At 68.6% G+C, this 57,671-nt stretch carries 50 protein-coding genes, 1 pseudogene and 2 riboswitches (2 of these 53 cut by a window edge); of the genes and pseudogenes, 37 read left to right on the forward strand and 14 right to left on the reverse strand.

The window, feature by feature from the left end:
- The 3 genes from ACUP6Y_RS00765 to ACUP6Y_RS00775 all read right to left on the reverse strand — a co-directional run.
- Nucleotides 1-1,855: the 5' portion of an FAD-binding and (Fe-S)-binding domain-containing protein gene (locus ACUP6Y_RS00765; RefSeq protein ID WP_462553692.1), read on the reverse strand. It extends 878 nt beyond the left edge of the window; 1,855 of the gene's 2,733 nt are visible here — the first part of the coding sequence; it begins with the start codon at nt 1,853-1,855; its stop codon lies off the left edge, out of view.
- Between the two features lie 149 nt (nt 1,856-2,004).
- A complete protein-coding gene (locus ACUP6Y_RS00770) occupies nt 2,005-3,456 on the reverse strand; it encodes a M20/M25/M40 family metallo-hydrolase (protein ID WP_462553693.1) in 1,452 nt (483 codons plus the stop codon).
- Nucleotides 3,457-3,613: 157 nt separating this feature from the next.
- Nucleotides 3,614-5,095, reverse strand: a complete 1,482-nt coding sequence (locus ACUP6Y_RS00775) for a PucR family transcriptional regulator (protein ID WP_462553694.1) — start codon at nt 5,093-5,095, stop codon at nt 3,614-3,616.
- Nucleotides 5,096-5,185: 90 nt separating this feature from the next.
- Between ACUP6Y_RS00775 and ACUP6Y_RS00780 the strand changes: the two genes are divergently transcribed.
- From ACUP6Y_RS00780 to pdxS, 16 genes and pseudogenes are all read left to right on the forward strand, one after another.
- On the forward strand, nt 5,186-6,289 hold the full coding sequence (locus tag ACUP6Y_RS00780; RefSeq protein ID WP_462553695.1) for a DUF917 domain-containing protein: 1,104 nt from the start codon (nt 5,186-5,188) through the stop codon (nt 6,287-6,289).
- Between the two features lie 60 nt (nt 6,290-6,349).
- Nucleotides 6,350-7,360, forward strand: coding sequence for a sugar ABC transporter substrate-binding protein (locus ACUP6Y_RS00785; RefSeq protein ID WP_462553696.1), 1,011 nt, complete (start codon nt 6,350-6,352; stop codon nt 7,358-7,360).
- A 23-nt stretch (nt 7,361-7,383) separates the two neighbouring features.
- Nucleotides 7,384-8,904 carry a sugar ABC transporter ATP-binding protein gene (locus tag ACUP6Y_RS00790; protein WP_462553697.1) on the forward strand — a complete coding sequence of 507 codons (1,521 nt, stop codon included), beginning with the start codon at nt 7,384-7,386 and terminating at the stop codon, nt 8,902-8,904.
- Nucleotides 8,901-9,908 (forward strand): ABC transporter permease, encoded by a 1,008-nt coding sequence (locus tag ACUP6Y_RS00795; RefSeq protein ID WP_462553698.1) that lies wholly within the window; start codon nt 8,901-8,903, stop codon nt 9,906-9,908. Before ACUP6Y_RS00790 ends, ACUP6Y_RS00795 begins: the two co-directional genes overlap by 4 nt.
- Before the next feature lie 109 nt (nt 9,909-10,017).
- Entirely contained in the window at nt 10,018-11,055 is a 1,038-nt protein-coding gene (locus tag ACUP6Y_RS00800) for a zinc-dependent alcohol dehydrogenase (protein WP_462553699.1), read from the forward strand.
- 6 nt (nt 11,056-11,061) lie between these two features.
- Complete coding sequence (locus ACUP6Y_RS00805; RefSeq protein ID WP_462553700.1) at nt 11,062-11,853, forward strand: TatD family hydrolase; 792 nt, start codon at nt 11,062-11,064, stop codon at nt 11,851-11,853.
- Nucleotides 11,843-13,420 carry a hydantoinase/oxoprolinase family protein gene (locus ACUP6Y_RS00810; protein WP_462556833.1) on the forward strand — a complete coding sequence of 526 codons (1,578 nt, stop codon included), beginning with the start codon at nt 11,843-11,845 and terminating at the stop codon, nt 13,418-13,420. The genes ACUP6Y_RS00805 and ACUP6Y_RS00810 overlap by 11 nt, the downstream gene beginning before the upstream one ends.
- Entirely contained in the window at nt 13,417-14,373 is a 957-nt protein-coding gene (locus ACUP6Y_RS00815; protein WP_462553701.1) for a PDR/VanB family oxidoreductase, read from the forward strand. The genes ACUP6Y_RS00810 and ACUP6Y_RS00815 overlap by 4 nt, the downstream gene beginning before the upstream one ends.
- Nucleotides 14,366-15,055 (forward strand): MSMEG_1061 family FMN-dependent PPOX-type flavoprotein, encoded by a 690-nt coding sequence (locus ACUP6Y_RS00820; protein ID WP_462553702.1) that lies wholly within the window; start codon nt 14,366-14,368, stop codon nt 15,053-15,055. The genes ACUP6Y_RS00815 and ACUP6Y_RS00820 overlap by 8 nt, the downstream gene beginning before the upstream one ends.
- A gap of 43 nt (nt 15,056-15,098) precedes the next feature.
- A riboswitch (glycine riboswitch) is annotated at nt 15,099-15,204 on the forward strand.
- Nucleotides 15,205-15,296, forward strand: a riboswitch (glycine riboswitch). It begins immediately after the preceding riboswitch.
- A 43-nt stretch (nt 15,297-15,339) separates the two neighbouring features.
- Entirely contained in the window at nt 15,340-18,192 is a 2,853-nt protein-coding gene (gcvP, locus tag ACUP6Y_RS00825) for an aminomethyl-transferring glycine dehydrogenase (RefSeq protein WP_462553703.1), read from the forward strand.
- A 36-nt stretch (nt 18,193-18,228) separates the two neighbouring features.
- Nucleotides 18,229-19,344 (forward strand): glycine cleavage system aminomethyltransferase GcvT, encoded by a 1,116-nt coding sequence (gene gcvT / locus ACUP6Y_RS00830; RefSeq protein WP_462553704.1) that lies wholly within the window; start codon nt 18,229-18,231, stop codon nt 19,342-19,344.
- A 29-nt stretch (nt 19,345-19,373) separates the two neighbouring features.
- Entirely contained in the window at nt 19,374-19,748 is a 375-nt protein-coding gene (gene gcvH, locus ACUP6Y_RS00835) for a glycine cleavage system protein GcvH (protein WP_462553705.1), read from the forward strand.
- Nucleotide 19,749: 1 nt separating this feature from the next.
- Nucleotides 19,750-21,021 (forward strand): serine hydroxymethyltransferase, encoded by a 1,272-nt coding sequence (gene glyA / locus ACUP6Y_RS00840; protein WP_462553706.1) that lies wholly within the window; start codon nt 19,750-19,752, stop codon nt 21,019-21,021.
- Between the two features lies 1 nt (nt 21,022).
- Nucleotides 21,023-21,970, forward strand: coding sequence for a lipoyl synthase (lipA, locus tag ACUP6Y_RS00845; protein ID WP_462553707.1), 948 nt, complete (start codon nt 21,023-21,025; stop codon nt 21,968-21,970).
- Nucleotides 21,961-23,330: pseudogene (locus ACUP6Y_RS00850) on the forward strand (L-serine ammonia-lyase). Before lipA ends, ACUP6Y_RS00850 begins: the two are co-directional and overlap by 10 nt.
- A 28-nt stretch (nt 23,331-23,358) precedes the next feature.
- Nucleotides 23,359-24,255, forward strand: coding sequence for a pyridoxal 5'-phosphate synthase lyase subunit PdxS (gene pdxS, locus ACUP6Y_RS00855; RefSeq protein WP_462553708.1), 897 nt, complete (start codon nt 23,359-23,361; stop codon nt 24,253-24,255).
- 204 nt (nt 24,256-24,459) lie between these two features.
- On the opposite strand, the gene ACUP6Y_RS00860 is transcribed toward pdxS, so the two are convergent.
- From ACUP6Y_RS00860 to ACUP6Y_RS00870, 3 genes are all read right to left on the reverse strand, one after another.
- Nucleotides 24,460-25,305, reverse strand: a complete 846-nt coding sequence (locus ACUP6Y_RS00860) for an IS5 family transposase (RefSeq protein WP_462553709.1) — start codon at nt 25,303-25,305, stop codon at nt 24,460-24,462.
- A gap of 172 nt (nt 25,306-25,477) precedes the next feature.
- Nucleotides 25,478-26,896, reverse strand: coding sequence for an IS1380 family transposase (locus ACUP6Y_RS00865; RefSeq protein ID WP_462553651.1), 1,419 nt, complete (start codon nt 26,894-26,896; stop codon nt 25,478-25,480).
- Nucleotides 26,897-27,827: 931 nt separating this feature from the next.
- On the reverse strand, nt 27,828-28,676 hold the full coding sequence (locus ACUP6Y_RS00870; RefSeq protein WP_462553710.1) for an NAD(P)H-binding protein: 849 nt from the start codon (nt 28,674-28,676) through the stop codon (nt 27,828-27,830).
- Nucleotides 28,677-28,779: 103 nt separating this feature from the next.
- Here ACUP6Y_RS00870 and ACUP6Y_RS00875 point away from each other — a divergent pair, with 103 nt between their 5' ends.
- Together ACUP6Y_RS00875 and ACUP6Y_RS00880 are read left to right on the forward strand one after the other, a co-directional pair.
- Nucleotides 28,780-29,442 carry a TetR/AcrR family transcriptional regulator gene (locus tag ACUP6Y_RS00875; RefSeq protein ID WP_462553711.1) on the forward strand — a complete coding sequence of 221 codons (663 nt, stop codon included), beginning with the start codon at nt 28,780-28,782 and terminating at the stop codon, nt 29,440-29,442.
- Nucleotides 29,443-30,125: 683 nt separating this feature from the next.
- Nucleotides 30,126-30,704: a gamma carbonic anhydrase family protein gene (locus ACUP6Y_RS00880; protein WP_462553712.1), complete on the forward strand. Its 579-nt coding sequence runs from the start codon at nt 30,126-30,128 to the stop codon at nt 30,702-30,704.
- Nucleotides 30,705-30,723: 19 nt separating this feature from the next.
- Here ACUP6Y_RS00880 and ACUP6Y_RS00885 read toward each other — a convergent pair whose 3' ends face one another.
- The 4 genes from ACUP6Y_RS00885 to ACUP6Y_RS00900 are packed head-to-tail and all read right to left on the reverse strand — an operon-like array spanning nt 30,724 to nt 33,246.
- Nucleotides 30,724-31,533 carry a PaaX family transcriptional regulator gene (locus tag ACUP6Y_RS00885; RefSeq protein ID WP_462553713.1) on the reverse strand — a complete coding sequence of 270 codons (810 nt, stop codon included), beginning with the start codon at nt 31,531-31,533 and terminating at the stop codon, nt 30,724-30,726.
- A gap of 9 nt (nt 31,534-31,542) precedes the next feature.
- Entirely contained in the window at nt 31,543-32,433 is an 891-nt protein-coding gene (locus ACUP6Y_RS00890) for a 3-hydroxyacyl-CoA dehydrogenase family protein (protein ID WP_462553714.1), read from the reverse strand.
- 5 nt (nt 32,434-32,438) lie between these two features.
- On the reverse strand, nt 32,439-32,873 hold the full coding sequence (locus tag ACUP6Y_RS00895; protein WP_462553715.1) for an enoyl-CoA hydratase-related protein: 435 nt from the start codon (nt 32,871-32,873) through the stop codon (nt 32,439-32,441).
- Between the two features lie 7 nt (nt 32,874-32,880).
- The gene (locus tag ACUP6Y_RS00900; protein WP_462553716.1) at nt 32,881-33,246 is read right to left on the reverse strand and encodes an enoyl-CoA hydratase/isomerase family protein; all 366 of its coding nucleotides are present in this window, start codon (nt 33,244-33,246) and stop codon (nt 32,881-32,883) included.
- Nucleotides 33,247-33,315: 69 nt separating this feature from the next.
- Here ACUP6Y_RS00900 and ACUP6Y_RS00905 point away from each other — a divergent pair, with 69 nt between their 5' ends.
- From ACUP6Y_RS00905 to ACUP6Y_RS00940, 8 genes are all read left to right on the forward strand, one after another.
- Nucleotides 33,316-34,077: an SDR family NAD(P)-dependent oxidoreductase gene (locus ACUP6Y_RS00905; RefSeq protein WP_462553717.1), complete on the forward strand. Its 762-nt coding sequence runs from the start codon at nt 33,316-33,318 to the stop codon at nt 34,075-34,077.
- On the forward strand, nt 34,074-34,481 hold the full coding sequence (locus tag ACUP6Y_RS00910) for a RidA family protein (protein ID WP_462553718.1): 408 nt from the start codon (nt 34,074-34,076) through the stop codon (nt 34,479-34,481). Before ACUP6Y_RS00905 ends, ACUP6Y_RS00910 begins: the two co-directional genes overlap by 4 nt.
- Entirely contained in the window at nt 34,481-36,118 is a 1,638-nt protein-coding gene (locus ACUP6Y_RS00915) for an AMP-binding protein (RefSeq protein ID WP_462553719.1), read from the forward strand. The genes ACUP6Y_RS00910 and ACUP6Y_RS00915 overlap by 1 nt, the downstream gene beginning before the upstream one ends.
- The gene (locus ACUP6Y_RS00920) at nt 36,115-36,537 is read left to right on the forward strand and encodes an acyl-CoA thioesterase (protein ID WP_462553720.1); all 423 of its coding nucleotides are present in this window, start codon (nt 36,115-36,117) and stop codon (nt 36,535-36,537) included. Before ACUP6Y_RS00915 ends, ACUP6Y_RS00920 begins: the two co-directional genes overlap by 4 nt.
- Nucleotides 36,538-36,601: 64 nt before the next feature.
- On the forward strand, nt 36,602-38,971 hold the full coding sequence (locus ACUP6Y_RS00925; protein WP_462553721.1) for a bifunctional salicylyl-CoA 5-hydroxylase/oxidoreductase: 2,370 nt from the start codon (nt 36,602-36,604) through the stop codon (nt 38,969-38,971).
- The gene (locus ACUP6Y_RS00930) at nt 38,971-40,143 is read left to right on the forward strand and encodes an acyl-CoA dehydrogenase family protein (RefSeq protein ID WP_462553722.1); all 1,173 of its coding nucleotides are present in this window, start codon (nt 38,971-38,973) and stop codon (nt 40,141-40,143) included. Before ACUP6Y_RS00925 ends, ACUP6Y_RS00930 begins: the two co-directional genes overlap by 1 nt.
- A complete protein-coding gene (locus ACUP6Y_RS00935) occupies nt 40,140-40,970 on the forward strand; it encodes an enoyl-CoA hydratase family protein (protein WP_462553723.1) in 831 nt (276 codons plus the stop codon). Before ACUP6Y_RS00930 ends, ACUP6Y_RS00935 begins: the two co-directional genes overlap by 4 nt.
- Nucleotides 40,970-42,139, forward strand: a complete 1,170-nt coding sequence (locus tag ACUP6Y_RS00940; protein ID WP_462553724.1) for an acyl-CoA dehydrogenase family protein — start codon at nt 40,970-40,972, stop codon at nt 42,137-42,139. Before ACUP6Y_RS00935 ends, ACUP6Y_RS00940 begins: the two co-directional genes overlap by 1 nt.
- A gap of 494 nt (nt 42,140-42,633) precedes the next feature.
- Here ACUP6Y_RS00940 and ACUP6Y_RS00945 read toward each other — a convergent pair whose 3' ends face one another.
- Together ACUP6Y_RS00945 and ACUP6Y_RS00950 are read right to left on the reverse strand one after the other, a co-directional pair.
- Nucleotides 42,634-43,281, reverse strand: coding sequence for a response regulator transcription factor (locus ACUP6Y_RS00945; RefSeq protein WP_462553725.1), 648 nt, complete (start codon nt 43,279-43,281; stop codon nt 42,634-42,636).
- Nucleotides 43,269-44,522, reverse strand: a complete 1,254-nt coding sequence (locus ACUP6Y_RS00950) for a sensor histidine kinase (protein WP_462556580.1) — start codon at nt 44,520-44,522, stop codon at nt 43,269-43,271. Before ACUP6Y_RS00950 ends, ACUP6Y_RS00945 begins: the two co-directional genes overlap by 13 nt.
- A 142-nt stretch (nt 44,523-44,664) precedes the next feature.
- Between ACUP6Y_RS00950 and ACUP6Y_RS00955 the strand changes: the two genes are divergently transcribed.
- From ACUP6Y_RS00955 to ACUP6Y_RS00970, 4 genes are all read left to right on the forward strand, one after another.
- Nucleotides 44,665-45,450, forward strand: a complete 786-nt coding sequence (locus ACUP6Y_RS00955; RefSeq protein ID WP_462553726.1) for an ABC transporter ATP-binding protein — start codon at nt 44,665-44,667, stop codon at nt 45,448-45,450.
- Entirely contained in the window at nt 45,447-47,891 is a 2,445-nt protein-coding gene (locus ACUP6Y_RS00960) for an FtsX-like permease family protein (RefSeq protein WP_462553727.1), read from the forward strand. The genes ACUP6Y_RS00955 and ACUP6Y_RS00960 overlap by 4 nt, the downstream gene beginning before the upstream one ends.
- Before the next feature lie 90 nt (nt 47,892-47,981).
- Nucleotides 47,982-48,830 carry a tryptophan 2,3-dioxygenase gene (locus tag ACUP6Y_RS00965; protein ID WP_462553728.1) on the forward strand — a complete coding sequence of 283 codons (849 nt, stop codon included), beginning with the start codon at nt 47,982-47,984 and terminating at the stop codon, nt 48,828-48,830.
- Between the two features lie 7 nt (nt 48,831-48,837).
- Nucleotides 48,838-50,079: a kynureninase gene (locus tag ACUP6Y_RS00970; RefSeq protein ID WP_462553729.1), complete on the forward strand. Its 1,242-nt coding sequence runs from the start codon at nt 48,838-48,840 to the stop codon at nt 50,077-50,079.
- 238 nt (nt 50,080-50,317) lie between these two features.
- Here the strand turns inward: ACUP6Y_RS00970 and ACUP6Y_RS00975 are convergent, their stop codons facing one another.
- The gene (locus ACUP6Y_RS00975; protein WP_462553730.1) at nt 50,318-51,208 is read right to left on the reverse strand and encodes a PaaX family transcriptional regulator; all 891 of its coding nucleotides are present in this window, start codon (nt 51,206-51,208) and stop codon (nt 50,318-50,320) included.
- A gap of 103 nt (nt 51,209-51,311) precedes the next feature.
- On the opposite strand from ACUP6Y_RS00975, the gene ACUP6Y_RS00980 reads away from it, so the two are divergent.
- Complete coding sequence (locus tag ACUP6Y_RS00980) at nt 51,312-51,497, forward strand: hypothetical protein (RefSeq protein ID WP_462553731.1); 186 nt, start codon at nt 51,312-51,314, stop codon at nt 51,495-51,497.
- 12 nt (nt 51,498-51,509) lie between these two features.
- On the forward strand, nt 51,510-52,199 hold the full coding sequence (locus ACUP6Y_RS00985) for an alpha/beta hydrolase family protein (protein ID WP_462553732.1): 690 nt from the start codon (nt 51,510-51,512) through the stop codon (nt 52,197-52,199).
- On the opposite strand, the gene ACUP6Y_RS00990 is transcribed toward ACUP6Y_RS00985, so the two are convergent.
- Entirely contained in the window at nt 52,156-52,347 is a 192-nt protein-coding gene (locus ACUP6Y_RS00990; protein ID WP_462556582.1) for an ATP-binding cassette domain-containing protein, read from the reverse strand. The genes ACUP6Y_RS00985 and ACUP6Y_RS00990 overlap by 44 nt on opposite strands.
- Here ACUP6Y_RS00990 and ACUP6Y_RS00995 point away from each other — a divergent pair.
- The 5 genes from ACUP6Y_RS00995 to ACUP6Y_RS01015 form a co-directional block, all read left to right on the forward strand.
- Complete coding sequence (locus ACUP6Y_RS00995) at nt 52,274-53,254, forward strand: alpha/beta hydrolase fold domain-containing protein (RefSeq protein ID WP_462556584.1); 981 nt, start codon at nt 52,274-52,276, stop codon at nt 53,252-53,254. The genes ACUP6Y_RS00990 and ACUP6Y_RS00995 overlap by 74 nt on opposite strands.
- A gap of 1 nt (nt 53,255) precedes the next feature.
- Nucleotides 53,256-54,218: an AraC family transcriptional regulator gene (locus ACUP6Y_RS01000; protein ID WP_462553733.1), complete on the forward strand. Its 963-nt coding sequence runs from the start codon at nt 53,256-53,258 to the stop codon at nt 54,216-54,218.
- 220 nt (nt 54,219-54,438) lie between these two features.
- Nucleotides 54,439-55,584 (forward strand): sugar ABC transporter substrate-binding protein, encoded by a 1,146-nt coding sequence (locus tag ACUP6Y_RS01005; protein ID WP_462553734.1) that lies wholly within the window; start codon nt 54,439-54,441, stop codon nt 55,582-55,584.
- A 40-nt stretch (nt 55,585-55,624) separates the two neighbouring features.
- Nucleotides 55,625-57,172 (forward strand): sugar ABC transporter ATP-binding protein, encoded by a 1,548-nt coding sequence (locus tag ACUP6Y_RS01010; protein ID WP_462553735.1) that lies wholly within the window; start codon nt 55,625-55,627, stop codon nt 57,170-57,172.
- Nucleotides 57,169-57,671, forward strand: partial view of an ABC transporter permease gene (locus ACUP6Y_RS01015; RefSeq protein WP_462553736.1) — the start only. Its footprint extends 550 nt past the window's final position; the window shows 503 of its 1,053 coding nt (coding positions 1-503); its start codon is at nt 57,169-57,171; its stop codon lies off the right edge, out of view. Before ACUP6Y_RS01010 ends, ACUP6Y_RS01015 begins: the two co-directional genes overlap by 4 nt.

Raw genomic sequence — 57,671 nt, forward strand, 5'->3', positions numbered from 1 at the left:
AGTTGGCGAACCTCGGGGCCCGGCTTGCGAGGCGTGCCCACCGTGGCAACCATCCCAGCGAGTAGTGCGCCGCAGGGCGCAGCCGCCTGCGGTACTTCTGGTGCGTCGCTTCGGCTTTGAGGCTCGCCATGTCCACGCCGGTCGGACAGTCGGATGCGCAGCCCTTGCAAGAGAGGCACAGGTCGAGGGCTTCTGCTACGGCTGGCGACTTCCAGTCGCCTTCCAGGTGCCCGCCCACAAGGTCCTGGAGCACACGGGCCCGACCGCGGGTGGAGTCCTTCTCGTCGCGGGTCGCCTGGAAGGACGGGCACATGACCGCGTACGAATCCGGTTCGGTAACGCGACAGCGGCCGACGCCGGTGCATCGGTGGACGGCTCGCGAGAAATCCCCGTTGTCGCGTGGAAGAGCGAGGCGGGTCAGCGGCGCTCGTGACGACATGGGCGTGATACGCAGCGCGTGGTCGACAGGCTTGGGGTTGACAATCACCCCTGGGTTGAGGAGCTTCTCAGGATCGAAGATCGCCTTCACCGACTCAAACAAGGCAATGGCCTCGGGGCTATACATCCTCGGCAGCAGGGAGCTGCGTGCGCGACCGTCGCCGTGCTCACCGGAGAGGGAGCCGCCGTACTTCACCACTAGGGTCGCAGCATCCTCGAGGAACTCGGTGAAAACGCGGGCTCCGTCCTGCAGCGGGAAGTCGAGCCGGACGTGGATGCAACCTTCGCCGAAGTGTCCGAATGGGAGGCTCGACATGCCGTAGGTCTCCACCAGGCGGTCAAACTCGCGCAGGTATTCGCCGAGGGCGTGGGGCGGCACGGCTGCGTCCTCCCACCCGGGCCACGCAGCGTTCCCCGAAGGGGTCCGTCCGGCGAGCCCGGCGCCGTCCTCGCGGATGCGCCACAGGGCCGCGGCTTCGTTCGCCTCGGGCACGATGCGGGCGTCGTCGGCGGCCGTGTCCGCGATGAGCGCAGCCGCGGCAATGTGGAGGGTGGCCATGTCGTCGCCCGAGAGCTCAACAAAAAGCCATGCACGGCCGGTCGGGAGGGGCGGCACGGCGCCAGGCCCGCGCCTGTCAGTAATGGTGTCGACGATGCGGGCGTCCAGCCCCTCGCAGGCCGACGGGGCATGCCGATTGACGACGACCGCGTCGTCTCCCGCAGCGGCGATGTCGGGGTAGCCCAGCACGACCATCAGGCTGTGGATGGGGCGTCGAACCAAGATGACCTCGGCTCGCGTGATGAGGCCGAGAGTTCCCTCGCTTCCCACCAGCATTCTGGTGAGGTCGAACTGATTCTCCGGCAAAAGGTGGTGCAGCGCTAACCCTGAGATCTGGCGTCCGAAGGTACCGAGCTCGGTCCGTAGAGTTGCCAAGTGTCGCGCAACGAGAGCGCGTAGTCTGTCTTGGCCGTCCTGGAAGCCCACAGCCAACTGGTGCTCGCGACTGGTGCGGAGCAGCTCGCCGGTGCCGGTGACCAGTTCGAGACCATTGATGTTGTCCGCGGTGCGGCCGTAGCGCAAGGAGCGTGCCCCGCAAGCGTCGTTCCCGATCATGCCGCCGATCGTGCACCGTGTGTGCGTGGAGGGGTCCGGTCCGAAGACCAGTCCGTGCACTTGCGCCGCGCGCTGCAACTGGGCGTGGACCACTCCAGGTTGAACCACCGCTGTCCGCCGCGCGGGGTCGATGGACACGACCTCGTTCATGTGCCGACTGAAGTCGAGGACGATTCCCCCACCGATGGCGTTGCCTGCGACCGACGTCCCAGCACCGCGGGCGACGATCGGAACTCCGCTCTGTCGTGCGACGTCGAGCGTGGCCATGACCTCTTCGTCGTCGTGGGGGCGCACCACTGCCATCGGTGCTACGCGATAGAGAGACGCGTCGCTGGAGTAGGCGGAGAGATGCGCCTGGCTGACACTGACGTCGCGCACCCCGACCCGTCGGAGTGCTGAGGCTATCGTGCGGTTGGCGCCCTGATCGGCCGCTGTACGATATGGCTGGGTGCTCATACCGGTTTCGCCGCCGAGCCGGTCGAGAGGCTCAGGGCCTCGAGCAGGGCGACCTGAGCGTGGATCAGGCGGGCGAGCTCTTCCAGATCGAGGCTCTCGTCGGGGCCGTGAATCCGGGCGCGTTCGGTGTCCTGCGGTCCCCAGAGGATCAGCTCGGCGCACGGTGCAGCGCTGGCGAGGGCTCGGACAGCGGGGATCGATGCCCCCGAGCCTTCCGTGACCGCTGGTCGGCCGTACGCACACTCGAGGGCGGCGCTCGCGAGCGATTCGAAGGGCCCACCGCTGCTTCGGAAGCCGGAACCACTTGTCAGTGGTTCGACTTTCAGCGTCGCCCACGGAGGGCAGCCGCGGCGCAGGTGGGCACTAAGCTTGGCGACTTCGGTCGCAGGGTCTGCCTCGGGAACCACCCGTAGCGATAGTTTCGCGCGTGCACGCGCCTGTACGACATTCGCCGCTTCCATGACGGTCGGCGCGTCGATCCCGACCACCGAGACGGCCGGCTGAGACCAGATGCGGTCGAGCAGCGTCCCGGCGCCGGGTGGTGCCGCGTCGGGAAGGATGCCCGCCGCGGTGCGCACCCATCGCTCAACTTCGTCGGCCGTGCCTGACTCCTGGTCGTGGCCGGTTTCGGCGGACTCCAGGCCTTCAACCGTCAGCACGCCTCTCTCGTCGTGAAGGGAAGCGAGCGTGGCGATGAGGGCAAGGAGCGCGTCCGGAGCGGCTCCCCCAAAGAGGCCCGAGTGGACGTTCCTCTCAAGCGTCTCGATGGTCAGCAGACACGACGCAACACCGCGGAGAGAGTTGGTCAGTGACGGGACACCGACCTTGGGGGGTCCCGTGTCCGCGACAATTACGAGTGCCGCGCTTTGAAGGCGCTCGTCCCCGTCGATAAGTTGCGCCAGATGACTGCGCGTCTCTTCCTCGCCCTCGATCACGATCTCCAGTGAGGGAAGGCCGCTGGCGGAGTCAGCGTCGTGGAGCTCGGTCGAAAGTTGAGACGACCCCCTCCTGAGAGATGGATCATGCCGGCGGCGCAGGAGCTCGACGGTCGCCAGGTGCAACACCACCCCGGACTTGTCGTCTGCTATGCCTCGCCCGTAGACACGGCCGTCGGCTCCCTCAGTCAGCGCCCAAGGGTCGACGGTCCAACCTTGGTCTGGGGCCGCTGGCTGGACGTCGTAGTGGGCGTAGAGGACAACGGTGGGGGTGCCGGCCGCCCCAGACACCGATGCCCTGACCAGCGGGTGACAGCCCTCACGGTCGACGATCCACACGTCGTCGGCGCCGACAGACCCCAGCTGGGCAGCGACCAGCGCCGCAGCGTCCCTGACGCTCTGGGCCGGGTGGCCGGGCGCGGACACCGACGGGATGGCGACCAGGTCGGAAAGCCAGTCCCGCACCTGCGGCATGAGCGACGCGACGTCGACTCGAATGTTCTTCTCCTGCAAGGCGGCCCTCATCCCTCGTCGCGCGTTCTTGAGGGATCAGTTCAGCCCGCCCGCCAGCCGAAATGTTAGGGGCACAAGTGACAGAAAACTGGACCTTGTTGTGACTTTTGCACAGGAGCTGTGCGCGAGGGGAACGACCGCCGAAATCTCGAGTGCCTCAACCGCCGTTCTCAAGTATCCAGAGGCGGCAGGCTAAGTGCAGCATCAGTCGGTCATCGGGGTCGCTGAGCCAGCCCTCGATGTGCGGCTCGATTTTGTCAACGCGGTACTTCACCGCGTTCGGATGAAGGTGGAGCGCAGCGGCGGCTTTCGCTCGTGAGCCGCCGTGGTCGAGTAAGGCGGCGACCGTTGTGATTGCCGTTTCGGGGGAGCGGACTTCATCGCTCAACAGGGGCTCGAGATACCTGAGTAGTGCGGGCCGGGCGACCATCGAACTGCCCAGGTCCGCGAGCACCTGGGCGGCCTCTGACGGATGGTAGTCAACGATGTTGTCGCGCTCGTTGCGGGCCCGGCTGATGCGCGCGGCCGTTTGGGACTCGGTCGCAAGCTGACGAATGCCGTTCGCACCGGTGAGGTTGATGCTTAGGCCGCCGAAGAAACGGGCTCCATCGATCTCGGTGTCCAAGACCTCGAGCAGTTTCTTGCCGATGCTGCGGACCTCGTCGAAGTCAACGGCCTCCTCGTGTGGCTGGCTATGCAGAACGGCTAGGTCCTGCTGGATTCGGGTGACGGCCCATGGGGCAGCACTCTCCCTTCTCTGAAGAAGGCCGAGTGCAACCGCGATGACCAACGCCTGGTGTCGGCGGTCGACCGCCGTGGAGAGACGTTGGGTTCCATCAGTGTTTAAGCTGGCCAAGCAGAGCATGCTGTGGCGGTCGTCAAGCCTGAACCCCGCCTGCCGGGCTCTGCTGTCGGTGTGCCGTTGCGCCTCCCCAGGGGCGTGAATCACGGCAGCAACAATCTCACTCCTCCGCTCGACGGATCGCCAGGTTTCCTCGAGCCGCATGGAAATGGCTGCCGCCAGGGCGGGAAGTGCCAGACTCGTTCCGGCGTCGACGCCGGGGTCGGCGCAGAGCCAGCCGATCGGATGTCCCCCGACCACCAGTGGCTCGCCCGTGGGTGGAGCAAGCCCCAGCCACTGGATGCTGAGTTTGGTAAGGAGCACGCCCTGTGCGGACTCAAGGATCTCGGCCAGCGATGCATCCACCATGGTCGAGCGCAGCATCTCCCTGAGCTGGCTGGCCCGTTCGAGCGAGGGATGATGTTCCACCTCGATGAGCCGGTCCAGTACACGGACCAGGCTGACGATGGATACGTCCGGAGCGCAGCCGAACACGCGAACGCCCGTTCGATCGGCCAGTTGCCGCACTGTTGACGGCACGTGCGAGGTGCCGACGAGCACGAGCCCGACTACGCCAGAGTCTGCGGCGAGCCGGACTGCAACGTCGAGTTCATAGTGAGCCACACGCTCGATCCCCTCGCGCGGCACGATCACGATCGAGGATTGTCCGGACGTATCTGTGCGGGCGATCTCGTCCAGTCGGGTGACCGCCGCGAGAGTGACCGGTGCGGTCGAGAATTCAGACGGTCCGGCGAGGTCGATCAGTGGGTGTAGGGCGGTGCCGGCGATCTCAACCATGGTTGAACTGTAGTTCGTCCACAAACACCAGGCGAGGTTTGTCGATCTCCGACGTTGAAGTGGCGTGCATCGCAGACGAGAGTTCCTGCCGTGGTGAAGAAAGCCGAAACGGCCAGTGTTGTGGAAACTATCGACGAGAAGCTGGTTGATGCCCTCGCGCTTGGCTGCGCGGTCTACGGTGCGGGCGGCGGTGGCAACGTCGAGACAGGTTCGTGGGCAGCGAAGCACGCGATTGAGGTGCACGGCTCCACGCCTGTGGTCCGGCTCGCCGACCTCGATCCTGACGATCTGATCTTGCCCCTGCACGCCATCGGGGCGCCTACGGTGTCCCAGGAGATGCTGCCCAGTGGCGAGGAGCCGGGGCTGATTCGTGACGAGATCGAGCGGGTGTTCGGCCAACCGGTCAAGGTGCTCATGGCGGGCGAGATCGGCGGTTCCAACGGAGTTCGCGCCGCCGGCTGGGCTTCCGCGCTCGGTGTACCCCTGCTGGATGCCGACGGCATGGGGCGCGCATTTCCTGACATCAACATGGTGGCAATGGAACTTGCCGGCGTAGTCCCGTCGGTGATCGTGGTTGCCGACGTTCAAGGCAATGTTTCAACCGTGCGTCCCACCGACGGTGCTTGGGCCGAGCGCATCGCACGTGCGGTTTGCGTGGCCTGTGGCTCCACGGCCCTCATGACTAGCTACGTTATGACGGCTCGCGAGGCGAAGGGCGCAGTCATCGAAGGATCGGTGACGCGCGCCATCGAGGTAGGCGAGCTGCTGCTCGCGGGCGGAACCTCGGTCGACGACCTGTGCGCCCACCTTGGCGCCACGAGGCTCATCACCGGAAAGATCACTGAGCTCGAACGAGCCGACGCTGGCGGCTGGGTCCGCGGCAGCGCGGTGATCTCTGGCTCCGGACCAGACCGAGGGCGGCTCGTTCGCCTTGAGATCCAGAACGAGAACCTCGTCGCATTTGAGGATGGTCGAGCCGTCGCTACGGTGCCTGACCTTATCGTCGCTCTGGACGCGGAGTCAGCTTGCGCCCTGGGCACCGACAACCTCCAGTTCGGACAACGAGTAGCAGTCATCGCTTGGCCGTGCGAACCCCTCTGGCGCACCCCGGCCGGCATGGCTATGACCGGACCCGGTGCGTTCGGCTACGAGATCGACTATCGCCCGATCGAGCAGATGCCGCACGGCACCTGACCTCGACACCCGGATTCAACCGCTCGGGACCTAACCCGCACACACACCAGGAGTAGGCACATGGGTGCACTTATCAAGACCCTCGGCAGCGCGGCTGCCGCGGTTGCGGTTCTCACCACCACGACCGCTTGTAGCGGCGACACATCCGGGTCCGGTGACTCGGAAGCGGCCATTGCGGTTCTGGTCGGGGGCTCCTCCAACGCCTACCAGGCAGCCGGCGTCGAAGCTGTGAAGGAAGCTGCGTCCAAGATGGGCGTGAAGGTCGACGTCTTCGACGCGGCGTTCGACGCCAGCAAGCAGTACTCGCAGTTCCAGACCGCCATCACCTCAGGCAAGTACGACGGAATCCTTATCAACCCGGTCGACGGATCCGGAATCGTTCCGCTCGTCGGTCAGGCGGCGGACGCTGACATCGCAGTAGCCGCTTGGAACCAGCCGATCGGCTCGGACTTCAGCACTCCCGAGCCGAGCGTCGACGGGGTGGTCGCTCAGGCGATGCTTCCGGTCGAGGTGAGCGGCAATATCACTGGCGAGCTCGTGAAGAAGGCCTGCGCCGAGGCCGAAGCCAACCCCTGTGAGGTCGCTGCCCTCTATTACAAGAAGGGGTCGACCTACGACACCGCGATCATGAAGGGGTTCGACGAGGCCGTCGCCGACGACCCCTCGATCCAGCTCGTCGCCGGTGCCGACACCGAAGCAACCCGGCAGGGCGGTCTGGCGGCTGCGCAGACGATCCTCACCGGACATCCTGGTGTCGACGTGATGATCGGCACCTCTCAGGCCGTAACTGGCGCGATTCCCGCCACCAAGGATGCCAACCACCACATCTACCTGATTGGCCAGGCGCTGACCAAGGAGGGCGCATTGGCAGTGGCCGACGGAGACCTCTTCGGCGGCACTCAGGCGATGGCCGGTGAGGAAGGCAAGCTCGCTTTCGAGCAGCTCGTGAACGCGATCAACGGGGATCCGGTCACTGCGGCCATCAATCCCGGCGAGTATCTCAAGTCGGCGTGCGTGGACGGCGTCGTCGCCGGCAACGTCAAGAACTGCTCGTTCGACTTCAGCGGCTGAGCAGGACCGGAGGGAGGGATCAGATGACCACCGTGCTCGAGACCTGTGGCGTCGGAAAAACGTACGCAGGCAAGTCTGTTCTCAACGGCATCGATCTCTCCTTCCGGGCCGGCGAGATCCATGCTCTCGTCGGTGAGAATGGGGCTGGAAAGTCAACGCTTGCGAACATCATCGCTGGAGCGCTGCGCCCCGACCAAGGTCACCTCGAATCCGCCGGCCGACGGGTTGTCTTCACCTCGCCGCGCGCCGCACGACAAGGCGGAATCGCATTCGTTTCTCAGGAGCTCTCCTTGCTTTCGCAACGGACAGTCGTCGAGAACGTCTTCACCGGTCAATACCCCACGTCTGTTCCCGGAGTGGTCTCGCGGACCAAGATGCGCCGCAAGTTCGCGGAGCTGGTTCGCGAGACCGGCCTCACAATCGACCCGGATCGGCGTGTGGACCGACTCAATGCGGTTGAACAGGAATTCGTTGAGATCCTGCGAGCGGTCGCTGCGGGAGCTCGGCTCATCATCTTGGACGAGCCAACCACAGCCACGACCCAGGACCAGGCAGAACAGATCTACCGGCTCATCACGCAGCTAGCGAACCGCGGGGTCGCGGTGGTCTTGATCTCGCATGACCTGGACGATGTTCTACGCGTCTGTGACCGAGTCACCGTCCTGCGGGATGGCCGGTTCATTCGGACTGTCGTTAAGAACGAGGTCTCCAAGAGTCAGCTGATCAACCTCATGATCGGACGCGACCTCGACGAACTGTTCCCTCAGTTGCCCGAGTGTCCGCGCGATGCCTCGCCCGCACTCAGGGTTGAAGGGCTCGGCCGGCGCGGGGCGTTCAACGACGTCACTTTCGAGGTGCGTCGTGGAGAGATCCTCGGGATCGCCGGGCTGGTTGGCAGTGGACGCAGCGAGGTGCTGATGTCGCTCGTCGGGGCTGCGCCTGCAGACGCCGGGCGCATCCTGCTGGGCGGCGTCCCCGCTCGCATCCGCTCGGTCCGTCAGGCTCAGGTGCGAGGGATTGCGCTTATCCCCGAAAATCGGAAGTTGCAGGGTCTGCACCTCGAGCATTCGATCGAGCGGAACGTGACGCTCCCGCACCTACGGTCGATGAGCAAGGCAGGGATGGTTCTGCCGTGGCGCTCGAGGCAGATCGCTGCGCGCGGCGTGCAGACCACCCGGGTCAAGACATCCAGCATCAAGTCTCCGGTCCGAACCCTGTCCGGGGGGAACCAGCAGCGAGCGCTCTTCGCAAAATGGTTGGTACAACAGCCCGCCGTCCTGTTGGTCGACGAACCCACCCGCGGCGTCGACGTTCAGGGTAAGCACGCCATCTACGAGGTCCTCGCGGACCTCGCCCGGAACGGCGCGGCGATCATCGTCGTCTCTTCCGAGGCCACCGAAGTTATCGGCCTGAGCCACAGAGTCCTGGTTATGCACCAGGGCAGCATCGCGGCCGAGCTCCGCGGGACCGATATCTCCGAGCAAGCAATCGTGAGCGCCGCCTTCGGCACGGAGTCGGCGCGACAAGGAACGGAAAGCCAATGAGCCAGGCAAGTCAGGAACGGGTCGTAAGGATCGACACCCAGCCGCGGAGGTCATCAGGAGCTACGGCAAAGATCATTTCCTGCATCAGACAGGCCGGGATCCTTCTCCCATTCATCGCGCTCTTCTTCGTCCTGTGTGGCGCCAGTAGCTCGTTCTTCACCTCCGCGAACCTGCTGAATCTGTTTGACCAGCAGTCAACGATCCTCATCGTCGCCGTCACCAGCACGCTGGTGCTCATTGCTGGAGGCGTCGACCTCTCAGTCGGCGCGGTCTACGCACTGAGCGGACTGGTCGCAGCCAAGCTGACGGTTCACATGGATCCTTACCTGGCCATCGGCGTGGCGGTGCTCGTCGGACTCGCCATCGGGTTCGTGAACGGGGTGCTTGTCACCGTCATCAGGATCAACCCACTTATCGCCACCCTAGCTACCTCCTACGCCGTGGCCGGGATCGCGACCATCGTTGCTGGTGGCACGGTGCTCATCGTGAACGACGAGCGCTTCAAGCAGCTCGGGACCGACTCGGCCTTCGGGCTGAGGCTGACCTCCATCCTGGCCATCATCGTGATCGCCCTGACTTGGTTCCTGCTCTCGGCCTCGACCTACGGGCGCAGCCTCTTCGCCGTCGGAGGAAACGAGGAGGCCGCCCGTCTCTCGGGCGTCAGGACGAACGCCGTTAAGGTGCTGACCTACGCGATCAGCGGCGCAGGCGCAGCGTTCGGTGGGGTACTGGTGGCCTCTCGGGTTGGTTCCGGCCAGGCCGACCAGGGCACCCAGACGTCGCTGGTCTTCATCGTGCTGGCCGGCATCGTCATCGGAGGCACGAGTCTCCTCGGCGGTGACGGTGCGATCTGGAAGACCTGCGTTGGGATCCTGTTTCTCGCGCTCATCAACAACGGGTTCGTGTTGCTCAGCCTCGACGGCGTGTACCAGCAAATCGCTGCTGGCGTGCTGATCGTGATCGCAGTCGGCAGCGACAGCTATCGACGCGCGCGGCGCTCCTGACTGGAACCCGTAGACCCTCCGGAGATCTCTACCTGAGATCACGAGACCAGCAAGCATCAACAGCTCGATCGCCGCACCGGGCGAACGAGGACAAGCAAGGAGCAGAGAAGTGGAAGCAAAGTCGGTCTGGTTCGCATCTGAGCGCACAGTCGAGATTCGCACCGAGGAGATCGGTGACCCCGGCCCCACCGAGGTCCTGTGTGAGGCCATCGCCTCGGGCATCAGCCACGGTACCGAGATGACCATCTTCCGCGGACAGGCCCCGGACACCCGCACGGTTCTCGATCTGCCGCAGGACCTGATCCAACCGCAGGCGACCATGGGTGGGTCCTTCGAACAGAAGTTCCCCATCAAGTACGCCTACGCCAACGTCGGTCGTGTCCTCGAAGCCGGCGTCGAATCCGGGCTCACCACCGGCGACTTGGTCTTCACGCGCGTCCCGCACCAGACCCACTACGTCGTGGACAGGTCGCTGTGCACGCTGCTTCCGCCTGACCTCGCCCCAATCGAGGCAGCAACCACGGTGGGACTCCTCGACGTCGCGGTCAACGCGCTGCTCGACCACCCGGTATTGTTCGGCGATGTCGTCATCGTTTACGGCATGGGCTTGGTCGGGCTCTTCACCGCCAAGCTCGCCAAGCGTACGGCCTCGGTCGTCATCGCTGTCGACCCCCTCGAACGCCGGCGCGAGCTCGCCCTCCAGTACGGCGCAGACGTGGCCGTTCACCCTAGCGACGCGCTGAGCACCGTCAAGGAACTGAGCGGTGGCCGCGGAGCAGACGTGTCGTTCGAGGCGAGCGGCGCCCCGGCCGCCCTGCAGTCTGCGATCGAGGCCACGGGCGCCGAAGGCACCGTGGTCGTGCCGGCCTACTACGGACGCAAGCCCGTCGATCTGATTATGTCGCCCGAGTTCCACATGCGGCGCCTGCGTATGGTGAGCTCCTCGGTCAACGCCCCCGACGGCCGAATCTCCGCACGCTGGACCAACGACCGACGACTCCAGCTCGACGTCGACCTGCTGACTGAGCTGCGGGCCGGAGACCTGATCAGCCACCGCATTCCGTTCGAGCGGGCCACTGAGGCGTTCGAGCTCGTCGATCAGCACCCCGACGAGGTGCTCTCGGTCGTGCTCACCTATGGCAGCTGAACTTTCATGACGCTCGCTGATACTCACTGTCACCTTGGCCGTTACCACGACCGTGACCGGGTGCTTGAGACCTGCCGGGAGTGCGAGATCGAGATCATCGTCGCTACGGCCCGCCCCTCTGAGGCGCAGCACCTGGATGAGCTGCTGCGTGGCGTACCCGGTACACAGGTCGGACTCGGCTTTCACCCCGAGGCCGCGGGGAGCGTCTACAACGCCAGCGAGCTGGCCACGCTGGAGGCCATCGCCCCCCGCTTCGCATGGGTGTCCGAGATAGGTTTGGACCGCCCAATCGCAGACACCGTCGGACCGGACTTTGGCAACGGCCCCACGTTCGCGGCTCAACACGAACTACTTGAGCGCGTCTTGGACCTCACCGGACCGACGCGCGGCTACTCGATACATTCGCGTGGCGCCGTCAGGGAGGTTGTGGGGACACTGGCCAGGTTCCAGGTGGAGCACGCCGTTCTGCATTCCTTCGCAGGGAACCGTGGTGAACTGACCATGGTTCTTGACGCCGGGTTCCGGCTTTCCATCCACCCGACCATGCTCGAGACCGAGGAGGGTCGAGACCTCATCCGGTCAATTCCTGCAGATCGAATGCTCCTCGAGACCGACGGTCCCTACTTCTCTTGGATGGGCCGCCGCATCCAACCACACGACTGCGCCGAGATCGTGCGGTACATCAGCGAGGTGCGGGGCGCGCGCGCCACACAGGTGAGCGAAATCATCTCCGACAACTACCGCCTCCTCGCCAGTGAGGTGAAGGCAGCACATGACAGGAATTTCAATGCGAACTGAGCCGTCTGCCCCTGCAATCCGCATCGGTCTGGATGTCGGCGGAACTCACACCGACGCCGTGGCCATCGACGAGCGTGACACCGTGGTGGCTTGGGCGAAGCAACACACAACTGCCGACGTCAGCGGCGGCGTGGAGCGCGCCCTCGATGAAATCCTAGCCCAGCTCGGAGACTCGGTAGAGCGGGTTGGCGCGGTCATGCTGGGAACCACGCACGGCATCAACGCCATTCTCGAACGGCGCGGTCTTGCAAAAATTGCCGTGATCCGACTCGGCGCCCCCGCTACGCGGAGCATCCCGCCGCTGATGCCTTGGCCCCATGATCTGCGTGAGAACGCTGTAGTGGCCAGCACGATCCTCACCGGCGGGAACTACGTCGCCGGCCGAGCCATTCGTCGAACGGACCGCGAAGAGCTCATGGAGTTCCTCAAGCCCATCGCTGGCACGGTCGATGCGGTGGCTATTACCGGCGTGTTTAGTCCGGCCTACCGTGACCAAGAAATCGAAACGGCCGACGTGGTTCGCGAGGTCCTGGGCGAGCACGTCGGGATCTCTATGAGCCACGAAGTCGGCTCCCTGGGGTTGCTGGCGCGCGAGAATGCAACTGCACTCAACGCGGCACTCCACCACGTCGCCACTGAGGTGGCGTCGTCGCTGCAGACCGTCCTGGAGAAGCGCGGAGTCCGCGCTGCGACCTACTTCGCGCAGAACGACGGCACTCTCATGGGCCTGGAGCAGGCAACCCGGTTCCCGGTCTTCACCATCGGATCAGGTCCGGCCAACTCAATCCGAGGGGCCGCCTTCCTTACCGGTCTGACCAACGCCCTCATCGCCGACGTCGGCGGCACCTCGACCGACTTCGGCGTACTCATCGACGGGTTTCCTCGGGAAGCATCGATGGGCGCTGAGCTTGCGGGCGTCAAGACCAATTTCCGAATGCCCGACGTGCTCAGCATCAGCATCGGTGGCGGCACGGTCGTAACACAGGACGGCTCCGGCGGCGTCCGAGTCGGCCCCCAATCTCTGGGATATCGCGTCGCGCAAGAGGGCTTGGTGTTTGGCGGTTCAGTCCCAACGTTGACCGACGCAGCCGTGGCAGCGGGACGCGGCGACATCGGCAGCCACCCGGTTCCCGCTGACCTGCGTGCCACGCTCGGCCAGGCAATGTCAGTGGCCGACGAGACACTCGCCGACGCGGTCGAGAGTATGAATCTGTCCCGCGAGATCAACTCGTTGGTGGTTGTCGGGGGAGGATCGGCCCTCATCAGCGACGGCCACGGCCGCATGCCCAAGGTGATCCGACCCAGCCACGGCGCAGTCGCCAATGCGGTTGGGGTTGCCATCGCCCCAGTCAGCAGCCGTTGGGACACGATCATCCCGGCTGGACAGGACCGCCGACGCGCCATCGACGACGCCTCGGACATCGCAACCGCGCGGGCCATCCAAGCTGGCGCGGACCCGAGCCGCATCGAGATCGTCGAAGTAACGGAGACCCCGATCGGGTACCTGCCAGAACCGGCCACGCGCCTCCAGGTGCGCGCGGCAGGACCACTCGGGAGAGTGTCGTGACCGGCAGCCCGACCACGTTTCTCCGTGTGCGGGTCGAGGAGCTTCGATACGAGGCCGAAGGCGTCGTCTCCGTCCTCCTGCGAGGCTTGGACGGCGACCTGCCAGCCTGGGAGCCTGGGGCCCACATTGGCCTGGTACTACCGAACCGGGTCGAGCGTCAGTACTCGCTCATCGAGTCCTACGCTACGTACAACTCCTACCGCATCGCCGTCCTTCTGGACCCGCTGAGCCGCGGAGGCTCCGAATACGTTCACTACTTCCTACGGCCCGGGCAGATCGTCACTATGAGCTCGCCGCGCAACAACTTCGCACTCCCGGAGTCGGAGGCGCTCGTCTTCATCGCCGGCGGCATCGGCATCACTCCGATCATCCCGATGATCCGAGCCGCGGAGGCTGCCGGAATCCGATGGACCTTGGACTACGGCAGCCGCAATCGGAGCTCCATGGCTTTCGCCGACTCCTTCGGAGACCTCGGCGACCGCGTGCGGTACTGGCCGTTCGACGAAACCGGTCACCTTCCACTCGACGACATCATCGCGGGTGCCGACACGGACGCCGCGTTCATCTGCTGCGGACCTGAGCCATTGCTGGTAGCGGTGGAACAAGTCGTCACCCGGTCCGGACGGTCGCCCTCCTCTCTGCACGTGGAGAGGTTCAAGCCTCGGCCGCGTCCGCCACAGGTGAATCGCGCGGTCACCGTCCGGGCGATCAAGAGCGCACGGACCATCAACGTCGACGCCGATACCTCCCTACTCGACGGACTGGCGCGAGCCGGCATCCCCGTCAGCGCGAGTTGTCGCTCCGGAGTCTGCGGAACCTGCGAAGTCGAGATCTTGGCCGGGCGCCCCGAGCACCGCGACGACGTCTTGACCCGCGAACAACAGGAAACAGGCCGCACCATGATGGTGTGCGTGTCGCGCGCCCTCGGCAGAGAGATAAGTCTCAATGTCTGAGCTCAACGTGACTCCGGCCTCCGGGTCGGCAGTGCGCCCCTCCGCCCGTTCCCTCCTCGACCGGGTCCGCCGGCTCAGCGTCCAGGAGGTCTGTGATGTGCTGGGTACCCCCGACGCTCCCGTGCTAGACAAGATTGATCGGGACCTGGGTCTGACGGCCCAGCGCTTCATCGCACATGCTCCGTTCGTTTGCCTAGCAACTCACGGAGCCAAGGGAGCTGACTCCAGCCCTCGGGGAGACGGTCCGGGCTTCGTGAAGGTGCTCGACGACGCCACCCTCAGCCTCCCAGATCGTTCGGGCAACGCTCTGGCCGACAGCTTCAGGAACCTCGCGTGCAACTCCGAGATCGGCATGCTTTTTCTCGTCCCAGGGATGCGAGAGACCTTGCGAGTCAACGGAAAGGCATTCGTCACCGACGACGTTCACCTCCGTCACCAGCACGAGGCGGACGGCCGCGTACCTAAACTTGTGCTCATCGTCGAGGTCGAAGAGAACTATTTCCACTGCGGGAAGGCGCTCATCCGATCCCGTCTCTGGGACCCCGCCGCGCAAGTCAACCCCGCCGACGTGGTGATGAGCAGCAACGTGTTCTCCCTTCGCAACACCGAGCGATCCGCGGTGACCACTACGACGTCGGAACTGACCGACGGTCTGGCGCACAGCTACGTGGCCGACCTCTGACGACCGCGCCAGGCGCACCAAGACAACTCCATATCGGCCGTTCGAAGCCGAAGCAGGAGAGCCCTCGCCTGACCCGATGGGTCGGGACGGGGCGCCGTAGGAGCAACTCTCCCCGAGAAACTCTCAGGCCCCATCACTGCTCGGCGAGGCAACTCTGGAAAGTCAGGACCCATGTCCTGCGCCCACGGTGCAAGCCGCTCACGCGGTGAAGCTCTCAGGTACCCATGACAGAGCGGGGAGGCAAGCGAAGCAGGGTGCACGCACCCTCGACGACGGGAGCCTCCGTGTCCTCGAACGACCCCACCCCTTCAAGCGCCTCCTTCAGCGAGCGCCACATCGGCACCGACGCCTCCGAGCAGGCGAAGATGCTGGCCGAGATCGGCTACGCGAGCCTCGACGAGCTGATGGCCGCCGCCGTACCGGCCGGCATCGTCTCGCCCGAGCCCCTGCGGCTGCCCGCACCGGCGAGCGAGACCGAGGCCCTGGCCGAGCTCGCCGTCCTGGCGGGACGCAACGACGTCGGCGTGGCGATGATCGGCTGCGGCTACCACCCGACGATCACGCCGCCGGTGATCCGCCGCAACCTGCTGGAGGCCCCGGCCTGGTACACGGCGTACACGCCCTACCAGCCGGAGATCAGCCAGGGCCGGCTCGAGGCGCTGATCAACTTCCAGACCGTCGTCGGCGACCTCACCGGCCTGCCGACCGCGAACGCCTCGCTGCTCGACGAGGCCACCGCGGTGGTCGAGGCGATCATGGTGATGCGCCGCGCGTCGCGGTCGAGGTTCCCGCGGGTGCTGGTCGACGCGGACACGCTGCCGCAGACCCTCGCCGTGCTCGCCACCCGGGCCGAGGCCGTCGGCCTCGAGGTCGAGCTGGTCGACCTCGACGCGCCCCTCCCGGACGGTGAGTTCTTCGGCCTGCTCGCGTCCTACCCCGGCTGCTCGGGCGAGGTCCGCGACCTGCGGCCGATCGCCGCCGAGGCCGCCGCACGCGGTGCGTCCGTCGCCGTGACCTGCGACCCCCTCGCGCTCACCCTGCTCACCCCGCCCGGCGAGATGGGCGCCGACATCGCCGTCGGCTCCACCCAGCGCCTCGGCGTCCCGATGTTCTACGGCGGTCCACACGCCGCCTTCATCGCCGTCCGCGAGGGCCTCGAGCGGCACCTGCCCGGACGGCTCGTGGGCGTCTCCATCGACGCGTCCGGGCAGCCGGCGTACCGCCTCGCGCTGCAGACCCGCGAGCAGCACATCCGCCGCGACAAGGCGACCTCCAACATCTGCACCGCGCAGGTGCTGCTGGCGATCACCGCCGGCATGTACGCCGTCCACCACGGCCCCGACGGCCTGCGCCGGATCGCCGGGCAGGTCCACGCGCGCACCGCCGAGATCGCCTCCGAGCTGGAGGTGCGCGGCGTGCGCCGGGTCAACCGGCACTTCTTCGACACCCTCGTCGTCGAGGTCGCGGACGCCGCGGCCGTCGTCGCCCGGGCCCGCGCCGCCGGCATCCTGCTGCGCCCGGTCGACGACACCCACGTCGGCATCACCTGCTCGGAGATCACCACCGCCGACCACGTCGCGTCCGTCGTCGACGCCGTCGAGCCGCGGACCGATGGTGGCGTCATGGTCCAGGTGGGCACCGGGATCCCGGCGGCGGTGCGTCGTACCTCGGCCTTCCTCGAGCACCCGGTCTTCCACCGGCACCGCTCGGAGACCGCGATGCTGCGCTACCTGCGGGCGCTCTCCGACAAGGACTACGCGCTGGACCGCGGGATGATCCCGCTCGGCTCCTGCACGATGAAGCTCAACGCCACCGCGGAGATGGAGCCCATCTCGTGGCCCGGCTTCGCCGACATGCACCCGCTCGCCCCGCTCGAGGACGTCGCCGGCTACCGCGTCCTCGTCGAGCAGCTCGAGGAGTGGCTGGCCGAGATCACCGGGTACGCCGCAGTGTCGATCCAGCCCAACGCGGGCTCGCAGGGCGAGCTCGCCGGCCTGCTCGCCATCCGCGCCTACCACCACGACCGCGGCGAGGCGCAGCGCGACGTCTGCCTGATCCCCTCCAGCGCCCACGGCACCAACGCCGCCTCCGCGGTGCTCGCCGGCTTCCGGGTCGTCGTCGTGGCCTCCCGCGAGGACGGCACCGTCGACCTCGACGACCTGGCCGCGAAGTGCGCCGAGCACGCCGACCGGCTCGCCGCCGTGATGGTGACCTACCCGTCCACCCACGGCGTCTACGAGACCGGCATCACCGACCTGTGCGACCTGGTGCACCGCCACGGCGGCCAGGTGTACGTCGACGGCGCCAACCTCAACGCGCTGGTCGGCATCGCGCGCCCGGGGGAGTTCGGCGGCGACGTCTCGCACCTCAACCTCCACAAGACCTTCGCGATCCCCCATGGTGGCGGCGGCCCGGGCGTCGGTCCCGTTGCGGTCGCGGCCCACCTGGCGCCGTACCTGCCGAGCCACCCGCTGCACCCGGTCCCGGAGCAGCGCGCGGGCATCGGGCCGATCAGTGCCGCGCCCTACGGCTCGGCGGGCGTGCTGCCGATCGCGTGGGCCTATGGCCGGATGATGGGGGCCGACGGGCTGCGCCGGGCGACCCAGACGGCGGTGCTCGGCGCCAACTACCTCGCCCACCGCCTCGCTCCTCACTTCCCGCTGCTCTACACCGCCGAGAACGGACTCGTCGCGCACGAGTGCATCGTCGACCTGCGGCCGCTCACCGCCGAGACGGGCGTCTCCGTCGACGACGTCGCGAAGCGGCTCATCGACCACGGCTTCCACGCCCCGACCATGAGCTTCCCGGTCGCGGGCACGCTGATGATCGAGCCGACCGAGTCCGAGGACCTCGCCGAGCTCGACCGGTTCGTCGCAGCGATGGTCGCGATCCGCGCCGAGATCGATGCCGTCGCCAGCGGCCGCTGGACCGCCGAGGACAGCCCGCTGCGGCACGCCCCGCACACGGCCGCCTGCCTGGTCGAGGAGTGGACGGCGTCGTACACGCGGGAGGAGGCGGTCTTCCCGGCCGGCACGCCGGCCGGCAAGTACTGGCCTCCTGTGCGCCGCATCGAGCAGGCCTACGGCGACCGCAACCTGGTCTGCTCCTGCCCGCCGATCGCCGACTTCGAGAACTGACCAACCCCACCCACGCCACCACCTAGGAGCACTGCCGTGTCCTCTCGAACCACCCCGCTGCACGAGGTCCATGCCGGCCTGGGGGCGAGCTTCACCGACTTCGCCGGCTGGCAGATGCCGGTCCGCTACAGCTCGGAGCTCGCCGAGCACCGCGCCGTCCGCACGACCGCGGGCCTCTTCGACCTCACCCACATGGGCGAGATCGAGCTGACCGGGCCGGGCGCCGGCGCCGCGCTCGACCACGCCCTCGTCGGCCGCCCGTCGGCGATCGGCGTCGGCCGGGCCCGCTACTCGATGATCTGCGCCGAGGACGGCGGCATCATCGACGACCTCGTCGTCTACCGCCTGGCCGAGGAGCACTACCTCGTCGTCGCCAACGCCAGCAACGTCGCCGTCGTGGCGCCCGAGATCGCCGCCCGCGCCGAGGGGTACGACGTCACGGTCCGCGACACGTCGGCCGACTGGGCGCTGCTGGCGGTCCAGGGGCCCGCGTCCGCCGCGATCATCGCCGCGCTGACCGAGCTCGACGTGCCGTCGCTGAAGTACTACGCCATCGACGCCGGCACGCTCGCTGCCCCTGACCGCGCAGTCGAGGTGCTGCTCGCGCGCACCGGCTACACGGGCGAGGACGGCTTCGAGGTCTACTGCCGCCCGGCCGACGCCCCTGCCGTCTGGGCCGCGCTGGCGCAGGCGGGGGAGGCCCACGGCCTGGTCCCCGCCGGCCTCGCCTGCCGCGACACCCTGCGCCTCGAGGCGGGCATGCCGCTCTACGGCCACGAGCTGAGCCGCGACACCACGCCGTACGAGGCGAACCTCGGCCGCGTCGTCGTCCTCGACAAGCCCGGCGGCTTCGTCGGCCGGGACGCGCTCGCGAAGCGCAAGGAGGAGGGCCCGGAGCGCGTGCTCGTCGGCCTCGTCTCGACCGGCCGCCGCTCGCCGCGCGCGGGCTACCCGGTCGTCGACCCGGCGACCGGCGCCGAGGTCGGCGAGGTCACCAGCGGCGCCCCGTCGCCGACCCTGGAGAAGCCGATCGCCATGGCCTATGTGCCCCCGCACCTCGCCGTACCCGGCACCCGCGTCGCCGTCTCCCTGCGCGGCTCCCTCGAGGACGCCGACGTCGTCGAGCTGCCGTTCTACACCCGTTCCCGCTGACCCACCCTTACCGAAATCAGGAGCACCCGATGAGCAACCCCACGAACCTCCAGTACTCCGCCGAGCACGAGTGGGTCGCCCTCGACGGCGACACCGCGCGCGTCGGCGTGACGGCCTACGCCGCCGACGCCCTCGGCGACATCGTGTACGTCGACCTGCCGGCCGTCGGCGACACGGTCACCGCGGGCCAGACCTGCGGCGAGCTCGAGTCCACCAAGTCCGTCAGCGACCTCTACTCGCCGGTGACGGGCGAGGTCGTCGAGGTCAACGAGGACGTCGACGCCGACCCGAGCCTGGTCAACAGCGACCCCTTCGGCGACGGCTGGCTGTTCGTGGTCAAGGTGACCGCGACCGCGGAGCTGCTCGACGCCGCGGCCTACGCCGCGCTGATCCGAGGACTCTGAGATGTCCAGCCTGAACCAGAGCCTGGCCGATTTTGACCCCGACGTGCACGCGGCGATCTCCGCCGAGCTACGTCGGCAGCGCGAGACCTTGGAGATGATCGCATCCGAGAACTTCGCGCCCGTCGCCGTGATGGAGGCGCAGGGCTCGGTCCTCACCAACAAGTACGCCGAGGGCTACCCCGGCCGCCGCTACTACGGCGGCTGCGAGCACGTCGACGTGATCGAGCAGCTGGCGATCGATCGGGTCAAGGAGCTCTTTGGTGCCGACTTCGCGAACGTGCAGCCGCACTCCGGTGCCCAGGCCAATGCCGCGGCGATGTTCGCGCTGCTCGACCCGGGTGACACGATCCTCGGCCTCGACCTCGCCCACGGTGGCCACCTGACCCACGGCATGCGGATCAACTTCTCCGGCAAGCTGTACGACGTCGTGGCCTATCACGTCGACGACCAGGACTTCGAGGTGGACATGGCCGAGGTCGAGCGGCTAGCGCTGGAGCACCGGCCGAAGCTGATCGTGGCGGGCTGGTCGGCGTATCCCCTCCACCTGGACTTTGCGGAGTTCCGCCGGATCGCCGACCTGGTCGGTGCCTACCTCATGGTCGACATGGCCCACTTCGCGGGCCTCGTCGCGGCAGGACTGCACCCAAACCCCATTCCCCACGCTGACGTGATCACCAGCACAACCCACAAGACCCTAGGCGGACCCCGCGGGGGGATCATCCTCACTAACAGCGCGGATCTGGCGAAGAAGATCAACAGCGCGGTCTTCCCCGGCCAGCAGGGCGGTCCGCTCGAGCACGTCATCGCGGCCAAGGCGGTGGCCTTCAAGATGGCGGCCTTGCCCGAGTTCCGCGAGCGCCAGGCTCGGACGATTCAGGGCGCAAAGATCATTGCAAGGAAGTTGTCCAGCGAGAAAGTACGCGATGCCGGCGTCAGCGTCCTGACCGGAGGGACGAAGGTGCATTTGGTCCTCGTCGACCTGCGAAACTCGGAGCTTGACGGCCAGCAGGCCGAGGACCGGCTGCACTCGATCGGTTTGACGGTCAACCGCAACGCGGTGCCGTTCGACCCGCGGCCGCCGATGGTCACCTCGGGGCTGCGGATCGGCACGCCCGCCTTGGCCGCGCGCGGCCTGACGGCCAACGAATTTGCCACCGTCGGTGACATTATCGCTACCTGCCTGACTCGAGCGCCCACTCCGGACCTGACAGCTGCACTCGGCGGACGCGTTGCCGCGATCGCAAAGAGGCACCCGCTCTACACGGAGCTCTGAGGTGAGTGCCGACTCGCGCCTCGCCCCGGAGGGCCGCAAGCTCCTCCGGCTGGAGGTCCGCAACGCGGAGACGCCCATCGAGCGGAAGCCGTCGTGGATCCGCACGAAGGCGACGATGGGTCCGGAGTACCGGTCGCTGCAGAAGCTGGTGAAGTCCGAAGGCCTGCACACGGTCTGCCAGGAGGCCGGCTGCCCGAACATCTTCGAGTGCTGGGAGGACCGCGAGGCGACCTTCCTCATCGGTGGCGACCAGTGCACGCGGCGTTGTGACTTCTGCCAGATCGACACCGGCAAGCCCCAGCCGCTGGACCGCGACGAGCCCCGTCGCGTCGCGGAGTCGGTGCAGCAGATGGAGCTGAAGTACGCCACCATCACCGGCGTCGCGCGCGACGACCTGCCCGACGGCGGTGCCTGGCTGTACGCCGAGACGGTGCGCGCGATCCACGACCTGAACCCGGGCACGGGTGTGGAGAACCTGATCCCGGACTTCAACGGCCGCCCCGAGCTGCTGGCCGAGGTGTTCGAGTCGCGGCCCGAGGTGCTGGCCCACAACGTGGAGACGGTGCCGCGGATCTTCAAGCGGATCCGTCCGGCGTTCCGCTACGAGCGTTCGCTGGACGTGCTGACCCAGGCCCGGGCGTTCGGGCTGGTCACGAAGTCGAACCTGATCCTGGGGATGGGCGAGACCCGTGAGGAGGTCTCGCAGGCGCTGCGGGACCTGCACGAGGCGGGTTGTGAGCTGGTCACGATCACCCAGTACCTGCGTCCCTCGCCGCGCCACCACCCGGTGGAGCGGTGGGTCAAGCCGGAGGAGTTCGTCGAGCTCGCCGCCGAGGCGGAGGAGATCGGGTTCGCCGGTGTCCTGTCCGGACCGCTGGTCCGTTCGTCGTACCGGGCCGGGCGGCTCTACCGCCAGGCGATCGAGCGTCGGGGTGCGACGTGCCGCTGAGCGCCTTCGACCTCTACTCGATCGGTATCGGCCCGTCCTCGTCGCACACGGTCGGCCCGATGCGGGCCGCGAAGACCTTCGCCGACGGGCTGGCCGCCGACGGCCTGCTCGACGCCACCCTGCGCGTGAAGGCCGAGCTGTTCGGGTCCCTCGGCGCCACCGGGCACGGGCACGGCTCCGAGGGAGCCGTGGTGCTGGGGCTCGAGGGGGAGGTGCCGGCGACGGTCGACACGGCGGGTGCGCGCGGCCGGCTGGACGTCGTACGCCGGGAGGGGGTGATCGTGCTCGCCGGCAGGCGGAGCGTCCGGTTCGACCTCGCCGAGGACCTCGTCCTGCACCGGCGCCGGTCGCTGCCCGCGCACCCGAACGGGATGACCTTCACGGCGTACGGCATCGAGGGCGCGTTCCGCGAGCGCACCTACTACTCGGTCGGCGGCGGGTTCGTCGTCGACGAGGAGGCCGTCGGCGCGGACCGCGTGGTGGTCGACCGGACCGAGGTCCGCCACCCGTTCACGACGGCGCCGAGCTGCTCGCGATCTGTGCCGAGACCGGTCTGCGGGTCAGCGACGTGATGCTCGCCAACGAGCTGTCGTGGCGTACCGAGAAGGAGGTGCGCGCCGGCCTGCTGGAGATCTGGCGGGTCATGCAGGAGTGCGTCCGGGCCGGCTGCGCGGCCGAGGGCGTGCTCCCCGGCGGCCTGAAGGTGCCGCGGCGGGCGCCCGGCCTGTACGCCGACCTCGGCGCGCGGGCGACAGGTGGCGACCCGCTCGACGTCATCGACTGGGTCAACCTCTACGCGCTTGCCGTCAACGAGGAGAACGCCTCGGGCGGACGGGTCGTCACCGCACCCACCAACGGTGCGGCGGGGATCATCCCGGCGGTGCTGCACTACTATGCGCGCTTCGTCCCGGGTGCGGACGACGACGGCGTGGTGCGCTTCCTGCTCACGGCTGCTGCGGTGGGGATCCTGTTCAAGGAGAACGCGTCGATCTCGGGTGCCGAGGTCGGCTGCCAGGGCGAGGTGGGCTCGGCCTGCGCGATGGCTGCGGGCGCGCTCTGCGAGGTGCTCGGCGGCACGCCGACCCAGGTCGAGAACGCCGCCGAGGTCGGCATCGAGCACAACCTGGGCCTGACCTGCGACCCGATCGGCGGGCTCGTGCAGATCCCGTGCATCGAGCGCAACGCCATCGCCTCGGTGAAGGCGATCAACGCAGCGAGGCTGGCGATCAACGGCACCGGCGCCCACAAGGTGTCGCTCGACAAGGCGATCAGGACCATGCGCGACACCGGTCGCGACATGCACGTGAAGTACAAGGAGACCTCGCGCGGAGGGCTCGCCGTGAACGTCATCGAGTGCTGACGACCGTCAGCCCGACCAGGAGAGCGACATGAGTGAAGAGACGACCGCCGCCGGCACCACCCGGGTGAAGCGCGGCATGGCCGAGATGCTCAAGGGTGGCGTGATCATGGACGTGGTCACCCCGGAGCAGGCGAAGATCGCCGAGGATGCCGGTGCGGTGGCGGTGATGGCGTTGGAGCGGGTGCCGGCGGACATCCGTGCCCAGGGTGGCGTGAGCCGGATGAGCGACCCGGACATGATCGACGAGATCGTCTCGGCGGTGTCGATCCCGGTGATGGCCAAGGCTCGGATCGGGCACTTCGCCGAGGCGCAGGTGTTGCAGTCGCTGGGTGTGGACTACATCGACGAGTCCGAGGTGCTGACCCCGGCCGACTACGCCAATCACATCGACAAGTGGGCCTACACGGTGCCGTTCGTGTGTGGTGCGACGAACCTGGGTGAGGCGCTGCGGCGGATCACCGAGGGTGCGGCGATGATCCGTTCGAAGGGCGAGGCGGGCACGGGGGACGTGTCGAACGCGGTGACCCACATGCGCACGATCCGTGCGGAGCTGCGGCGCCTGACGGTGCTCTCGGACGACGAGCTGTACGTCGCGGCGAAGGAGCTGCAGGCGCCGTACGACCTGGTGGCCGAGGTCGCCCGCACCGGCAAGCTGCCGGTCGTGCTGTTCACCGCGGGCGGCATCGCGACCCCGGCGGATGCGGCGATGATGATGCAGCTGGGTGCCGAGGGTGTGTTCGTGGGCTCGGGGATCTTCAAGTCCGGCAACCCGGCGCAGCGCGCCGAGGCGATCGTGAAGGCCACGACCTTCTTCGACGACCCGGATGTGGTGGCGAAGGTGTCGCGTGGTCTGGGTGAGGCGATGGTCGGCATCAACGTGGACGAGCTGCCCCAGCCCCACCGGCTGGCCGAACGCGGCTGGTGACCGCTGCGCGGTGGCCGGCTACTTCTGGGCAGTGAATCCCCCCGATAGAGCAATCACAATTGAGGACACCAAGCGAGATCGCCTTAAGCAATGCTTCATTGCTCGGGTGCTCGACGCCCCACGAGGTGAAGGGGTCGAGCCCTTGTGCCGAGCGCTGCGCGATCTTGGGTCAAGCTTTCAACGCTTAGAGGTTCCGCCAATAGGTCATGGTTGTCGTGCTGGTCGACCGTCCCAGCGGTGGGTGATCCAGGCCTGGCGGACGAGTCGTCGGATGATGATCGCGGCGTTGGCCAGCGCGATGAAGGCCTCGATCACCTGGGTGCGACGCTCGGTGCAGATGGCGAGCTTCTTGAACCCGCGGTTGTGCCAGGAGTTGGTCCGCTCCACGACCCACCGGGCACCGGCTTGGAGCGGGAAGCCCTTCTTACTGATCACGCCCTCGCAGCCGAGCTCGTCGAGCAGGTCGCGGGTCTTGCGGCTGTCGTAGCCAGCGTCGAGGTGGACCGTGATGTCGTCGGGCAGCCCATCACCGAAACCCAGGTCGAAGCGGCCCAGGTGCTCCAAGGTGGGGCGCAGGAGCGGTGAGTCGTTGCGGTGCGCGCCCGCGACGACACACCCCAGCGGGATGCCGGCAGCTTCCACCAACAGGGACCGCTTGGTTCCCTGTTTCCCGCGATCTACCGGGGATCTGCCCGCTGCCTCGCCACCACAGGGAGCCTTCACGATGCACCCGTCGACCGTGACATCGCAGAGGTCCAGACCGACGATCTGGTCGTAGGCGTCCAGACAGATCTGCTCCAGCGTCTTGAAGATCCCGACCTCGATCCACTCATCACGGCGCCGACGGATCGTGGTGGCCGAGCACGTGGTGTCGGCGATGCGGTCGTAGGCGGCGCCGAGCACCGCGATCTGGACCAGCTTGTCGAACACAACCCGGTCCGCGATACGCGGTCGGTGACACCCAAGGGGATGAGCGTCGATGGGTTCAGGGATCAGCGCGGCGAACTGGTCCCACAGCGGTTCGATGATGAAAGATGGCAGGGCAGGCACGAGCCTCGGCGTTTCATGCCGCCGCGTGGCGGCGGCGGTTTCGGGTTCCGGTGGCCGGTGAGGTGGCCTGGGGGCCGGCGAGGGTCGCTGGTGGTGCGGCTGGCGCTGCCGGTGGGCGGTTCTCCGGGTCCTGGGTCGTGGGCGGGCAGGGCGCGTTCAGCAGTGTGTGGAGTCAGCTGAACGCGGTGCGTAGTCGGTGGAACCCTTCGGCGATCTCGACTGCCCAGCGCCAGGTCGTGTCGATGCGGAGCCGGATCTGTCGCGAGCCTCGGGTGATCCGGGCGGCGACGTGCAGGACTCGGTAACGGAACGCGTGGATCTCGCAGCGTGCGAGCTCGGGTACGTCGGCGAAGCAGATCTTCTTGGTCCATGCGATGAGGTCGACCGCGATCATGACGACCTCCAGCCACGCGGCGTTCTCGTTCCACGCCCGGCACGGGAGGTTCCGCAGTCCGGTGGCCTTCGCCTCGCGGATCCGGTCCTCCACCCGAGCGTGTTGACGGTGCCGCAACTCCAGCCCAGCGGCCTGACCGGGCACGACACCGGGCCCGTGGGCTGGGGTGTTGGTGAGGATCGCGGTGACCCGGTGTCCGTCGACATCGGTGAACGTGAGCTGTGCACCGGGATGAGGACGTTCCTTGCGCAAGATCAACCGCGACCCTTCGGGCCAGGTCGAGAGGTCGATCATGCCGGTGGCCTCCGCTACCCACGCCCCTTCACGGAACTCGCCGTCGGTCTGGATCGCGGGGTGCCAGCATTCCTCGGGGATGATGTCGACGATCCGCTGGATCCGCGCATCTACGGGGAATCCGAACGAGAACCCGACACCCCGTTCGACACACGCGGCCGCGAACGCGTGCGTGGCGCCAGCCGAATCCGAACGAGCAACCAGACGCTGGGCGCCCCAACACCCGGTGTGTGGGTCGAGCCAGGGGCGGGCGTGCTCGGGCAGCGCCTCGATCGCCATGTCCAGCACGGTGATGTGGTCAGCGGCGGTGTTCGAGCCGGCGTTCCCGGGACGCAGCAGACCGGCGAGCGCTTCGCCGGAAGCGATGTCGGGACGGTCCAAGAAGCACAACAGTGGATGGAACCCGAAGGTCCGTTTCCAGGTCGCGGCAGCGTTCTCCTTCTCGCTGTGCGCGATCGTGATCGTGGCGTCAAAGTCCAACAACAGTTCGGCGAACTCCTCACTGCCCAGGTCCGGCCCGCCGCCCGCGGCCCACGCCTGCTCCCGAGCCGCAGCGCGTGCAGCTCGCAGCGCGGGGAGGTGGTTCGCATCGGCCTTGTCCAAGACCCGCCAGGTCGTCGGCATCGAGGCCACCGGACCGTGGAGGTCCTCACGATCACCGAGCACTGCGATCCCGGTGATGGCGTCCGCACCGTCAGCAACCGCGGCCGCGAGATCGGTGAACACCCGGCCCGGCGCATGCAGCCAGGGACCGCGGTAGGTGTCGGCCAGCGCGGCGCTGACGGCGTCGACCAGCCCGGTGTACTCGGCCATCTCTCGGAGCAGCCCGACCCCAGCGTGCGACACCACGCCAGCCCCGTCCGCACTGACCACGACCCGACGCATCCGCTTGTTACGCTTCACCTGCAAAGTGCTCGCTCTCTTGGTCAACTTCAACTGTCGCAAGTCAAAGTTTCCCAAGCAGGACGGGCACTTTCGCGTTCCTGCGCTACGTGTCACCCAGAACCGCGTGAAACGCGGAGGCGAGCACCTCGGGGAAGAGAAGTGGCGTCAGACACCCCTTCTGTTACCGAGGCTCGTGCCTGTCCTGCGTGACCGACACGCCCTCACCGCTCAATACCTATTGGCGGAACCTCTTAGGGCGCTGCTGTGATTGGCGCCGCCTTGCGAACGCTCATTGAGTCTGTTGCGTGCCTCGGCGTGAATCTGACCAGGCTCATGCGTGGGACGAGGTGGAAGCAGAGAGGCTCCTGCGAAAATGCCGGCGATCCAGGCGAGAGGCGGCAAGGTGGTGGCGATTGGACCCATCGATCTTGGCGCGCCGAGGGATGGGCATAGGATCGGATGACCGGTCTCAAGGGCTGGCCTCAACTCAATACTGGCTGGTGCACCCCAGGGGTGCACGCCCCCGAAGCAACGGGAGCCAACCGGAGACAACGGGAGGCCGAGACCACGCTCAGGACGGTCGTTCCAGCGTGATCGAGCGTGGTATTCCGCCGGTTCAACTCCCCCCTCGCGCACGTGGACCGGTTTGGATAAGACCGGTCGAGTGGTTTAGGCGATAGAAGGGTCCCTGACCTGCGGAGAGAGGCAGATCAGGGGCCCTTCTCGCTTCGGAGGGCGTCGCGCGGTTGCCCAGGCCTCCGAGCGTCCCCGCGCGCTCGACTCGATGCCTCCCACCGTGCTGCGGTGGTGGGGCCGGTCTCCTTCACACTCCCAGCCGTCATGTCCCCAGTCTCGGACTCGCGCGAAGCAGGACAGTCCTCGGACCGTGGCCGAGACCTGCTCGGGGCGATCGCGCCTGAGGTTGAGCGGGAGAAGCGCACTCCAGCCGTTAGCCGTGGAAAGTGGCGAGCAGGTCGTCGATGCCTCGCGGCTCGCGGCCGAGGAGTTCGGCCAGGAGCGGGTCGGTCTGCGCGTAGTAGCCGGTGCGGGTGGCCTGGAACATCGAGAGGGCGAACCGGGCGACCGGTTCTGGCATGCCGTTCGCGGTCTGTTCGGTCACCCACTGGTCGTCGTCCACGACGACGCGTTCGATGGTGCGGCCGGACACCTTGGAGGCGGCCCGTGCGAAGTCCTCGAGGGTCACGGCCCGGGACGGCGTGAGGGTGACCGGACCGTCGAAGGAGCGGTCGCTGGTGAGGATGACCGCGGCGGCCTCCGCGAGATCCGCGCGATCGGTCCACGGGATGGGGCCGTCGGCGGGCTTGGCGATGGTGCCGGTCTGCTGCCATGGGCCCAGCAGATCGTCGAGGCTGCCGAAGAAGCCGTAGCGAAGGGCCGTCCAGGCCACGCCCGAGTCGGCGAGAAGTGACTCGGTGGCAGCGTGGAGCTGCGCGGGCGGGTAGGGGCTGTCGACGGCACCGGACTGGCTGGTGTAGAGAATCCGCCGGGCACCGGCCTCGGCGGCGGCCTCGATCGCGTTGCGGTGCAGCGTCATCATGTCGGCGGTCGGGTCGTTGCCCGAGACCAGCAGCACCTGCTCCGCTCCGGCGAAGGACTCGCGCAGTGTGGCCGGATCCTCGTAGGAGCCCTGCCGCACCCGGATTCCGCGGTCGGCGAAGTGCTGCGCTCTGTCCATGTTGCGCACGCTGATCCCGATCTCGTCGGAAGGCACCCGCTTCAGGAGCTGCTCGACGGTGGCGCCGTTCAGGACGCCGGTGGCACCGGTGACGACGATCATCGGGTGACCTCTCGAATAAAGTGACCCGGAGAGTCAGGTTAGTGGTTCCGGTCGACGGTAGATAACCTGACTCATCGAGTCAACTTTGCGCGAGGGAGCAGGGATGAGTGCGACCGGTGAGGCGGGATCGCCGTTGCGGCTTCGCGCGGACGCGCGCCGCAACGCTGCTGGGATCCGTCGCGCAGCCATCGATGCCTTCCAGGGCAAGGGACTGAGCGTGCCGCTGGAAGAGGTCGCCGCGGCCGCAAGGGTCAGCAAGGCAACGATCTTCAACCGGTTCGGCGGCCGGATCGGCCTGATCGAGGCGGTGATCGAGGATGTCGTCGCGACCGAGCTGCACCCGATCATCGACCGTGCCCGCGCCATCGACGACCCAGCCGAGCGACTGGTGGCCTACATCGCCGACATCCGTGATCTCCAGTACCGCCAGCCCGCGTTCGTCGACGTCATGCTGCAGACCTATCCCGACTCGCCCAGTCTGGTCCAGCTCTGCCACGTCGGGGGCGACTTCAACGACGAGCTGGTCGCGACCGCGCGGGCCGCGGGCGTCCTGCGTGACGACTTCACTGCCGCCGACCTCCACGCCCTGCTCCGGGACAACGCGCTCGCCCTCAAGCACGCGGACAGGCCGGCGCGCGACGACTACGACCGGCGCACCGGCTTCATCCTGGAGGGAATCCGGGTCCAGTCCTGGCCGTCGACGCAGGTGGACTCCGCCGAGCAGCAACAAGCAGATCCGATCGACGAACCTTCGCCCACCAACTGAACGAAGCAGACTGGTCCTGGGCCCGGAGTCTCCTCTTGCGACGAGCGCTGGAGGTACCCGGCCAGGGCGGCACGACCTGACCGCCTTCGGGGCGTGGCGGTTGCGGGGCTGGGTCCTCACTACGCATGTGGATTGCCAAGCAAGGCCGCCTGAGGAACGTCGCAAAGCTGAGCTGACGCGTCTTGGTGCGTGGGTTCAGGAGTGGTCAATGACCATTAGAAGTCGTCCTCCTCCACCACTTCCCAATCACCGACCTCGAACTGCATGACCGACGTTCGTGAGGGGTTCGTGACCGAGGAGGTGGCGAGACTCGCCGGCGTCCGCCAACCGCAGGCGACCAAGCATCTACAAGGCCTTGAACGGGCCGGGGTGGTGACGTCGCGGCGTGTCGGACGTAGGCGGATGTACGAGCTGCAGCCCGATCCGCTGCATGGGCTTGCGAGCACGCTGCAACGGCTCGCTGACTCCGCGGAGCGGACGACTGGTCGAGACCGGTGACCAGAGGACGAGTCAGGCGACCTGGGAGGTGGCGGGTTGGCCGGACGACCGATCCTTCGAGTTCAGCCGATCGCTGGCGAGCACGCCCGAGGTGGTGTGTCGGCATCTGACGGATCCCTCGTTGCTGGAGAAGTGGTCGATGACGCCGGACGTCGACGTGTTGAAGCTCGTTCTTCGAGCCGATCATGGGCGGTCGGCTGGAGTTGGAGTACCGCGACGCCGACGAGCGAGGTGACGTGGACATGGGGGGCCGCGCGCCGGCAGTGCATGCGACGGCTTATGTCGCCCCCGGCGCCGTGCTCGCGGGCGAGGTGACCCTGGCGGCGGAGGTCAGCGTTTGGTACGGCGCTGTGATTCGCGCGGATCTCGCTCCGATCCGGATCGGAACGGCAAGCAACATCCAGGACGGTGCGGTCCTTCACGCCGATCCCGGCTTCCCTCTCGAGGTGGGCGCCCGGGTGACGGTGGGCCACCGCGCCGTTCTGCATGGATGTTCCGTCGCAGACGAGGCACTGATCGGAATGGGAGCCATCGTCCTGAACGGGGCCAGCGTCGGCCGCGGCTCCCTCGTCGCTGCCGGGTCCGTGCTGTCCGCGGGCATGGAGGTGCCGCCGAACGTGCTCGTGGCTGGAGTGCCGGCTCGCATCAAGCGCACCCTGTCCGCTTCGGAGGTCGTCGAGATCCGCGAGAACGCCGAGACGTATGTCGGCCTCGCCGAGGAGCACCGTCGCGCTGACGAGAGAGCGGGGACGGGCGGCGAGTGACGCCGCCAGTTCGGCCGGACTATGCGTGGATCGTGGCGAGTGCGTGCTCCCGCGCCGGCTGCTTGAGCAGGGCGTCGAGGTCGGTGAAGAGGTCGGTGGCTCGGCGTCCGCTCCAGTTGGCGGGGAGCACGGTCAGGGGGAGTCCGGGATCGAGGTAGGGAAGGCGGCGCCACACGGTGAGCATCGGGATGTAGGCCGCGAAGGCGTCGCGAGGTTGCTTCGCCGACTTCCTCCACGAGGCGCGGATGGGCGCGAAGGCTGCGATGAACTCGTCGTACTCGGCCTGGATCGCCTCGAGGTCCCACCATTGGGCGACCCGGTCGCGCAGGGTGCCGAAGTCCTGGTAGGTCGCGCGGAACACATCGACGTACGACGTGAGGCCGCGGGCCTCAAGAGCCCGCGCGACCTCGTCGTGGAGCATCGACGGCGCGACCCACACTCCTGGCGAGATGGTGCCGAAGCCCCGCGCCGACAGGATCGTGCGCAGTTGGTGGCGCCGCTCCCGCTCCGACTCGGGGACCGAGAACACCACGATGAGCAGGCCGTCGGCCTCGCTCGCGCGCTTGGGTCCGAAGATGCGCACGTCGCCCTCGCGCAGGACCTCCAGCGCGTCGGGCGAGAGCGAGTAGCCGGCAGCGTTGTCGATCTTCCTCGCCTCGAGCACGCCGCGCCGTTTGAGTCGCGAGATGGACGAGCGGACGCCAGCGGAGTCCTCGTCGAGGTCGGTCATCAGCCGGACCACGGAGCTGATCGAGAGCCAGTTGTGCTCCTCGCGCGCATAGAGCCCATACAGCGTCATGATCAGCTGGCGCGGAGCGATGTCGAGCATGGCCGGAGCCTAATGCGCGGCCGGCCCGAGGCGAGCACCCTGCTCGTCGTAGCGGTACCAGCCTCGGCCGGTCTTCCTGCCGAGATCGCCTCGGGCGACGAGCTCGCTGACCGACCTCGACGGTGCATCCACCGGGTCGCCGGTCTCCTCGAAACGCGCCTTCTTGGTGAGGTAGCCGACGTCGATGCCGGTCAGGTCCATCAGCTCGAAGGGCCCCATCGGATAGCCGAGCGCCGTGCGGCAGGCGGTGTCGATCGACTCCACCGAGGCGATGCCTCCCTCGTGGAGCCGGATCGCCTCGTCGCGGACCGCGTTGAGGATCCGGTTGGCGATGAAGCCGGGGATCTCCTTGTCCAGGACGACCGGAGTCTTCCCCAGGGCCACGACGAGGTCCCGCGCGGTGTCGACGGTGGTCGAGGCGGTGTCCGGCCCCGCGACGATCTCGACGCATTCCATCACCAGCGCCGGGTTGAAGAAGTGCACGTTGCAGAAGCGGTCCGGCCGTCCGCTCGCGTCGGCGAGCTTCGAGGGGACGAAGCTGGAGGAGTTGGTCGCCAGGACCGCGTGCTCGGGCACCAGCTGATCGACCTCGGCGAAGATCGTCCGCTTGAGGGCGAGGTCCTCGACGGCGGCCTCGATGACGACGTCGACGCCGTCCGCAAGCACTGCCAGGTCGGTCCCGAAGCGGAGACGTGACCACGCGGCGTCCGCCGCGGCTCGGGAGCTCCTGCCCTTGGCGACGTCGCGGTCGACGCGACCGGTGAGCTCGTGTCGCGCTCGATCGAGGGAGGCCTCGGCCACGTCGTGGCATCGGGTGTCGTACCCCGCTCGTGCGCACAGCAGGGCGATCTGCGATCCCATCGCGCCGGCGCCGATCACCAGTACTCGCTGGATGTCCATCGTCCCTACTTTCCGTTGAACCGGGCGGGTCGCTTGTCGAAGAAGGCGGCGACGCCTTCGCGCTTGTCGTCGGTCTCGTACAGCACTGCCTGGGCGAGGCGCTCGATCAGCTGGCCCGAGGCCTGGTCGACGTCCGCACCAGCCCGGACCACCATGCGCGCCAGGCGTACGGCGAGGGGACCGCGCGCGAGGATCGCCTCGGCGACCTCCCGGCAGGTGTCGAGCAGGGCGTCGGCCGCGACCACGCGGGAGACGAGGCCCGCCGCACGGGCCTCGTCGGCGCAGAGCAGTCGCCCGGTGAGGATGAGGTCGAGAGCCATCCCCACTCCGGTGAGGCGGGTCAGGCGCTGGGTCCCGCCTGCCCCCGGGATGATCCCGAGGGAGGTCTCCGGCAGCCCGAGCCTCGCGGGCGCGCTCGCGATCCGGAGGTCGCAGGCCATCGCCAGCTCACAGCCGCCGCCGAGGGCGAGGCCGTTTCGCCGCGATGGTCGGCTTCTCGAAGGCCTCGATCTCGTCGAAGAGGCGTTGCAGCCCGGAGGCGATCGCGGTGGCGTGGCCGTAGTCGCGCAGCCCGTTGATGTCCGCGCCGGCGGCGAAGGCCCGGTCACCGGCGCCGGTGACCACGACGGCTCCGACCTCGTCATCGGTCCGCAACGCCTCGAGCGCATCACGGAGCTCGCGCTGCAGTTCGAGACTGAGTGCGTTGCGGGCTTCCGGGCGGTCGATGGTGACCAGCGCGATGCCGTCCTGCACCTCGACGCGCAGCGTGCCGAAGCCGCCGATCGACCGGGACGTCGGCGATGAACCCTGCATGAGTCGACCCTCGCTCCGTTTTATATCGTGTCCTTGACGGGCGTCATTAAACCATGTCACCATCGGAACATGCCCGACAGCAGCCCGGTCGCCCTGGTCACCGGAGCGGGCCGTGGCATCGGCAGGACCGTCGCGGCTCGGTTGAGCCGTGAGGGACACCGCGTGGCACTGACGGCCCGCAGCCGCGACCAGCTCGAGCAGACGGCTGCGGCCTGCGTCGGCGAGACCGTGGTACTGCCGGCCGATCTGACGGCTCCGGGAGCGGTCGAGGACCTCTTCGCCCAGGTCGAGGCGACGTGGGCCGCACCCGACGTCCTCGTCGCCAACGCCGGAGCCGGCACCGCCGCCGCGCTGCACGAGACGACCGACGAGCAGTGGGCCGCCATGCTCGACCTCAACCTCACCGCACCGTTCCGCTGCATCCGCCGGGCGGTCCCGGCCATGGTCGAGCGCGGTGCCGGCCGGATCGTCGTGGTGGCCTCCGTCGCGGCCAAGCAGGGCGAGCCCTACATCAGCGCCTACACGGCGAGCAAGCACGGCATCCTCGGTGTGGTGCGCTCCGCGGCGAGCGAGCTCGCCCGCACCGGCGTCACCGTCAACGCCGTGTGCCCCGGCTACGTCGACACCCCGATGACCGAGCAGACCATCGCGGAGATCGTCGAACGGACCGGGCGCACGCCCGATCAGGCGCGCGCCGCCCTCGAGGCGAAACAGCCCAACGGGCGTCTGGTCAGTGTCGACGAGGTGGCCGAGGCCGTGTGGGCGTGTGTCGCCAACGGCTCGATCAACGGACAGGGCATCAACGTGGACGGTGGAGGAGTGCAGTCATGAGCCTGGAGTTCGTCAACCCGCCCGAGCTGGGCCTCCCCAAGGGCTTCTCCCATGCGGTGGCGGCGAGTGGGAAGATCGTCTTCCTCGCCGGCCAGACGGCACTCGACGCCGAGGGCAGGATCGTCGGATCGACCGTGGTCGAGCAGTTCGAGAGGGCGCTCGGCAACCTGCTGACTGCGCTCGCCGCCGCCGGTGGCACGCCGCAGCACCTGGCCAGCATGACCGTCTACATCGTCGACATGGACGACTACCGGGCCCACGCCCGCGCGGTCGGGGAGGTCTGGCGCCGGCTGATCGGCGACCAGTACCCCGCGATGGCGGGCATCGGCGTCCACCGGCTCTGGGACGCCGAGGCGCTGGTCGAGGTCCAGGGATTCGCGGTCCTGCCAGAGGGGAGGTCGTGATGTCCCCGACGGCCCCGCTGAGCCTGTCGGCGTCCGCGCACGTCGACAGCTTCTGTCGCGACAACCTTCCCCCGGCCGAGCTCTGGCCCGAGTTCGTCGCCGACCTGCCCGGTCTGGCGTACGGCGACCGGTTGAACTGCGCGATCGAGTTGCTGGACGCGGTCGCCGAACGATTCGGCGGTGAACGGCCCTGCCTGCTCGCGCCGGGCCAGCAGCCGTGGACGTATGACGACCTGCGCCGGGTGTCGAACCAGATTGCCGGCCTGCTTGGTGAGTCCTACGGCATCGTGCCCGGCAACCGGGTCCTGCTGCGCGGACCGAACAACCCCTGGCTGGTCGCCTGCTGGTTCGGAGTGCTCAAGGCCGGCGCGGTGGCGGTCATGACGATGCCGATGCTGCGCAGCGGCGAGCTCGACAAGGTCATCGAGATCGCTCAGATCGAATTGGCCCTCTGTGACCGCCGGTTCGTCGAGGAGCTCGCGCTGTCGTCCGTCCCCGGTCTGCGGGTGGTCACCTACGGCGAGGGGAGCGACCTGTCGGCCGACATCGTGGGGATGCCGGACGACTTCTCCGCAGTGGAGACCGCGGCCGACGACGTGGCACTGCTCGCCTTCACGTCCGGAACGACCGGCAAGCCGAAGGCGACGATGCACTTCCACCGCGACGTACTTGCGATCGCCGACACCTTCTCCGCCAAGGTCGTCAAGCCCACCCGGGACGACATCTTCACCGGCACCCCGCCCCTGGCGTTCACCTTCGGACTGGGCGGACTCGTGGTCTTCCCGCTGCGGGTGGGTGCTTCGACCCTCTTGATCGAGCGGGCCACCCCCGACGAGCTGGCCGACCTGATCGACGAGCACCGGGTGTCGGTGTGTTTCACCGCACCCACGGCCTATCGGGCGATGATCACCTCCGGCAAGGTCGACCGCTTGTCGACCCTGCGCAGGGCGGTCTCCGCCGGAGAGCACCTGCCCGAGGCGACCTGGAGAGCCGTCCAGGAGGCGACCGGCGTCGAGTTGATCGACGGGATCGGCGCGACCGAGATGCTGCACGTCTTCATCTCCGCCTCCGACCGCGACATCCGCCCCGGCTCCACCGGGGTCGCCGTGCCGGGCTATCGGGCCGAGGTCGTCGGCGAGGACCTGCGGCCGGTGCCCCCGGGGGTCCCGGGGCGGCTCGCCGTCAAGGGGCCGACCGGTTGCCGCTACCTGAACGACGAGCGCCAGCACGACTACGTGCAGGGCGGCTGGAACATCACCGGCGACACCTTCATCCGGGACGAGGACGGGTATTTCTGGTACCAGGGACGTCAGGACGACATGATCGTGTCGTCTGGCTACAACATCTCTGCGGGTGAGGTCGAGGAGGCGCTGCTTGCGCATCCCGACGTCGTGGAGTGCGGTGTCGTCGGCACCCCGGATCCGTCACGCGGTCAATTGGTGACGGCGTTCGTCGTGCCTCGCGACGGCGTCGTCGCCGGGGAGGCGCTCGTCGCGGAGCTCCAGGAATTCGTCAAGCAGGCGATCGCGCCCTACAAGTACCCGCGCCGTATCGAGTTCCTCGAGGACCTGCCCAAGACGCAGACCGGCAAGCTGCAGCGATTCCGTCTTCGAGAGGCGACCAGGGAGCTCGCGTGAGCCGGCCCGCAGCCACCGGTGGTCCCCAGGTGTCGGTCACGCGGTACGTCGAGTGGCCGGACACCGACGCGGCCGGTCACTATCACCACTCGACGGTGCTGCGGTGGATGGAGGCCGCGGAGGCGGAGCTCTACGACGAGCACGGAGTGGTCGACCTCTTCGGCGTCGTACCGAGGGTGCATCTCGAGGTGAACCACCATGCACGGCTCTGGTTCCGCGACCGGGTCGAGATCGCCCTGCGGGTCGAGCGCCTGGGCCGTTCGTCGATCACCTTCGCCTTCACCGTCCACCGGGGCGACGAGCTTGCCGTGGAGGGGTCGTTCACCGCGGTCCACATCGATCCCACTGCGGGTCGCGCGGTGCCCTGGCCGGAGCCCGTGCGTGAGGCTCTCGCACCGACCAATATGTCGTGTAGTTGACGGACGTCAGACAAGCAATATATGTTGGGCCCATGATGTGGTCGGCTGCAGCGAGGAGATGGCAATGCGCATCGCGGTGATCGGTGGTGGCCCGGGTGGCCTGTACTTCGCCGCCCTCGCCAAGCAGCTCGACGCACAGCACGAGATCACCGTGTGGGAGCGCAACGCGGCCGACGACACCTTCGGCTTCGGCGTGGTGTTCTCCGACGAGACCCTCGGCGGCATCGAGCATGCGGACCCGGTGATCTATCACCAGATGGAGCAGGAGTTCGCGCGCTGGGACGACATCGATGTCCACTTCAAGGGCGAGGTCCACACCAGCGGAGGGCACGGCTTCGCGGCGCTGAGCCGCAAGCGCCTGCTCCGGATCCTCCAGGCTCGCTGCGCGGACCTCGGCGTGACGGTCCACTTCCGGATCGACGCCCCCGACATCGACGCGCTCTCCGCCGACTACGACCTGGTGGTTGCCGCCGACGGGCTCAACTCCGCGGTGCGCTCGCGGTTCGCCCCATCGTTCGGGCCACACCTTGAGCAGCGTGCCTGCAAGTACATGTGGCTCGGCACCGACAAGGTCTTCGAGGCCTTCAAGTTCTACATCGCCGAGACGCCGTACGGCGTGATGCAGGTGCATGGCTATCCGTTCGACGACAAGGGCAGCACCTTCATCGTGGAGATGAACGAGGAGGTATGGCGTGCCGCCGGCTTCGACAGCTTCGCCGCGCAGGACTTCGCGCCCGGTGAGTCCGACGAGAAGTCGATCGAGCGCGTGTGCGAGCTCTTCGCCGACGTGCTGGACGGCCATGAGGTGATGGCCAACAACTCGAAGTGGATCAACTTCTCCACGGTGCGCAACGAGCACTGGCGGCACGGCAACATCGTGCTGCTCGGCGACGCGGCGCACACCGCGCACTTCTCGATCGGCTCCGGGACCAAGCTGGCCATGGAGGACGCCCTCGCGCTGGCCGCCACCCTGCACGAGCACGACAGCGTCGACGTCGCGCTCGACGAGTACGAGGCCGAACGGAAGGCGGTCGTCCTCTCCACCCAGCGCGCCGCGCAGGCGAGCCTCGAGTGGTTCGAGAACCTCGGGCAGTACGTCGACCAGGACCCGCTGCAGTTCGCGTTCAACATCATGACCCGCAGCCGTCGGGTCACCTACGACAACCTGCGCCTGCGCGACCCCGAGTTCGTCGCCCGCGTCAACGAGTGGTTCGCGCGGCAGCAGGGTCCGGACGCGGAGCTCGACGCACCGCCGATGTTCCAGCCCTACCGACTCGGCGAGCTCGAGCTGGCGAACCGGGTCGTGGTCTCGCCGATGGACATGTACCGCGCCGCCGACGGCGTGCCGAACCTCTTCCACCATGTCCACCTCGGCGGCAAGGCACTCGGCGGCGCCGGACTGGTGATGACCGAGATGGTCTGCACCTCCCCGGAGGGCCGGATCACGCCTGGCTGCACGGGCATCTGGAATGACGAGCAGACCACGGCCTGGTCGCAGCTCACCGACTTCGTGCACCACGAGAGCAACGCCAAGATGGGCATCCAGATCGGGCACTCCGGACGCAAGGGGTCCACCCGCCTGATGTGGGAGGGCATCGACCTGCCGCTGGAGCAGGACAACTGGGACGTCGTGGCGCCCTCGCCCATCCCCTACCGCGACGGCGTCAACCAGGTGCCGCGCGAGCTGACCGTCGAGGAGCTGGCCGGGGTCAAGCAGCAGTTCGTGGACGCCGCGGTCCGCGCCGACGCGGCCGGCTTCGACCTCGTCGAGCTGCACTGCGCTCACGGCTATCTGCTGTCCTCCTTCATCTCGCCGATCACCAACCAGCGCACCGACGAGTACGGCGGCGACCTGGCCGGGCGGTTGCGGTTCCCCCTCGAGGTGTTTGCGGCGATGCGCGCGGTGCTGCCCTCCCACAAGCCGCTGACGGTGCGGATCTCGGCCACCGACTGGTGCGAGGGCGGACTCACCGGGGACGACGCCGTCCTCGTCGCCCAGGCCTTCGAAGAGGCGGGCGCCGCGGCGATCGACGTCTCGACCGGCCAGGTCACGCCGGACGAGAAGCCGGCCTTCGGCCGGTCCTACCAGACCCCCTTCGCGGACCGGATCCGCAACACCGTGGGCATCCCGACGATCGCGGTCGGCGCGATCTCGTCGTACGACGACGTCAACTCGATCCTGCTGGCCGGCCGGTCCGACCTGTGCGCGCTGGCCCGCGCGCATCTCTACGACCCGAGCTGGACCCTGCACGCGGCCGCCGACCAGGAGTACGCCGGCGCCGGCGCGGTCTGGCCGGACCCGTGGAAGGGCGGCAGCAGGAAGCCCCAGGCCGGCCGGACGGATGGGCCGAAGCCCCGGCTGGAGCTGATCCGCAACGGCGAGAGCGGCACCCGCCACGCCCGCTGGACACCCACATCGCAAGGAGAAGCCTGATGAACGGACTGTCCGCCGAGGAGAACGCACGGGTCAGCGAGATCCGGACGATCACCCGCGACCGGCTGCTCCCGCTCGTCGACGCCGGGACCGAGGGCCACGTCAATCGCCCGCTGCTGGCCGAGATGGGCCGGTCCGGACTGCTCCGCGGCCTCTTCGGCGGGGAGCCGGACGAGTCGCCGCGCGACGCCGCCGCCTTCCAGCTCTGCCTGCTGCGCGAGACGATCGCCGCGATCTCCGCCGAGGCCGAGACCGCGCTGGCGCTGCAGGGTCTCGGGAGCTATCCGATCCTGCAGTCCGGCCGGCCTCAGGTGGTCGAGCGCTGGATCCCGGGCGTCGTCACCGGCGAGGTCGTCGCCGCCTTCGCGCTGACCGAGCCGGACGCCGGCTCCGATGCGGCTGCCCTCGGTCTCCGGGCGGAGGCCGACGGCGACGGGTGGCGGCTGAGCGGCGAGAAGATCTGGATCTCCAACGCGCCGGAGGCCGACGTCTACACGGTCTTCGCCCGCACCACGCAGGATGCGGGCGCCCGCGGAGTCACGGCCTTCGCCGTCGCCGGCGACAGCCCCGGCCTGAGCGGCGAGCACCTCGACCTGCTCTCCCCGCACCCCATCGGACGGCTCGCGTTCGACGGCGTGCGGGTCGAGCAGGGCGACGTACTCGGTGAGGTCGACGCGGGCTTCAAGGTCGCGATGCGCACCCTGGACCTGTTCCGCCCGAGCGTCGGCGCCTTCGCGGTCGGCATGGCCCAGGCCGCGATGGACGCGACCTTGGACCACGTGAGCGAACGCAAGGCCTACGGCGGCGTCCTCGCCGACCAGCAGGCGCTCGCCCACAAGTTGGCCGACCTCGCGACGCAGGTCCAGGCGTCCCGCCTGCTGGTGCATGCTGCCGCACGGACGTACGACGCCGGCGGCTCCCGGGCCGAGGTCACGAAGTCCGCGGCGATGGCGAAGCTGTTCGCCACCGAGACCGCGCAGCAGGTGATCGACCAGTGCGTCCAGTTCCACGGCGCCCGTGCGCTGCAGCGCGGGCACCTGCTGGAGCACCTCTACCGTGACGTACGGGCACCGCGGATCTACGAGGGTGCCTCCGAGGTCCAGCGCTCCATCATCGCCCGCGAGCTCTTCAAGGCCCGTGAACTCGACAAGGAAGGGTCGGCCGCATCATGAACCGTTTCCGCGCATCTGTTCCGCTCACCGACAGGTGGGAGCACTTCGACTTCGCCATCGACGGCCCCGTCGCCACGGTGACGCTGAACCGGCCCGAGAAGCTCAACCCGCTCACCTTCGAGTCGTACGCCGACCTGCGTGACCTGCTCGCCGAGCTCCCGCACCACGAAGGCGTGCGGGTGCTGGTCGTCCAGGGCGAGGGCAAGGGGTTCTGCGGCGGCGGCGACGTCAACGAGATCATCGGCGAGCTGATCAAGATGAAGGCCGGCGACCTGATGAGGTTCACGAAGATGACCGGCGACGTCATCCGCGCGATGCGCGAGTGCCCGATCCCGATCATCACGAAGATCCAGGGCATCGCGGCCGGTGCGGGCTCCGTGATCGCTCTCGCCTCCGACTTCCGGGTCGTGGGGCCGAAGGGCCGGTTCGCCTTCCTGTTCACCAAGGTGGGGCTCTCCGGCGGCGACATGGGGGCGGCGTACCTCCTGCCGCGGGTGGTCGGCCTCGGCCGGGCCACCTCGCTGCTGATGCTCGGCGACACCATCGACGCCGAGACTGCTGATCGCTACGGCCTGGTCTCGCAGCTCGTCGACGACGAAGGGGCGCTGGACGACGCCGTGCGCGCGCTCGCCGACCGCATCGCCTCCGGGCCGTCGCTCGCGCTGGCACAGACCAAGTCGCTGCTGACCCGCGAGCTCGACATGTCGATGTCGTCGTCGATGGAGCTGGACGCGATGACCCAGGCATTGTTGATGACCACCGACGACCATGCCGAGTTCCATGCGGCGTTCAATGCCGGGCGCAAGCCCGAATGGAAGGGACAGTGATGAAGACCGTGTCCGACAAGGGCGACTTCCTCGACGTCGACGCGACGCTCACCGACGAGGACCGTGCCATCCGGGACACGGTCCGCGACTACGTCACCGCGGAGCTCGCCCCGCACGTGAGCGAGTGGTACGAGCATGGCACCATCCCGATCGAGATCGCCAAGGGTCTGGGCAAGCTCGGGCTGCTGGGCATGCACCTGCAGGGCTATGGCTGCACCGGTGCGACTGCGACGGCGTACGGCGTGGCCTGCCGTGAGCTGGAGGCGGTCGACTCGGGCCTGCGCAGCCTGGTCTCCGTCCAGGGCTCGCTCGCGATGTTCGCGATCCACCGCTGGGGCACCGAGGAGCAGCGCCAGGACTGGCTGCCGCGGATGGCCGAGGGCGAGGCGATCGGCTGCTTCGGTCTGACCGAGTCCGGCGCCGGCAGCGACCCCGGCTCGATGCGCACTCGTGCCCGCCGCGACGGCGACGACTGGGTGCTCAACGGCTCGAAGATGTGGATCACCAACGGCACCTTCGCCCATGTCGCGGTCATCTGGGCACAGACCGACGACGGCATCCGCGGCTTCGCCGTCCCGACCGACACCCCCGGCTTCTCCGCCCACGAGATCCTGCGCAAGCTCTCCTTGCGGGCCTCGGTCACCGCGGAGCTCGCGCTGGACGACGTCCGCCTGCCGGGCAATGCCGTGTTCCCCGAGGTGAGGGGCCTCAAGGGTCCGCTGTCGTGCCTCAACGAGGCGCGCTACGGGATCTTGTGGGGGGTCGTCGGAGCGGCGCGCGCCTGCTTCGAGGAGGCGCTCGACTACACCGGCGAGCGCGAGCAGTTCGGCAAGCCGCTGTCGTCCTTCCAGCTGACCCAGCGCAAGCTCGCCGACATGTCGATCGCGGTCACCAACGCGAGCCTGACCGCCGTCCAGCTCGGCCGGCTCAAGGACGCGCACCAGATCACGCCCGAGCAGGTCAGCCACGGCAAGCTCGCGAACGTACGCACTGCGTTGGATGTCGCGCGGACCGCGCGCGGCATGCTCGGCGCCGCCGGCATCACCCTGGACCACACCGTGATGCGACACATGAACAACCTCGAGACCGTGGCGACCTACGAGGGCACCGAGGAGATGCACGCGCTCAGCATCGGTCGGGCGCTGACGGGGATCGCTGCCTTCCGCTGATGGCGAGGTCCGGCGACGCGGCACCGCACACGGACGACTGTCGGCTACGGGGCGTTGGCTGTTCATACGTGGTTGTGGTTGGCTGCGCCGGCGGTGCCGACCGGTACGAACGCCGCGACGGCGAGCCAGCTCGATTTCTGCGGCGACGCGACCGTGAAGCGGGCGGCTGGCCTCACCCGCCGGCGAACTCCGACGGTGTCGGAAGGACGTCCGGCGACTGGTGCGCGTCCGTGCTCAGGCCAGGGCAGGTGGCGACTGGTCCGTCTCCCCGCCGACGCCCGTCGCGCCCGCGCCCTCGGGTTCGGTGGGAAGCTCTGCATTCACCCCGCCCAGGTCGCGCCGGTGACGCGTTCCTTCGCGCCGACCCCGGAACAACTGGCCTGGGCTCGCACTGTCCACGAGGCAGCCGAACAGTCCGGAGGTGGCGTCTTCCTCGGACCCGACGGCCACATGATCGACCAACCGGTGATCGACCGGGCTGCCGCAATCCTGGGTCAGGCGCTCTCCAGATAGCGGAGCACGGCGGCCACGCGCCGGTCGTTCTCGTCGTCGGGCGCGAGGTCGAGCTTCGCGAAGATGTTGCGGATGTGCTTGTGCACGGCGTTCTCGGTGACGTGCAGTCGCTCGCCGATCGCGGTGTTGCCCAGACCCTCGGCCATCACCGAGAGAACCTCGCGTTCGCGCGCAGTCAGCCGCTCGAGCGGGTCCCCGGAGCGGCGCCTCGCGAAGAGCTGCGCCACCACCTCCGGGTCGATCGCCGTGCCTCCGGAGGCGACCCGGTGGACTGCGTCGACGAAGGCGTCCACTCGACCGACGCGTTCCTTGAGCAGGTAGCCGACCCGGTCGGCACCGTCGGCGAGCAGGTCGGTGGCGAAGCTCTGCTCCACATAGGCGGAGAGCACGAGCACCGCGAGCTCGGGGTGGCTGCGGCGGGCCGCGACGGCGGCCTTGATCCCCTCGTCGGTGTGGGTCGGCGGCATCCGTACGTCGACGACGGCGAGGTCGGGGCGGTGCTCGTCGACGGCCGCCAGGAACGACTCCGGGTCGCCGGTCGAGGCGACGACGTCGAAGCCCTCGTTGCGCAGCACCAGGCCGAGGCCCTCGCGCAGCAGGGTGTCGTCCTCGGCGATCACGATGCGCATGGCAGCTCCGCCCTGATCTCGGTGGGTCCTCCCGTGGGACTGGACACGGTCACGACCCCATCATGGGCCTCCACGCGGCGGGTGATGCCAGCGAGGCCCGAACCCTGCGACGCGTCGGCACCACCGCGGCCGTCGTCGGTGACGCGGACCAGCAAGGTCCCGGCATCCAGCCGCACCTCGACTTCGGCATGCTCGGCGCCACTGTGCCGGGCCACGTTCGTCAACGCCTCCGCCACCATGAAGTACGCCGTGGTCTCGACACTGACAGGACACCGGACGGGTACGTCGACCACGACCAGGCACGGCACCGGGCAGTCGGCCGCCAAGGCACTGAGCGCGCCCTCCAGGCCGCGATTCTCCAGTACTGGCGGGAGGATCGAGCGCACCACCGACCGCAGCTCGGCCAGTGCGTCCTCGATGGTGTCCTGGGCCCGGGACAGCATTTCATCCACCCGCCCCGGGTCCCGCCCGATCTCGCGCCGCGCGGCACCGACCAGCACGGCAGCGCCGACGATGCGGTTCTGTGCGCCGTCGTGCAGCGCGCGCTCGATGCGCCGCAGCTCGACGGCGTGTGCGTCCAGCGCCGCGGCCCGGGTCGCCGCCAGCGCGGTGACCCGCGCGGACAGGTCCGCATCCGCGGACGGGCGCAGCAAGGCCAGGCCCGGCCGCGTCTGCAGCCCGAGCAGCCAGGGCGCGCCGACGACCCACAGGGCGAAGGTCGCGAGCCCGATCACCGGCGCCCAGCCGGCGATGCTCCATGACTCCGCGTTCACCCAGCCGTTGACGATGTCCTGCAGGCTGGGGTCGACGATCTGCCACCACAGCGGATAGGTGATGTCATGCACCGCCATCACCAGCAGCTGCACGATGGCGACACCGAGGATCAGGCCCCAGGTCGCCAGGTTCGGCAACCAGGCCAGGTCTCGTCGCACAGCCCGGTCGGACGCGCGCAGCCGAGTCCTCGGACTCGCCGGCTGTCCGGCACGATCGTAGGGGTCGGGCACCTCGTGCCCCCACCTGCGCAGGCGCTCGCGCTCGAGGTCGGCCAGCCAGCGCACCCACCGCAGCACCGGTGACACCAGGGGCGCACCGATCCGCAGGAACCATCCGACCGCGACCAGAATCAGCACCGGGATCGTGAACAGCGCCGGCAGTCCGATGGCCGAACCCCACACGGCGTAGCCGGTGCTCCGGATCGCCCGGTGCAGCATGCGTCGGCCGCGCTGCACGACCTCCTCCATGTCGCTCACTGCCGTCACGCTACCGGTGGGAGCGGCCCGGTGTCGGTACAGCGGCCTGTACCAACGCCGTACCCTCCACCCTCCCACCACTCCACCTGGTGGCTGGATCGATTGCCGGAACCTCCGAATCTACGGTCGATTCGTGACCACAACGACCTCACCAGCGCCGGCCGGACCGCACCCGCAACAGGACGCTCCCGCCGCCCTCCTCCTCCGCGAGACCACCAAGACGTACGGCGGCACGGTGACCGCCCTCGACCACGTCTCCCTCCACGTGCCGCACGGCTCCTTCCTCGCCGTCATGGGCCCGTCCGGCTCGGGGAAGTCGACCCTGCTGCACTGCGCGGCCGGGCTCGACACCCCCACGTCGGGGCAGGTGCTCATCGACGGCACCGAGATCTCGAAGCTGTCCGAGACGAAGCGGACCAGGTTGCGCCGCGACCGGATCGGCTTCATCTTCCAGTCCTACAACCTGCTCCCGTCGCTGACCGTCGAGGAGAACATCACCTTGCCGCTGCGACTTGCGCGGTCCGCGCCCGACCAGGCGTGGCTCGGTGGCGTCATCGAGCGGGTCGGTCTCGGCGCGCTCCTGGACCGCAAGCCCGACGAGCTGTCGGGCGGCCAGCAGCAGCGCGCTGCCATCGCCCGGGCCCTGGTCGCCCGGCCGGACGTCGTCTTCGCCGACGAGCCGACCGGTGCGCTGGACCTCGACACCGCGGCCGACGTGCTGACGCTGCTGCGCGACCTGGTCGACGACCTCGGCCAGACGGTCGTCATGGTCACCCATGACCCGAACGCCGCAGCGTGGGCGCACGGTACCGTGGTGATGGCCGACGGCCACATCAGGGAGTACCTGGCCCGACCCACCGCGGACGACCTCGCCCGCAGCCTGACCCATCTGCGGGCCGCGTCGAGGGCGCGGTCATGAGGGCCACGATGCTGGCCATGGCCCGCCACCACATCGGCGGGTTCATCGCCGTCGCGTTCGCCGTCCTCGGTGGCTCGGCCATGATCACCGCAGGCCTCATCGTCGGTGAGACCGGCGTGACCTCGCACCTGCCGCCGGACCGGCTCGCCGGTGCCGACATCCTCGTGTCGGCGCCCCAGTCCTACCCCGTGGTCGAGGACATCGACCTCGCGCTGCCCGAGCGGGTCACCGTTCCGGCGGACCTCGCCGAGGACGTCGCAGCGGTCCCCGGTGTGGACGGAGTGGCGAACGACCTCACCTTCGCACTGTCGGTCGACGGGATGTCCGGTCCGGTCGACGGCCACAACTGGGACGTCGCCGCGCTCACCGACCCGGACCTCGACGGCAGCCGGCCACAGGGGGCCGAGGAGGTGGCGCTCGACTCCGAGGCCGCCGACGTCGCAGGCCTGGGCGTGGGCGACCGCGTCGACATCGGCACCCTCGACGGCCGGCCCGTCTCCTATCGTGTGAGCGGCATCGTCGACGCGCCCGGCTACGGCGCCTGGTTCGACGAGCAGACCGCCACCGCGCTGGCGGACCGTGCCGACGGCAAGGTCGACCTGGTGGCTGTGTCGGTCGAGCGCGGCGCCGACGTCGATGCTGTCGCGGACCGGATCGAGGACAAGCTCGGCGGCGGCTACCTCGCCACCACGGGAGACGCCCGCGGCGACGTGGAGACCATCGCGAGCGGTACGGCGCGGGGGGAGCTGATCGCGCTCGCCGGCTCGCTGGCGGGCACCCTCCTGCTGCTCGTCGGCTGCATCACGGCCAGTGCGCTGTCGGTGTCGGTCGCCAACCAGCGCCGCGACATCGCGCTGCTGCGGGCTGTCGGCGCGACGCCCCGGGAGGTACGCCGGATCATCGCCACGCAGGCCACCGCGGTGGCGACCGTGGCACTGTTGCCCGGCATCGCCCTGGGCTACGTGTTCGCCGGCATCCTGGCGGGCGAGCTCACCGATGCGGGCATGCTGCCGGCCGGACTGGAGCTGGCTCGCAGCCCGTTCGCCGCGCTCGTCGCGTCGGCCCTGCTCCTGGTGACGGTGCAGGTCGCCGCCCGGTGCGCCGCCTGGCGGGCTTCGCGGATGTCGGCGACCGAGGCCGTGGCCGAGTCACGCGTGGAGCCGAAGCAGCCGTCGCGGGTGCGCACCAGCATCGGCCTGGGCCTTCTCGCTCTCGCGGTGGTGCCGTCCGTGGCGCCGCTGTTCATGCGCAACGAGACCGGGGTGCTCGCCTCCGCCGGCGGGACCCTGGCGGCGATCGTCGGGGTGATGCTCGCCGGACCGGTGCTGGTCCGCGGCCTCACTCGCGGCGCCGTACGCCGGCTGGGGAGCCGGACGCCGGTGCCCACGTGGCTGGCCGTCAAGAACAGCCATGCCTATGCCCTGCGCACCGCCGGTGCGGTCGGCGTACTGGCTCTCGCGATCGGTCTGACGATCACCCAGTTCTTCGTGGAGTCCACGCTCGAGCGTGCCACCCACGACGAGCTCCAGACGGGCCTGATCGCGGACGCGACCGTCACCGGTGGCGTCTCCGCCGACGACGTGGACGACCTCGGGGACGAGCCCGGTGTCGAGTCCGCGGTCGCCATGGCTTCCACCACGGTGCTGCACGACCGCACCGTCGCAGGTGATCCGACGACCGACATCCATCCCGCGTTCGCGTTCGGCCCGGGTGCCGATCAGGTCGTGGATCCCGACGTCACCAGCGGCGACCTCGCCGACCTCGACGGCAACACCATCGCCCTCAGCTCACCGACGGCGAGCTCGTGGGGCGTCGACGTCGGCGACACGGTCGAGATCGTGCTGGCCAACGGGGACAAGGTCGAGCCGCGGGTGGTCGCCGTCTATGAACGGGGCTTCGGTTTCGGCAGCGTGACGCTGTCCACCGACCTGCTCGCGGGCTTCGGCGGCGACCGGTGGTTCGACACGGTGCTGGTCGCCGGAGACTCCGATGCGGTGCGGACCTGGGCCGCCGATCATCCCGGGACGGGCGTGGAGTCCGGGAAGTCACTCGTGGAGGACACGGGACCGTCGTCGGACACCTGGATCGGCCGGATGGTGCTGCTGGCCATGCTCGGCTACGTGCTGGTCGCGGTCGCCAACAGCCTGGTCGCCTCCACGATGCGGCGCCGCGAGGAGTTCGCGACCCTGCGACTGATCGGAGCAACGCCCCGCCAGGTCCGGACCATGGTGAGGCGCGAGACGGCCGTCATGTCGGTCCTCGCGGTCGGCGCCGGACTGTTGGTCTCGGTGGTGCCGATGGCACTGCTGGGTCTGGGCATCGCGGGCCGGCCGTGGCCGCAAGGCCCGCTCTGGCTGATCCCGGCGGTGTCGGCGACGGTCGCCCTGATCGGCTGGGGAGCCACGCGTACGGCGGCCGGCCGGGCCTTGCGGGCAGCGTGATGTGCGCCGAAGCCACGGGGCGGAATTTCACTATCAGGACGATCGTCACGATAGGGTAGGCTCTCTGCGACGCAACAGGGAGGCACCGGCATGTCCGAGGAGCTGGGCGAGCGACCGCTCGAGGCAGGGATCCGCACCGACTTCGCCGACCGGATGGACTACGGCGGCTATCTGGACATCCCGACCTTGCTGTCGGCGCAACATCCGCTGACCGACCACCCGGACGAGATGCTGTTCATCATCCAGCACCAGACCACCGAGCTCTGGTTCAAGCTGGTGCTGCACGAGCTGCGTGCGGTACGCCGCTACCTCGACGCCGACGACGTCAGCCGCGCTCGCAAGGCACTGGCGCGGGTCAAGCACATCTTCCGGGTGCTCGCCGACCAGTGGTCGGTCCTGGCCACGCTGACCCCGAGCGAGTACTCCGAGTTCCGCGGTTCGCTCGGATCGTCCTCGGGCTTCCAGTCCCACCAGTACAGGGCGGTCGAGTTCATCCTCGGCAACAAGAACGCAGCTCTGCTCAAGGTCTTCGACGCCCAGCCCGAGGCGCGGTCCGTGCTCCAGGAGCTCCTCGACACCCCCACGGTGTACGACGCCTTCCTGCGCTTCCTCTCCCGCCACGGGCACCCGGTGCCGGAGACGGTGCTCGAACGAGACGTGCGCAGGGCCTGGGTCGAGATGCCTGAGCTGAACCCGGTGTTCACCCGGATCTACGGCGACACCACGGCCCACTGGGTGGAGTACGCCACCTGTGAGGACCTGGTCGACCTCGAGGACGCCTTCCAGTTCTGGCGCTTCCGGCACCTGCGCACCGTGCAGCGGACCATCGGCTTCAAGCGGGGCACCGGCGGCAGCTCGGGGGTCGACTTCCTGAAGCGGGCACTCGACCTGACCTTCTTCCCCGAGCTCTACAGCGTGCGGACCGACATCGGAGCCTGAGATGACCATGACTGACGACGTTCTCCGCCACCTGCCCGAGGCGCTGGTCGCCGAGGCCGCCGAGCTGGACCGCGCCGACCCGTTGGCCCACTACGCCGACGAATTCGTGCAGCACGCCGACGTGGCGGCGTACCTCGACGGCAACTCGCTCGGCCGCCCGCTGGTCCGCACCCGTGACCACCTGCAGGCCTTCGTCGACCAGGAGTGGGCCGGCCGGTTGATCCGTGCCTGGGATGAGCGCTGGTTCGACCAGCCGCTCGAGATTGGCGACCTGCTGGGGCGCACCGTGTTGGGCGCAGCGCCCGGCCAGGTCGTCGTCGCCGACTCCACCACGGTCATGCTCTACAAGCTCGTGCGGGCTGCGGTCGCCGCGCGGCCGGGGCGGACGGAGATCGTCGCCGACACCGAGAACTTCCCGACCGACCGCTACATCGTCGAGGCCGTGGCACGCGAAGCCGGCCTGACGGTGCGCTGGATCTCGCCGGACCCGGCGGCCGGCGTCCAGGTCGACGAGGTCGCCGCGGCGCTCAACGCCAACACCGCCCTGGTCGTGGCGAGCCACATCGCCTACAAGTCGGCCTATATCGCCGACCTGCCGGCGATCACCGCGGCCGCACACGCCGCGGGCGCGCTGGTTCTCTGGGACCTGTGCCACTCCGCCGGTGCGATCGAGATCGACCTCGACGGTGCGGACGTCGACCTGGCGGTCGGCTGCACCTACAAGTACCTCAACGGAGGTCCCGGCGCGCCGGCCTTCGGGTACGTCGCCACCCGGCTGCACGAGGACCTCGCGCAGCCGATCACCGGATGGATGGGGCATGCCGATCCGTTCAGCATGGGCCCGGACTTCCAGGCAGCGCCCGGGATCCGTCGCCTGATCAGCGGCACGCCGCCGATCCTCGGCATGGTCCCGCTGCGCGACATGCTCGCCCTGGTGGAGCAGGCGACGATGAGCGAGGTGCGCGCCAAGTCGGTCCGGCTCACCGAGTTCGCGATGAAGATCGCCGACGAGGGCCTTGCGGCGTACGGCGTGAGCGTGGCATCGCCGCGCAACCCCGAGGTCCGGGGCGGTCACATCACCATCGAGCACGACCGGATGCGCGAGGTCGTGGCGCAGCTGTGGACGCGCGGGGTCATCCCGGACTTCCGCCCGCCGCGTGGCCTGCGCGCGGGTCTCTCGCCATTGAGCACCCGCTTCACCGAGGTCGCGGCCGCCTTCGCGCATGTCGCCGACGTGCTCAGCGACTGAGACAGCCTGGATCCGTGGACGGCCATCTGCGACGCGGCCCGACAGGCACGCAGCTCGCGGCGTTGGCGAAGCTCGACAGAGGACCCGGTGTGCCCAGCGCTCCGCCGCGTTGCGATGTACGCATCTGGGCATCTCCCAACACCACGCTCTGGCCGCGGCGACACGCTCCTAGCCGCGACGGACTACTGTGCCCGCGACTTCGGCGGAAATGCGGTGGTGGGGTTCCTCGGCTCGGTGATCACCGTCGCTGTCGTCCTTCGCGATCGGGCGGCGGCGACGCCAACGCCTCGACGACCTCGTCGACCTGGACGAGCGACGCGACGTACTCCCTCGCTGGGGCTTCGAGCAGCTCGCGCAGCTGCAGGAAGAGCGGGATGCTCCGGGTGCCGGGCCAGTCCTCGGGCATCACGGACGCCGGAAGGCCCGGGTCGATGCCGGTGATCGGTCGCCACGCATCGAGCGCGCGGGTCCAGATCCGGAAGGCGTTGAGCGGGGTCGGGTCGGAGCGGAACGCGCCCGGCGACGCCTCGTGCGTGTGCAGGAAATCGTCGTGGAGACCGCGGATCGTGTCGAGGTCCCACCACCGCGCAACCGCCACTCGCGGCTCGGTCGCGCCGCGGAGCTCGTCGACCATGAAGACCGTCACGCGGCCCACCAGGTCGAGGTCCTCGACGATCTCCTCCGCCTCCTCGACCAGGTGTGCCGGTCCGATCCACAGGGCACCGGCCACCGATCCGCAGCCGATCCACTTGAGCCGGCGCTTGAGCTGGTGGCGCACGTCGCGGTTCTCCTCGGGGACGGAGAACGAGAGCACGAACCAGCGCTCGTCGTCGGCCATCAGTCGCGGTTGCTGGATCCGGGCGTCGCCCCGCTCCAGCCCTGGGATCGCCGCATCCGGCAGGTGGCAGCCGGCGAGGCCGGACCGGGTCTCCGCGACGAGCATCCCCTTGTTCTTGAGCCGGGTGAGCGCAGTTCGGGTCCGGGCGGCCGGGACGTCGATCGCCTCCATCAGGGCGACGAACGCCGTGGACGGCAGCCATCTCCCCTGCTCGCGCAGGTGCGCGCCGATGATCGTCAACAGCAGCGACGTGGTGCTGCCGGGACGGGCGTCGATCTCGTCGGTGGACACGTTCCGGAACCTAGGTCACTGTCGCGAGGTACGTCAAAGAAGTGAAATGATGAGCCCATCCTTGCTTCCGGTCGTCTCGCAATGCGTCACCTACCATGAGGTCGTGACCGGGATTCGTGAGGGGCTGATCGACCTCTCCGAGACGTTGCCTGAAGAGAAGGTGCAGCAAGCCGTCGACGTTCTCCGTCTGTTCTCCTGGACAGCTACGGATGGTGAGCGCTCAACAGAGCCGTTCGCGTGGATGGGGATCGGATCATCCAACAACGGCCGCACAGGCAACGTGAGCTGAGTCGACGAACTCGTGGGCGCGCATCGGTACGGCGAGCACCCGGCGCAGTTCGCCGAGCTCACGCTGCCTGACGGGGAGCAGCGCGGTGTGGCGGTGCTCGTGCATGGCGGTTTCTGGAAACCGGAGTACGGCATCGAATACGCCCGGCCGCTGGTCCCGAGCCTGGTCGCGGCCGGATGGGCGGTCTGGGCGATCGAGTACCGCCGCGGCACCGGTCCTGCGGACACGCTCGACGACGTCCGCTCGGCCATCACAGCGTGCCCTCTCGAGGCCGAGGTCGTGGTGGCGATCGGGCATTCCGCAGGCGGTCACCTCGTGGCCTGGGCCGCCACACAGGATGTCGGACTGACCCATGTCGTTGCCCAGGCCGGCGTACTCGACCTGAAGGCGGCGTACGTCGACGGCCTCGGCGGCGGGGCGGTCGAGCGGTTCCTCGGTCGCCCTCCGGGCCCGGCCGACGTCGTCCTCGACCCGATCGCGCAGGCGCCGCTCGACATCCCCGTGTGGTGCATCCACGCTCGGGACGACGACATGGTCCCGCTCGCGCAATCGCGCTCCTATGTGGCTGCGACCCGGGCAGCCGGCGGCGTCGCCGAGTTGGTCGAGGTCGACGGCGACCACTTCACGCTCATCGCCCCCGCGTCAGCAGCATGGGCCATCACGCTGGAGCACTTGCGGACGATCGCTGAGCACACGCTCTGAGACCTCGAGCCTCTTTCACAATGGCGGTCAGGTCCCGAATGACACTGGGCGCGAGCCCGATGGTCATCTCATCGATGAGGAGCAGGCGAGGGTTGAGGGTCAGGGCGCAGGCGAGGGAGAGAAGTTGCTGCTCGCCGCCGGACAGCAGCCCCGCCTGTCGGCTGCGTAGCCCGCTCGCGCCCGAGAACCCGTATCCAGCTCAACTCGAGAGCGCCGTCGCTGCAGTTCGTTGGCTGGACGACAGCCACGGCGTTGCTGCATCTCGTCTGGTCGTGGCCGGCGACTCCTCGGGGGCGAACCTCGCGCTCGGTCTTGCCGTGGCCATGGGTGAGCGTGCGCTCGCCGGTCTGGTGCTGTTCTCACCGTGGGTGGACATTCTCCATCAAGGGCAATCGGTGGATGCCAATGCCGAGTCGGACGCCCTGATCAGCCGACCGGTGCTCGAGATGATGACGTCGATGTTCCTCGGTGAGATGGGCTCCCCGCAAGATCCACATGTCAACGCACTGTTCGCAGATCTCGCCGGGTTTCCGCCCATGTTCGTGACGGCGGGTGGGGACGAGGTGCTCCTCGATGACGCCCGCCTTCGAGGCGATCAAGGACAACGACACCAAGGCCCACGCGATCATCCCGCTGGTCCACGGCGAGCCGATCACCTTCGGCGTCCGCGACCCCAACAACAAGCCACCGGCTCTCTCCATGGGACCGGCGACAAGGCCCTGGTCCGCGGCACCGGCGGCGTCGACCTCATCCTGCAGAAGGAGCGGGCTCGACAAGAGTCGGCGCTGTTGCGCCTTCCTCGGCGAGTCGGCCCTCGACGAGCCTTCCCCGGGCAGGGTCATGGCCCGGTGGAGCTCTGCTCAGGGGTTCCGCATGCCCGGTCGCGTCTCGTACGGTGGTCGGCTTGGATCGTCTTGCAGGGACCTCGCCCAGCAGAACCGCCGCCTGTCGACGGCCGGGTCTCCTACTATGAACGACCAACTCGGGTCCAGGCCAGGCTGAAGAGGTGGTGCGACGTTGGGGGCGGACGCATTCCGAGGTGCGCGGCAAGGTGACGTGCTGCACTTCGATGCACCTGACGTCGAGTCTGCGCGAGCCAGGATCGCAGAGGTGTACGAGGCGACCGAGATCGAGGTGGATCGCTCGGCCTCGTTCCAGCTGGTGTCTGATTCGCTCCGCCTCAGTCGCGTGACCGTCGGGCAGCTCGGCTGCACGCACACTGCCCGGCTGACCACGGAGGTGGAGAACTACCACGTGCTCCTCCCCGTCGTGGGGTCCCTCGAGGTGCGCGACGGGCGCACCGGCCTGCGGCGGATCGGGGCGAGCGAGGCCGTGGTGTTCGCGCCCGGACGCCTGGCCGAGACGACGTGGCGCGGCCCGGTGCAGCAGCTCTGCGTCATGATCCCGGCCGACGCGCTCCAGCATCAGGCGAGGATCCTGCTCGACAGCTCCGTCGCCATGCCCGTCGAGATGCAGTCCTTCATCGACTTGCGCGACCCGATGGCCAGCCGCTGGCGTGACGTGCTGTGGCTGTTTCAGCGCGAGTTCGACCGCCACCAGGAGGGCGGCCAGATAACGAGCGTGGTCTCGCACGTGACGTTGGCCAGTCATCTCGAGGCATTGGTGCTGGAGCTGCTGGTGCTGAGCCAGAACGGATGCCCGGCCCGCGCGCCGTTCGAGCAGCCGCGGGTCTCGACCGGTGGTGTGCGCAGCGCGATCGAGCTGCTCCGTTCGAGCCCCGCCGAGCAGTGGTCCACGACGACGCTCGCCGCAGCGGTCCACGTCAGCACTCGGACCCTGCAGGAGGGTTTCAAGCGGCTCACCGACCAACCGCCGATGGACTATCTCAGAACCATCCGCCTCGAAGGCGTGCGCGCCGGCCTCGAGCAGGCACGTCCTGGTGAGACGACGGTGCGGGAAGCGGCTGCGGCGTGGGGCTTCGTGCATATGGGTCGCTTCGCCTGCGCGTACCGCGAGCGGTTCGGCGAGGCGCCCTCGGCGACGCTGCGCCGCTTCTGAACCTGAGCCCGCGCGGTAGAGCAGGGCTGTCCGCGGCTGCCCGGACCGTCCGGCTGTATCCGAATCGCGCACCACCCGATCCGAATGGCGCGCGGGTGCCGTGGAAGGCCCCGTGACTCGTTGACCTTCGCCGCGACCCTTCGGATGATTCCGATCATCATCAGGATTTGACGTCGCGGCAGGGGCCATGGGCGTCGATCAATGTTCCGAGGGAGAGCTCATGACTCGCATCATCCAGCGCCGTGGCGCCGTCTCCGCCCTGGCTCTCGCCGCAGTGCTGTGCCTTGCTGCATGTGGAGGCTCCGGAGCGTCGGGTGGGACGGGCTCACTGGACGCGACCGCGCTGGACGAGGTGAAGGCCGCGGTCGAGGCGTCGAAGCAGACGCCGGCGGAGATCACCGTCTCCGAGCCGCTCGCGGAGAAGCCGGCCACCGGCAAGACCTTCATCTGGTTCTCGTGCGACATCCCCTCGTGCTCGATCATCGGCGAGGCCATGGAGGAGGCAGTGACCGCGGTCGGCTGGAACTACCGGGAGATCTCGTACCGCTCCGCCGACCCATCCACGCTCGTCTCCGCGATGCGCCAGGCGCTGCGGTACGACCCCGACTACGTCGCGCTCACCGGCGTTCCGGAGGAAGCCGGCTGGGGCAACGTCGTCTCCGACTACCGCAACGCCGGGGTGAAGATCATCGCGAGCTACCTGGCGCAGGTGGAGCTCAACGACACCGTCATCGCCAATGTCGCCGGACGGGAGCTGTCGGAGGACGCCGGCCGGACTCTCGCCGACTGGTTCATCGCGGACTCCAAGGGCACGGGCAAGGCGCTGCTCCAGCGGGTGGACGACTTCCCCAGCCTGAAGATCTTCGCAGACGCCTTCGCCGACACCGTGAGCGAGAAGTGCTCCTCCTGCCAGGTCACCGACGTCAACAACACCATCGACGAGGCCAATAGCGGAGGCGTCGTGCAGTCGGTGGTCTCCCAGGTGCGCAGCCAGCCCGGCGTCGGCTACGTCGTGTCCTCGCACGCAGGCTTCGTCACCGCGCTGCCCGCGGCGCTCGCGAGTGCCGGCCTCGCCGACAAGGTCAAGATCGCGGCGGAGAACGCGGATGCGCAGACCCTGGCCGCGGTCGACAGCGGAGACGTCGCGGCGTTGACCGGCAACCCGCTGCACTACGCGGCCTGGATGATCCTGGACATCGCCCTGCGTGACGCGGAGGGGATGGACTTCCCCGCCGACGGGTTCGGCATGCCGATGCAGTTGCTGACCTCCGACGTGGACTTCGAGGTCTCGAACTCCCACGACGTCCCTGCCGACTTCCAAGACCAGTTCAGGAAGCTCTGGGACCCGGCCGCGTCCGGCCGGTGACGGGACCCGTGAGAACCCGACGACGCCAGGGGTTGACCAAGTGAGCAGTGCAGCAGCACTCGTCGCGACCGGTGTCACCAAGTCCTTCGGCGCGACCCAGGCGCTGAGCGATGTCGATCTCTCGATCGCCGCGGGGCAGATCCATGCGCTCATGGGGGAGAACGGCTCGGGGAAGTCCACCTTCATCAAGATCCTCGCCGGCTACCACGCCGCCGACGAGGGTGTGGTGATCGTCGGCGGCGAGGAGCTGAAGCCGGGAGACGCCGACGCGTCGTACGGCCACGGCTGCCGGTTCGTGCATCAGAACCTCGCCCTCGTCGACGGCCTCAGCGTGCTCGACAACCTCAGCCTCGGCAGCGGTTTCCCGACCAGTCTCGGGACGATCCGGCGGCGTGCCGCACGGCAGGAGGTGGCACAGGCGCTGTCCGCCGTCGATCTCGACATCGATCCCGACCTGCTGGTGGACGATCTCAGTCCGGCGGCACGGACCGCGGTCGCCGTGGCACGCGCGCTCCGGAAGGACGCCACGCACCCCCCGCGTCTGCTGGTGCTGGACGAGCCCACCGCGACCATGCCGGACGACGAGGTGCATCGGCTCCACCGCACGGTGAAGCACGTCGCGGCCGCGGGCGTTGGCGTCTTGTATGTCAGTCACCGGATCGAGGAGGTGCTCGAGCTCTGCGACACCGTCACGGTGCTGCGGGACGGCGTTCGCGTGGCCGACGGGACCCTCACGGGCATGACCCGCAAGGACGTGGTCGACCATCTCGTCGGCTCGGGCACCGCCGGTGTCGCCGCTGCGCACGAGCGTCTGCGAGAACGGCGAGGATCGTCGGACCGGCGCACGTCGCCGGTGCTCGAGGTGAGGGCGCTCGTCTGCGAGAACGTCGCGGGACTCGACCTGGCCGTCCACGGTGGGCAGATCGTGGGCATCGCCGGCATCACCGGGTCCGGCCGGGAGACGGCGCTCGCTGCGATCTTCGGCGCGGCCGGCCGGGAGGCCGGCGAGGTCCGGGTGCGCGGCAGAGAGGTGCCGGCGGCGCGGCCGCGCGCCTCGATCGCCGCAGACATGGCCTATGTGCCGCCCGACCGAGCGGCCTCGGCCGCACTGCCCCAGCTGTCGGCACGGGAGAACCTCACCGTCGTCGACCTGGCGCCCTTCTGGCGGCGCCTCGGGCTGCGGCGATCGATCGAGCGGCGTGAGAGCGACCGCTGGTTCGCGGAGCTGTCGATCCGTCCGGCCCACGGGGCCGAGACGCCGATCGCCGCCTTCAGCGGCGGTAATCAGCAGAAGGTCATCTTCGCTCGCTGGCTCCGGGCCCGCCCGTCGGTCCTCCTGCTGGACGAGCCGACCCAGGGCGTCGACATCGGCGCCAAGGCGGTCCTGCACCAACGGGTCGTCGACGCAGCCGAGGAGGGGGCCGCGGTCGTCGTGGCCTCGACCGATGTCGAGGAGCTCGCGGCCTTGTGCGACCGGGTGATCGTCATGCGCGACGGGCGACCCGGCACCGAGCTGACCCACCGGGACATCACGGCGCAGTCCATCACCCGAGCCTGTCTCGAGCACTCACTGGAGGACCTGGCATGACCCACATCCCCAACGCCCGGAACCTCGGGTTCGACCGGTTCAGCGGGCTGTACCTGCTGGCGGTCTTCACCGTCGTCTTCGGCCTGTGGACGCCGGATCTCTTCCTCACGATGGACACCGTCCACTTCCTCGCCGCGCAGCAGGCGATCGTCGGCATGCTGGCGCTCGCCGTACTCGTGCCGATGGTCGCCGGAGCGTTCGACCTCTCCGTGGGAGCGAACGTGAACCTCTCGGCGGTCCTGGTCGCCATCATGCAGACCCAGCACGACGTTCCCCTCGGTTGGGCCGTGCTGCTGGCCGTCGGAGCCGGGGCGCTGGTCGGCGTCTTCAACGGGATCGTGGTGGTCGGGCTGCGGGTCAACTCGTTCATCGCGACGCTCGGGTCGGCCACGCTGATCGGCGCGGTCCAGACGATCGTCACCGACGGCAGCCAGCCGTTCCCGCCGGTCTCCGCCACGTGGACGATGCTCACCCAACGCCAGGTCGGCGGGTTTCAGAT

It is taken from the genome of Nocardioides sp. S5-5 (assembly GCF_054954065.1).

Excerpts from the sequence above, each read along its gene's own strand:
- ACUP6Y_RS00775 (WP_462553694.1), bottom strand. The coding sequence starts at position 5,095 with ATGGTTGAGATCGCCGGCACCGCCCTACACCCACTGATCGACCTCGCC.
- ACUP6Y_RS00930 (WP_462553722.1), top strand. The coding sequence starts at position 38,971 with ATGAACGGACTGTCCGCCGAGGAGAACGCACGGGTCAGCGAGATCCGG.
- ACUP6Y_RS00925 (WP_462553721.1), top strand. The coding sequence starts at position 36,602 with ATGCGCATCGCGGTGATCGGTGGTGGCCCGGGTGGCCTGTACTTCGCC.
- ACUP6Y_RS00940 (WP_462553724.1), top strand. The coding sequence starts at position 40,970 with ATGAAGACCGTGTCCGACAAGGGCGACTTCCTCGACGTCGACGCGACG.
- ACUP6Y_RS00915 (WP_462553719.1), top strand. The coding sequence starts at position 34,481 with ATGTCCCCGACGGCCCCGCTGAGCCTGTCGGCGTCCGCGCACGTCGAC.
- ACUP6Y_RS00995 (WP_462556584.1), top strand. The coding sequence starts at position 52,274 with ATGAGGAGCAGGCGAGGGTTGAGGGTCAGGGCGCAGGCGAGGGAGAGA.
- ACUP6Y_RS00885 (WP_462553713.1), bottom strand. The coding sequence starts at position 31,533 with ATGCTCGACATCGCTCCGCGCCAGCTGATCATGACGCTGTATGGGCTC.
- ACUP6Y_RS00875 (WP_462553711.1), top strand. The coding sequence starts at position 28,780 with ATGAGTGCGACCGGTGAGGCGGGATCGCCGTTGCGGCTTCGCGCGGAC.
- ACUP6Y_RS00870 (WP_462553710.1), bottom strand. The coding sequence starts at position 28,676 with ATGATCGTCGTCACCGGTGCCACCGGCGTCCTGAACGGCGCCACCGTC.
- ACUP6Y_RS00880 (WP_462553712.1), top strand. The coding sequence starts at position 30,126 with ATGGGCGGTCGGCTGGAGTTGGAGTACCGCGACGCCGACGAGCGAGGT.
- ACUP6Y_RS01005 (WP_462553734.1), top strand. The coding sequence starts at position 54,439 with ATGACTCGCATCATCCAGCGCCGTGGCGCCGTCTCCGCCCTGGCTCTC.
- glyA (WP_462553706.1), top strand. The coding sequence starts at position 19,750 with ATGTCCAGCCTGAACCAGAGCCTGGCCGATTTTGACCCCGACGTGCAC.
- ACUP6Y_RS00890 (WP_462553714.1), bottom strand. The coding sequence starts at position 32,433 with ATGGACATCCAGCGAGTACTGGTGATCGGCGCCGGCGCGATGGGATCG.
- ACUP6Y_RS00820 (WP_462553702.1), top strand. The coding sequence starts at position 14,366 with ATGTCTGAGCTCAACGTGACTCCGGCCTCCGGGTCGGCAGTGCGCCCC.
- gcvH (WP_462553705.1), top strand. The coding sequence starts at position 19,374 with ATGAGCAACCCCACGAACCTCCAGTACTCCGCCGAGCACGAGTGGGTC.
- ACUP6Y_RS00970 (WP_462553729.1), top strand. The coding sequence starts at position 48,838 with ATGACTGACGACGTTCTCCGCCACCTGCCCGAGGCGCTGGTCGCCGAG.
- ACUP6Y_RS00810 (WP_462556833.1), top strand. The coding sequence starts at position 11,843 with ATGCGAACTGAGCCGTCTGCCCCTGCAATCCGCATCGGTCTGGATGTC.
- ACUP6Y_RS00935 (WP_462553723.1), top strand. The coding sequence starts at position 40,140 with ATGAACCGTTTCCGCGCATCTGTTCCGCTCACCGACAGGTGGGAGCAC.
- pdxS (WP_462553708.1), top strand. The coding sequence starts at position 23,359 with ATGAGTGAAGAGACGACCGCCGCCGGCACCACCCGGGTGAAGCGCGGC.
- ACUP6Y_RS00960 (WP_462553727.1), top strand. The coding sequence starts at position 45,447 with ATGAGGGCCACGATGCTGGCCATGGCCCGCCACCACATCGGCGGGTTC.
- ACUP6Y_RS00945 (WP_462553725.1), bottom strand. The coding sequence starts at position 43,281 with ATGCGCATCGTGATCGCCGAGGACGACACCCTGCTGCGCGAGGGCCTC.
- ACUP6Y_RS00805 (WP_462553700.1), top strand. The coding sequence starts at position 11,062 with ATGACGCTCGCTGATACTCACTGTCACCTTGGCCGTTACCACGACCGT.
- ACUP6Y_RS00965 (WP_462553728.1), top strand. The coding sequence starts at position 47,982 with ATGTCCGAGGAGCTGGGCGAGCGACCGCTCGAGGCAGGGATCCGCACC.
- ACUP6Y_RS00950 (WP_462556580.1), bottom strand. The coding sequence starts at position 44,522 with ATGGAGGAGGTCGTGCAGCGCGGCCGACGCATGCTGCACCGGGCGATC.
- ACUP6Y_RS00795 (WP_462553698.1), top strand. The coding sequence starts at position 8,901 with ATGAGCCAGGCAAGTCAGGAACGGGTCGTAAGGATCGACACCCAGCCG.
- ACUP6Y_RS00905 (WP_462553717.1), top strand. The coding sequence starts at position 33,316 with ATGCCCGACAGCAGCCCGGTCGCCCTGGTCACCGGAGCGGGCCGTGGC.
- ACUP6Y_RS00785 (WP_462553696.1), top strand. The coding sequence starts at position 6,350 with ATGGGTGCACTTATCAAGACCCTCGGCAGCGCGGCTGCCGCGGTTGCG.
- ACUP6Y_RS00910 (WP_462553718.1), top strand. The coding sequence starts at position 34,074 with ATGAGCCTGGAGTTCGTCAACCCGCCCGAGCTGGGCCTCCCCAAGGGC.
- ACUP6Y_RS00900 (WP_462553716.1), bottom strand. The coding sequence starts at position 33,246 with ATGCAGGGTTCATCGCCGACGTCCCGGTCGATCGGCGGCTTCGGCACG.
- ACUP6Y_RS00790 (WP_462553697.1), top strand. The coding sequence starts at position 7,384 with ATGACCACCGTGCTCGAGACCTGTGGCGTCGGAAAAACGTACGCAGGC.
- ACUP6Y_RS00895 (WP_462553715.1), bottom strand. The coding sequence starts at position 32,873 with ATGGCCTGCGACCTCCGGATCGCGAGCGCGCCCGCGAGGCTCGGGCTG.